The sequence below is a fragment of the Pseudoxanthomonas sp. 97-1-1 genome (genome assembly GCF_057773125.1).
Genome location: NZ_JBYMTJ010000004.1, coordinates 7,501 through 62,529, shown reverse-complemented (window position 1 = coordinate 62,529; position 55,029 = coordinate 7,501). Strand labels below are relative to the sequence as shown.

General features: G+C 67.8%; 55 protein-coding genes (2 of these 55 cut by a window edge). 26 read left to right on the top strand and 29 right to left on the bottom strand.

The window, feature by feature from the left end; genetic code table 11:
- Positions 1 to 201, bottom strand: the start of a protein-coding gene (locus tag AC3DET_RS15570) for a SpoIIE family protein phosphatase (RefSeq protein ID WP_488392210.1). Its footprint begins 1,827 nt before the window's first position; only the first 201 of its 2,028 coding nucleotides appear in the window; it begins with the start codon at positions 199 to 201; the stop codon falls past the left edge of the window.
- A 235-nt stretch (positions 202 to 436) separates the two neighbouring features.
- On the opposite strand from AC3DET_RS15570, the gene aceE reads away from it, so the two are divergent.
- The 6 genes from aceE to AC3DET_RS15540 all read left to right on the top strand — a co-directional run bounded on the left by aceE (position 437) and on the right by AC3DET_RS15540 (position 5,946).
- Complete coding sequence (gene aceE / locus AC3DET_RS15565; protein ID WP_488392209.1) at positions 437 to 3,130, top strand: pyruvate dehydrogenase (acetyl-transferring), homodimeric type; 2,694 nt, start codon at positions 437 to 439, stop codon at positions 3,128 to 3,130.
- Between the two features lie 90 nt (positions 3,131 to 3,220).
- The gene (locus AC3DET_RS15560; RefSeq protein ID WP_284448672.1) at positions 3,221 to 3,415 is read left to right on the top strand and encodes a type II toxin-antitoxin system HicA family toxin; all 195 of its coding nucleotides are present in this window, start codon (positions 3,221 to 3,223) and stop codon (positions 3,413 to 3,415) included.
- A gap of 5 nt (positions 3,416 to 3,420) precedes the next feature.
- Positions 3,421 to 3,633, top strand: coding sequence for a type II toxin-antitoxin system HicB family antitoxin (locus AC3DET_RS15555; protein ID WP_488392208.1), 213 nt, complete (start codon positions 3,421 to 3,423; stop codon positions 3,631 to 3,633).
- Between the two features lie 39 nt (positions 3,634 to 3,672).
- Entirely contained in the window at positions 3,673 to 4,764 is a 1,092-nt protein-coding gene (locus tag AC3DET_RS15550; protein ID WP_488392207.1) for a DNA glycosylase AlkZ-like family protein, read from the top strand.
- A gap of 21 nt (positions 4,765 to 4,785) precedes the next feature.
- Positions 4,786 to 5,472 carry a DUF6988 family protein gene (locus AC3DET_RS15545; RefSeq protein ID WP_488392206.1) on the top strand — a complete coding sequence of 229 codons (687 nt, stop codon included), beginning with the start codon at positions 4,786 to 4,788 and terminating at the stop codon, positions 5,470 to 5,472.
- A 156-nt stretch (positions 5,473 to 5,628) separates the two neighbouring features.
- Entirely contained in the window at positions 5,629 to 5,946 is a 318-nt protein-coding gene (locus AC3DET_RS15540; protein ID WP_488392205.1) for a DUF3817 domain-containing protein, read from the top strand.
- Between the two features lie 46 nt (positions 5,947 to 5,992).
- Here the strand turns inward: AC3DET_RS15540 and AC3DET_RS15535 are convergent, their stop codons facing one another.
- Both AC3DET_RS15535 and AC3DET_RS15530 read right to left on the bottom strand, forming a co-directional pair.
- Positions 5,993 to 6,862 carry a protein NO VEIN domain-containing protein gene (locus AC3DET_RS15535; RefSeq protein WP_488392204.1) on the bottom strand — a complete coding sequence of 290 codons (870 nt, stop codon included), beginning with the start codon at positions 6,860 to 6,862 and terminating at the stop codon, positions 5,993 to 5,995.
- Positions 6,863 to 6,964: 102 nt separating this feature from the next.
- The gene (locus AC3DET_RS15530) at positions 6,965 to 8,026 is read right to left on the bottom strand and encodes an alpha/beta fold hydrolase (protein ID WP_488392203.1); all 1,062 of its coding nucleotides are present in this window, start codon (positions 8,024 to 8,026) and stop codon (positions 6,965 to 6,967) included.
- A 189-nt stretch (positions 8,027 to 8,215) separates the two neighbouring features.
- On the opposite strand from AC3DET_RS15530, the gene mddA reads away from it, so the two are divergent.
- Entirely contained in the window at positions 8,216 to 8,974 is a 759-nt protein-coding gene (gene mddA, locus AC3DET_RS15525; protein ID WP_488392202.1) for a methanethiol S-methyltransferase, read from the top strand.
- Here mddA and AC3DET_RS15520 read toward each other — a convergent pair.
- From AC3DET_RS15520 to AC3DET_RS15505, 4 genes are all read right to left on the bottom strand, one after another.
- Positions 8,958 to 9,692: a hypothetical protein gene (locus AC3DET_RS15520; RefSeq protein ID WP_488392201.1), complete on the bottom strand. Its 735-nt coding sequence runs from the start codon at positions 9,690 to 9,692 to the stop codon at positions 8,958 to 8,960. The genes mddA and AC3DET_RS15520 overlap by 17 nt on opposite strands.
- A complete protein-coding gene (locus tag AC3DET_RS15515; protein ID WP_488392200.1) occupies positions 9,689 to 10,561 on the bottom strand; it encodes a DUF2167 domain-containing protein in 873 nt (290 codons plus the stop codon). The genes AC3DET_RS15520 and AC3DET_RS15515 overlap by 4 nt, the downstream gene beginning before the upstream one ends.
- Before the next feature lie 262 nt (positions 10,562 to 10,823).
- Positions 10,824 to 11,207: a hypothetical protein gene (locus tag AC3DET_RS15510; protein ID WP_488392199.1), complete on the bottom strand. Its 384-nt coding sequence runs from the start codon at positions 11,205 to 11,207 to the stop codon at positions 10,824 to 10,826.
- Positions 11,204 to 12,229 (bottom strand): DUF2272 domain-containing protein, encoded by a 1,026-nt coding sequence (locus AC3DET_RS15505; protein WP_488392198.1) that lies wholly within the window; start codon positions 12,227 to 12,229, stop codon positions 11,204 to 11,206. Before AC3DET_RS15505 ends, AC3DET_RS15510 begins: the two co-directional genes overlap by 4 nt.
- Before the next feature lie 192 nt (positions 12,230 to 12,421).
- On the opposite strand from AC3DET_RS15505, the gene AC3DET_RS15500 reads away from it, so the two are divergent.
- The 3 genes from AC3DET_RS15500 to AC3DET_RS15490 all read left to right on the top strand — a co-directional run bounded on the left by AC3DET_RS15500 (position 12,422) and on the right by AC3DET_RS15490 (position 14,649).
- Positions 12,422 to 13,261 (top strand): arylamine N-acetyltransferase family protein, encoded by an 840-nt coding sequence (locus AC3DET_RS15500; RefSeq protein ID WP_488392197.1) that lies wholly within the window; start codon positions 12,422 to 12,424, stop codon positions 13,259 to 13,261.
- Between the two features lie 66 nt (positions 13,262 to 13,327).
- A complete protein-coding gene (locus AC3DET_RS15495) occupies positions 13,328 to 14,296 on the top strand; it encodes a polysaccharide deacetylase family protein (RefSeq protein ID WP_488392196.1) in 969 nt (322 codons plus the stop codon).
- A gap of 101 nt (positions 14,297 to 14,397) precedes the next feature.
- Positions 14,398 to 14,649, top strand: coding sequence for a hypothetical protein (locus tag AC3DET_RS15490; protein ID WP_488392195.1), 252 nt, complete (start codon positions 14,398 to 14,400; stop codon positions 14,647 to 14,649).
- Here the strand turns inward: AC3DET_RS15490 and AC3DET_RS15485 are convergent.
- Together AC3DET_RS15485 and AC3DET_RS15480 are read right to left on the bottom strand one after the other, a co-directional pair.
- Positions 14,627 to 15,406, bottom strand: a complete 780-nt coding sequence (locus AC3DET_RS15485) for a LytR/AlgR family response regulator transcription factor (RefSeq protein WP_488392194.1) — start codon at positions 15,404 to 15,406, stop codon at positions 14,627 to 14,629. The genes AC3DET_RS15490 and AC3DET_RS15485 overlap by 23 nt on opposite strands.
- On the bottom strand, positions 15,403 to 16,509 hold the full coding sequence (locus AC3DET_RS15480) for a sensor histidine kinase (protein ID WP_337732351.1): 1,107 nt from the start codon (positions 16,507 to 16,509) through the stop codon (positions 15,403 to 15,405). The genes AC3DET_RS15485 and AC3DET_RS15480 overlap by 4 nt, the downstream gene beginning before the upstream one ends.
- Positions 16,510 to 16,714: 205 nt before the next feature.
- On the opposite strand from AC3DET_RS15480, the gene AC3DET_RS15475 reads away from it, so the two are divergent.
- Entirely contained in the window at positions 16,715 to 17,119 is a 405-nt protein-coding gene (locus tag AC3DET_RS15475; RefSeq protein WP_488392193.1) for a hypothetical protein, read from the top strand.
- 12 nt (positions 17,120 to 17,131) lie between these two features.
- On the opposite strand, the gene adhP is transcribed toward AC3DET_RS15475, so the two are convergent.
- Positions 17,132 to 18,160: an alcohol dehydrogenase AdhP gene (adhP, locus tag AC3DET_RS15470; protein WP_488392192.1), complete on the bottom strand. Its 1,029-nt coding sequence runs from the start codon at positions 18,158 to 18,160 to the stop codon at positions 17,132 to 17,134.
- Between the two features lie 190 nt (positions 18,161 to 18,350).
- Here adhP and AC3DET_RS15465 point away from each other — a divergent pair, with 190 nt between their 5' ends.
- Entirely contained in the window at positions 18,351 to 18,740 is a 390-nt protein-coding gene (locus AC3DET_RS15465) for a DUF1801 domain-containing protein (RefSeq protein ID WP_488392191.1), read from the top strand.
- Positions 18,741 to 18,767: 27 nt separating this feature from the next.
- On the opposite strand, the gene AC3DET_RS15460 is transcribed toward AC3DET_RS15465, so the two are convergent.
- On the bottom strand, positions 18,768 to 20,348 hold the full coding sequence (locus AC3DET_RS15460; RefSeq protein ID WP_488392190.1) for a hypothetical protein: 1,581 nt from the start codon (positions 20,346 to 20,348) through the stop codon (positions 18,768 to 18,770).
- Positions 20,349 to 20,536: 188 nt separating this feature from the next.
- On the opposite strand from AC3DET_RS15460, the gene AC3DET_RS15455 reads away from it, so the two are divergent.
- Positions 20,537 to 21,658: an alpha/beta hydrolase gene (locus AC3DET_RS15455; RefSeq protein WP_488392189.1), complete on the top strand. Its 1,122-nt coding sequence runs from the start codon at positions 20,537 to 20,539 to the stop codon at positions 21,656 to 21,658.
- Between the two features lie 162 nt (positions 21,659 to 21,820).
- On the opposite strand, the gene AC3DET_RS15450 is transcribed toward AC3DET_RS15455, so the two are convergent.
- On the bottom strand, positions 21,821 to 24,517 hold the full coding sequence (locus tag AC3DET_RS15450; RefSeq protein WP_488392188.1) for an EAL domain-containing protein: 2,697 nt from the start codon (positions 24,515 to 24,517) through the stop codon (positions 21,821 to 21,823).
- A gap of 236 nt (positions 24,518 to 24,753) precedes the next feature.
- A complete protein-coding gene (locus tag AC3DET_RS15445; protein ID WP_488392187.1) occupies positions 24,754 to 25,575 on the bottom strand; it encodes a CHAD domain-containing protein in 822 nt (273 codons plus the stop codon).
- 155 nt (positions 25,576 to 25,730) lie between these two features.
- Between AC3DET_RS15445 and AC3DET_RS15440 the strand changes: the two genes are divergently transcribed.
- Both AC3DET_RS15440 and AC3DET_RS15435 read left to right on the top strand, forming a co-directional pair.
- The gene (locus AC3DET_RS15440) at positions 25,731 to 26,015 is read left to right on the top strand and encodes a hypothetical protein (RefSeq protein WP_488392186.1); all 285 of its coding nucleotides are present in this window, start codon (positions 25,731 to 25,733) and stop codon (positions 26,013 to 26,015) included.
- 89 nt (positions 26,016 to 26,104) lie between these two features.
- On the top strand, positions 26,105 to 27,097 hold the full coding sequence (locus AC3DET_RS15435; protein ID WP_488392185.1) for an alpha/beta hydrolase family protein: 993 nt from the start codon (positions 26,105 to 26,107) through the stop codon (positions 27,095 to 27,097).
- 1 nt (position 27,098) lies between these two features.
- Here the strand turns inward: AC3DET_RS15435 and AC3DET_RS15430 are convergent, their stop codons facing one another.
- The 3 genes from AC3DET_RS15430 to AC3DET_RS15420 all read right to left on the bottom strand — a co-directional run bounded on the left by AC3DET_RS15430 (position 27,099) and on the right by AC3DET_RS15420 (position 29,214).
- The gene (locus AC3DET_RS15430) at positions 27,099 to 27,449 is read right to left on the bottom strand and encodes a VOC family protein (protein WP_488392184.1); all 351 of its coding nucleotides are present in this window, start codon (positions 27,447 to 27,449) and stop codon (positions 27,099 to 27,101) included.
- Positions 27,450 to 27,519: 70 nt separating this feature from the next.
- Positions 27,520 to 28,233, bottom strand: coding sequence for a helix-turn-helix transcriptional regulator (locus AC3DET_RS15425; RefSeq protein ID WP_488392183.1), 714 nt, complete (start codon positions 28,231 to 28,233; stop codon positions 27,520 to 27,522).
- Positions 28,234 to 28,245: 12 nt separating this feature from the next.
- The gene (locus AC3DET_RS15420; protein ID WP_192199863.1) at positions 28,246 to 29,214 is read right to left on the bottom strand and encodes a LysR substrate-binding domain-containing protein; all 969 of its coding nucleotides are present in this window, start codon (positions 29,212 to 29,214) and stop codon (positions 28,246 to 28,248) included.
- A 110-nt stretch (positions 29,215 to 29,324) separates the two neighbouring features.
- On the opposite strand from AC3DET_RS15420, the gene aceB reads away from it, so the two are divergent.
- Together aceB and aceA are read left to right on the top strand one after the other, a co-directional pair.
- A complete protein-coding gene (gene aceB, locus AC3DET_RS15415) occupies positions 29,325 to 30,956 on the top strand; it encodes a malate synthase A (RefSeq protein ID WP_488392182.1) in 1,632 nt (543 codons plus the stop codon).
- 46 nt (positions 30,957 to 31,002) lie between these two features.
- Entirely contained in the window at positions 31,003 to 32,337 is a 1,335-nt protein-coding gene (gene aceA, locus AC3DET_RS15410; protein ID WP_446538816.1) for an isocitrate lyase, read from the top strand.
- An 84-nt stretch (positions 32,338 to 32,421) separates the two neighbouring features.
- On the opposite strand, the gene AC3DET_RS15405 is transcribed toward aceA, so the two are convergent.
- From AC3DET_RS15405 to ubiK, 3 genes are all read right to left on the bottom strand, one after another.
- Positions 32,422 to 34,482: a S9 family peptidase gene (locus tag AC3DET_RS15405; protein WP_488392181.1), complete on the bottom strand. Its 2,061-nt coding sequence runs from the start codon at positions 34,480 to 34,482 to the stop codon at positions 32,422 to 32,424.
- Between the two features lie 106 nt (positions 34,483 to 34,588).
- Entirely contained in the window at positions 34,589 to 36,094 is a 1,506-nt protein-coding gene (locus AC3DET_RS15400) for a YifB family Mg chelatase-like AAA ATPase (RefSeq protein WP_488392180.1), read from the bottom strand.
- Between the two features lie 10 nt (positions 36,095 to 36,104).
- Positions 36,105 to 36,368, bottom strand: a complete 264-nt coding sequence (ubiK, locus tag AC3DET_RS15395; protein ID WP_192199868.1) for a ubiquinone biosynthesis accessory factor UbiK — start codon at positions 36,366 to 36,368, stop codon at positions 36,105 to 36,107.
- Positions 36,369 to 36,555: 187 nt separating this feature from the next.
- On the opposite strand from ubiK, the gene AC3DET_RS15390 reads away from it, so the two are divergent.
- The gene (locus tag AC3DET_RS15390) at positions 36,556 to 36,894 is read left to right on the top strand and encodes a P-II family nitrogen regulator (protein WP_337732333.1); all 339 of its coding nucleotides are present in this window, start codon (positions 36,556 to 36,558) and stop codon (positions 36,892 to 36,894) included.
- A gap of 12 nt (positions 36,895 to 36,906) precedes the next feature.
- Positions 36,907 to 37,269: a DUF6404 family protein gene (locus AC3DET_RS15385; protein WP_488392179.1), complete on the top strand. Its 363-nt coding sequence runs from the start codon at positions 36,907 to 36,909 to the stop codon at positions 37,267 to 37,269.
- 58 nt (positions 37,270 to 37,327) lie between these two features.
- On the opposite strand, the gene speE is transcribed toward AC3DET_RS15385, so the two are convergent.
- Entirely contained in the window at positions 37,328 to 38,185 is an 858-nt protein-coding gene (gene speE, locus AC3DET_RS15380; protein WP_488392178.1) for a polyamine aminopropyltransferase, read from the bottom strand.
- Positions 38,186 to 38,312: 127 nt separating this feature from the next.
- On the opposite strand from speE, the gene speA reads away from it, so the two are divergent.
- A complete protein-coding gene (speA, locus tag AC3DET_RS15375; RefSeq protein WP_446538810.1) occupies positions 38,313 to 40,202 on the top strand; it encodes an arginine decarboxylase in 1,890 nt (629 codons plus the stop codon).
- A 79-nt stretch (positions 40,203 to 40,281) separates the two neighbouring features.
- Here speA and AC3DET_RS15370 read toward each other — a convergent pair whose 3' ends face one another.
- The 5 genes from AC3DET_RS15370 to radC all read right to left on the bottom strand — a co-directional run bounded on the left by AC3DET_RS15370 (position 40,282) and on the right by radC (position 44,729).
- Positions 40,282 to 41,031 carry an SDR family NAD(P)-dependent oxidoreductase gene (locus AC3DET_RS15370; RefSeq protein WP_488392177.1) on the bottom strand — a complete coding sequence of 250 codons (750 nt, stop codon included), beginning with the start codon at positions 41,029 to 41,031 and terminating at the stop codon, positions 40,282 to 40,284.
- Positions 41,032 to 41,065: 34 nt separating this feature from the next.
- On the bottom strand, positions 41,066 to 41,476 hold the full coding sequence (locus AC3DET_RS15365; RefSeq protein WP_337732328.1) for a hypothetical protein: 411 nt from the start codon (positions 41,474 to 41,476) through the stop codon (positions 41,066 to 41,068).
- Positions 41,473 to 42,264 carry an SPOR domain-containing protein gene (locus tag AC3DET_RS15360; RefSeq protein ID WP_488392176.1) on the bottom strand — a complete coding sequence of 264 codons (792 nt, stop codon included), beginning with the start codon at positions 42,262 to 42,264 and terminating at the stop codon, positions 41,473 to 41,475. The genes AC3DET_RS15365 and AC3DET_RS15360 overlap by 4 nt, the downstream gene beginning before the upstream one ends.
- A gap of 14 nt (positions 42,265 to 42,278) precedes the next feature.
- Positions 42,279 to 43,967, bottom strand: coding sequence for an arginine--tRNA ligase (gene argS, locus AC3DET_RS15355; RefSeq protein ID WP_488392175.1), 1,689 nt, complete (start codon positions 43,965 to 43,967; stop codon positions 42,279 to 42,281).
- 87 nt (positions 43,968 to 44,054) lie between these two features.
- Positions 44,055 to 44,729 carry a RadC family protein gene (radC, locus tag AC3DET_RS15350; protein ID WP_192199877.1) on the bottom strand — a complete coding sequence of 225 codons (675 nt, stop codon included), beginning with the start codon at positions 44,727 to 44,729 and terminating at the stop codon, positions 44,055 to 44,057.
- A gap of 114 nt (positions 44,730 to 44,843) precedes the next feature.
- Between radC and coaBC the strand changes: the two genes are divergently transcribed.
- From coaBC to AC3DET_RS15335, 3 genes are read left to right on the top strand one after another with little or no spacing between them, the layout of a single operon-like run.
- Positions 44,844 to 46,055, top strand: a complete 1,212-nt coding sequence (gene coaBC, locus AC3DET_RS15345; RefSeq protein WP_488392174.1) for a bifunctional phosphopantothenoylcysteine decarboxylase/phosphopantothenate--cysteine ligase CoaBC — start codon at positions 44,844 to 44,846, stop codon at positions 46,053 to 46,055.
- On the top strand, positions 46,052 to 46,516 hold the full coding sequence (dut, locus tag AC3DET_RS15340) for a dUTP diphosphatase (RefSeq protein ID WP_488392173.1): 465 nt from the start codon (positions 46,052 to 46,054) through the stop codon (positions 46,514 to 46,516). The genes coaBC and dut overlap by 4 nt, the downstream gene beginning before the upstream one ends.
- 14 nt (positions 46,517 to 46,530) lie before the next feature.
- Complete coding sequence (locus AC3DET_RS15335; protein WP_488392172.1) at positions 46,531 to 48,858, top strand: phosphomannomutase/phosphoglucomutase; 2,328 nt, start codon at positions 46,531 to 46,533, stop codon at positions 48,856 to 48,858.
- Positions 48,859 to 48,946: 88 nt separating this feature from the next.
- Here the strand turns inward: AC3DET_RS15335 and AC3DET_RS15330 are convergent, their stop codons facing one another.
- Together AC3DET_RS15330 and pyrE are read right to left on the bottom strand one after the other, a co-directional pair.
- Positions 48,947 to 49,648 (bottom strand): hypothetical protein, encoded by a 702-nt coding sequence (locus AC3DET_RS15330; protein WP_488392171.1) that lies wholly within the window; start codon positions 49,646 to 49,648, stop codon positions 48,947 to 48,949.
- A 17-nt stretch (positions 49,649 to 49,665) separates the two neighbouring features.
- On the bottom strand, positions 49,666 to 50,337 hold the full coding sequence (gene pyrE / locus AC3DET_RS15325) for an orotate phosphoribosyltransferase (protein WP_192199882.1): 672 nt from the start codon (positions 50,335 to 50,337) through the stop codon (positions 49,666 to 49,668).
- Positions 50,338 to 50,452: 115 nt separating this feature from the next.
- On the opposite strand from pyrE, the gene AC3DET_RS15320 reads away from it, so the two are divergent.
- From AC3DET_RS15320 to AC3DET_RS15310, 3 genes are read left to right on the top strand one after another with little or no spacing between them, the layout of a single operon-like run.
- Positions 50,453 to 51,223: an exodeoxyribonuclease III gene (locus tag AC3DET_RS15320; RefSeq protein WP_488392170.1), complete on the top strand. Its 771-nt coding sequence runs from the start codon at positions 50,453 to 50,455 to the stop codon at positions 51,221 to 51,223.
- On the top strand, positions 51,223 to 52,557 hold the full coding sequence (locus tag AC3DET_RS15315; protein WP_488392169.1) for an AmpG family muropeptide MFS transporter: 1,335 nt from the start codon (positions 51,223 to 51,225) through the stop codon (positions 52,555 to 52,557). Before AC3DET_RS15320 ends, AC3DET_RS15315 begins: the two co-directional genes overlap by 1 nt.
- A 46-nt stretch (positions 52,558 to 52,603) precedes the next feature.
- Entirely contained in the window at positions 52,604 to 52,831 is a 228-nt protein-coding gene (locus AC3DET_RS15310) for a hypothetical protein (protein ID WP_192199883.1), read from the top strand.
- Here AC3DET_RS15310 and AC3DET_RS15305 read toward each other — a convergent pair.
- Together AC3DET_RS15305 and AC3DET_RS15300 are read right to left on the bottom strand one after the other, a co-directional pair.
- Positions 52,828 to 53,958, bottom strand: coding sequence for an anhydro-N-acetylmuramic acid kinase (locus tag AC3DET_RS15305; protein WP_488392168.1), 1,131 nt, complete (start codon positions 53,956 to 53,958; stop codon positions 52,828 to 52,830). The genes AC3DET_RS15310 and AC3DET_RS15305 overlap by 4 nt on opposite strands.
- 76 nt (positions 53,959 to 54,034) lie before the next feature.
- Positions 54,035 to 55,029, bottom strand: the 3' portion of a protein-coding gene (locus AC3DET_RS15300) for a M23 family metallopeptidase (RefSeq protein WP_337732531.1). 460 nt of this gene lie beyond the right edge of the window; 995 of the gene's 1,455 nt are visible here — the last part of the coding sequence; its start codon lies beyond the right edge, outside the window; the stop codon is at positions 54,035 to 54,037.

The window sequence follows — 55,029 nt, the reverse complement described above, 5'->3', positions numbered from 1 at the left end:
CGCGGTGGCGTGCGTGTCGCGGCGCGCGTCGTCCAGGATCAGCCGGCGCGCGAACCACGCCGTCGCCAGCACCAGCAGCAACAGCAGCACCACGTTGACCAGGCCGGCCCACAATGCGATGCGCGTGCGCAGGCTGCTGCGCCAGTGCGCGGCACCGGCGACCTCATCTGGCACGACACTGCTGGGCACTGCGTTGCGCATGCCGACCCTGATCGTCGCGTTCCCCCCGGAAGCGGATCATAAGCTCACTTTTGCTTGCTGCATTGCAATACGGCAAAGGTCTGATTTTGGTGTGGTCATTGTCCCGGGACAGATACGCTGCATCCGCTCCATACGCCTGCGTAGCCAGGTCCCGCGGCGGGTGCGTGCGTTACACTTCAAGGCTCTAAAAGTATCGGCAATGCCGTGCCCCACGCGCGGCGCAACAGGAGCGGGAATGAACTGGTTGAACGAGATGTTGCAGAGCGATCCGGATCCGCAGGAATCCCGCGAGTGGATCGATTCCATGCAGGCGGTGATCGAGAAGAACGGCGCCCTGCGTGCTCACCAGTTGCTGGAAGGCATGGTCGAAGTGACCCGCCGCGCCGGCGCCTACCTGCCGTTCTCGCCCACCACCGAATACGTCAACACCATCGCGCCGCAGAACGAGGCCAAGAGCCCGGGCGACGCCGCACTGGAATGGCGCATCCGTTCGATCATCCGCTGGAACGCGATGGCCACCGTCGTGCGCGCCAACCGCAAGCCCGGCGACCTCGGCGGTCACATCGCCAGCTTCGCCTCCGGCGCCACGCTCTACGACGTGGGCTTCAACCACTTCTGGCGCGCGCCCAGCGACAGCCATCCGGGCGACCTGCTCTTCATCCAGGGCCACAGCGCGCCGGGCATCTACGCGCGTTCGTTCCTGGAAGGCCGCATCAGCGAGCAGCAGCTCGACAACTTCCGCATGGAAGTCGACGGCCAGGGCATTTCGTCCTATCCGCACCCGTGGCTGATGCCCGATTACTGGCAGACCCCGACCGTCTCGATGGGCCTGGGCCCGCTGGCGGCGATCTACCAGGCGCAGTTCATGAAGTACCTGGAGCACCGCGGCCTGATCGAGAAGTCCGACCGCAAGGTGTGGTGCTTCATCGGCGACGGCGAGAGCGACGAGCCGGAAACCCTCGGCGCCATCGCGCTGGCCGGCCGTGAAGGCCTCGACAACCTGATCTTCGTGGTCAACTGCAACCTGCAGCGCCTGGACGGCCCGGTGCGCGGCAACGGCAAGATCATCCAGGAGCTGGAAGGCGTGTTCCGCGGCGGTGGCTGGAACGTCATCAAGCTGCTGTGGGGCAGCTACTGGGATCCGCTCATCGCGCGCGACACCGACGGCGTCCTGAAGAAGCTGATGATGGAAACCGTCGACGGCGAGTACCAGAACTGCAAGGCGTTCGGCGGCAAGTACACGCGCGACAACTTCTTCGGCAAGTATCCGGAGACGGCGGCGATGGTCGCCAACCTGTCCGACGACGACATCTGGCGCCTCAACCGCGGCGGCCACGATCCGCACAAGGTCTACGCGGCCTACCACGAGGCGGTGAACACCAAGGGCATGCCCACCGTGATCCTGGCCAAGACGGTGAAGGGCTACGGCATGGGCTCGGCGGGCGAATCGCTCAACCCGACCCACCAGACCAAGAAGCTGGACGACGAAGCCATCCGCACGTTCCGCGACCGCTTCAACATCCCGGTCACCGACAAGCAGCTGGAAGAATCGGCGCAGGTGCCGTTCTACCACCCGGGCGAGGACTCGCCGGAAATCCAGTACCTCAAGGCGCGCCGCGCCGCGTTGGGCGGCTACCTGCCGCAGCGCCGCCGCAAGGCCAGCGAGTCGTTCGAGACGCCGAAGCTGGAAGCCTTCGACCGCCTGCTGAAGAGCACCGGCGACCGCGAGATCTCCACCACCATGGCGTTCGTGCAGGGCCTGAACATCGCACTGCGCGACAAGCAGGTCGGCCCGCGCCTGGTGCCGATCGTCGCCGACGAGGCGCGCACGTTCGGCATGGAAGGCATGTTCCGCCAGATCGGCATCTATGCGCCGTTCGGCCAGAAGTACAAGCCGGTCGATGCCGACCAGCTGATGTACTACCGCGAGGACCAGTCCGGCCAGGTGCTGCAGCAGGGCATCAGCGAGCCGGGTGCGATGTCGTCGTGGATGGCGGCGGGCACCAGCTATTCGGTCAGCAACGTGCCGATGCTGCCGTTCTACATCTACTACTCGATGTTCGGCTTCCAGCGCATCGGCGACATCGCCTGGCAGGCGGCGGACATGCGTACGCGCGGCTTCCTGCTCGGCGGCACCGCGGGCCGCACCACGTTGAACGGTGAAGGCCTGCAGCACGAGGACGGCTTCAGCCACGTGGTGGCCGGCGGCATCCCGAACGTGCGCAGCTATGACCCGACCTTCGGTTTCGAGGTGGCGGTGGTGCTGCAGCACGGCATGCAGAAGATGCTGCAGGAGCAGGTGGACGAGTACTACTACGTCACCCTGATGAACGAGAACTACACCCACCCGGAGATGCCGGAAGGCGCTGCGGCGGGGATCATCAAGGGCATGTACCTGCTCACCGATGCCGGCAAGCCGAAGAAGGGCGAGCTGCGCGTGCAGCTGCTGGGCAGCGGCACCATCCTGCGCGAGGCGATCGCGGCGGCCGAGCTGCTGGACAAGGATTTCGGCGTCACCGCCGACATCTGGTCCTGCCCGAGCTTCAACGAGCTGCGTCGCGACGGTTTCGACGCTGAGCGCTGGAACCGCCTGAACCCGGAAGCGAAGTCGCCGCGCAAGGCGTACGTGACGGAGCTGCTGGAAGGCCGCCAGGGCCCGGTGATCGCGGCGACCGACTATGTGCGTGCGTACGCGGACCAGATCCGCGCGTTCGTGCCGGCGGCGTACACGGTGCTGGGCACGGACGGCTTCGGCCGCAGCGACACCCGCGCCAACCTGCGCCGCCACTTCGAAGTGGACCGCTACTACATCGCCCACGCCGCCATCGCCGCCCTGGCGAAGGAAGGCAAGATGACCGCCAAGGACGTATCCCGCGCGATCAAGCAGTACAAGATCGATGTGGAGAAGGCGAACCCCATCGGGGTGTGATTCCGCGCACTCCCTCTCCCGCATGCGGGGGAGGGAAGAGTGGAAGGTAGTGGGTCAGAACGATGAAAACCCTTCGCAAGGAATGCGAACGTGCCTCCGAAGATCCGCGATGTCTTGCAGCAGCTGAAGGACGCAGGCTGGCAGCAGGTTGGCCAGACGGGCAGCCACCGCCAGTTCAAGCACCCGACGCTGCCGGGCCGGGTGACAGTCGCCGGCAAGCCGGGTGATGATGTGGCGCCCGGCACGTTGGGCAGCATCCTGAAACAGGCCGGGATCAAGAGGTGATTTCCATGCGCTACGCCATCGTCATCGAGCAAGCGGGCGGCAACTATTCCGCCTATGTGCCGGACCTGCCAGGCTGCGTGGCCACCGGCGCGACCAAGGCCGAGGTGGAAGCGTTGATCCGCGACGCCATTGCCTTGCATCTCGCCGGAATGCGCGAGGATGGCGTGGAGATTCCAATGCCGTCAAGCCAGGTGGAGTACATCGACGTCGCGGCGTGAGTGCGTGGCGAAGGACGATGCGGTGATGGGCTGCGCCGCATGACGCTGACCCTCGACCACCTGCGCCGCTATGCCGTCGCCCGCAGTCTGTTCAAACCGACCACCCTACCGCGCGCGATCCAGCGGCTGGGGTTCGTGCAGGCGGACCCGATCCGGGCGCCGGCACGCGCGCAGGACCTGACCCTGCGCCATCGTGTCACCGACTATCGCGCAGGTGACCTGGAACGGCGGTATCCACGCCTGCCGCTGGAAGAAGACTTCTTCGTCAACTACGGCTTCCTGCCACGCGAGCATCACCAGCTGATGCATCCGCGCACGGCACGCGAGGCGTGGACGGCCGCGCGCCGGAAGCAGGCGCAGGCGGTGCTGGCTTTCGTCAGAGAGCGCGGCACGGCTCATCCGCGCGAGGTGGATGCGCATTTCGGGCATGGCAAGACGATCAACTGGTTCGGCGGCTCGTCGAACGCGAGCACGCAGTTGCTGGACGGCATGCATTACCGCGGCCTGTTGCGGGTCGCGCGCCGCGAGGGCGGTACGCGGGTCTATGCGCCGCGCATCGGTGATGCGACACCTGTCGCGATGTCTGATGCGGAGGCGCGGCTGGATGCGTTGCTCGACATCATCGTGCGCAAGTACGCGCCGTTGCCGGCGGCGAGCCTGGGCCAGTTGCTGGGTTATCTGCGCAGCGGCGTACCGCAATGGACCGACCTGCGCGCAGCGGCGCTGAAGCGGGCGCGCCAGCGGTTGGGCACGGCGCGGGTCGATGGTGTGGACTGGTACTGGCCGGCGGACGAGGACCCGCGCTCGCGGCGCTGGAAGCCGGATGACCAGGTGCGGCTGCTGACGCCGTTCGATCCGGTGGTGTGGGACCGGCGGCGGTTCGAGTTGTTCTGGGGGTGGACGTACCGGTTCGAAGCGTACACGCCGGCGCCCAAGCGGAAGCTGGGGTATTACGCGCTGCCCGTGCTGTGGGGTGACCGGGTGATTGGGTGGGGGAATCTGAGTGTTGTAGGTGGTCAGTTGCGATCGACGTTTGGGTATGCGGATGGGCGTGCGTCGAAAGATGCCGCGTTTCGTGCTGCGCTGGGGGCTGAGTTGGAAAGGGTTCTCGTTTTTCTGAAATTGAAGTAGGGAGGGTGCGAAATGCTTGTCATGTCTTCAGGATTGCCTCCTGATTGGATCGCGAACAGAGCGGTGATATCTCGCGAGCGTAATCAGGTCTACGCCAATGAGCTCCTGAAGTTGCCGTTGCGTGAGGGAAAGAGGTGGACATTAGCTTGCGATGCTGCGGTGCTGGGAGTCGAACACCAGGGCGCGATCAGCCTTCTGATGTCGAATGGCTACTATTCAGTTGCTCACGCCGTTATCAGGCCGCTCACTGAAACGACGATTCGCGCGATGTGGTTGGTTTACGCCGCGTCCTACGAGTCAGTTGATCGTCTCTCCTCCGGCAGGGCTAAACCTGACTTGGATGACATGGCTAAAGGAATGATCAGGTGCAAGACATATCCTGATCTGAAACCAATCGCTGAAGCCGTCACTAAGGTGGGATCGCCTTTTCACGACTTTGCGCATGCCGGTATCGAGCAACTTAGGCGGCGCCGAAATGGGTTTCCACTCACGGAGATTCGCGCGGGATTCGTCCTGACCGACCTATATGGCTCGATGTCGGCAGCGGTTCTGGCTAGCCTTTACGACTCTGACAGCCTCAGGTCGGCGGTCGAAAAAAATGCTTGGCAGATCGTGGAGGAGGCTCACCGAGAGTTCGGAGTTGCCTTGCCGGGAGATGACTGGAGCCCTCGTCTACCTGAGCCCCCAGATTGGAAAGAGCCAGACTGAGGTATTGGTTCGTCTCAATCTTAGGCTTTACAGAGTCAGCAATCGCATTCTGCCTAGGCCAAGGCCCCGAAGCTCAATCTAGTGCCGTTAGAATCGCCAAGCCAGCGAGCGCCGCAGCCGCTATCGCGTCGCGGCATCCCTCACTGGAGTTCCTATATGTCCCGTCCCCTCGCGCCCGCCGGGCGTCTGTTCGCTGTCGCCGCCTTCATCGAAGGCTTTACTTGGGCCGGTCTGCTGATCGGCATGTTCCTCAAATACGGGCCGGTGGCCAACGAACTGGGCGTGAAGATTTTCGGCCCGCTGCATGGCGGCGCCTTCCTGTTCTACGTCGTCGCCACCGTGCTGTCCGCCCTGCGCCTACGCTGGCCGTGGTGGGCCACCCTGCTCGCCCTCATCGCCGCCGTGCCGCCGCTGGTGACCGTGCCGCTGGAAATGTGGTTCCGTCGGATCGGGCTGCTGAGCCCGCGCGTCTGATATTCCGAGGTGGCGGGCCTGGGCCCGCCCTACGTCGCTGCCGTGCTCAGTTGCCGACGAGCGTCGCGCGGTAGCTCACCGGATCGAGCAGGCAACTTGCCGCGATCGGGCCGTTGAGCGAGAACATGCGTGGACTCTTGCGGAAGTTGAACAGACGGTAGAGGTGGAACTGGTCAACGGCTTCTTCCGAGAAGCCAACCTCGTTCGAACTCACGAAGAAGGGCGTTTCCGGGTCATAGGATGTGGTCTTTACCTCGATGAACCTTTCGCGGCCGTCGGCATCGTATGAAAGTATGTCGAAGCCGAGCCCGTCACCCTTCACCTTGGACGTATGTTCAATCCGATCGACGAGTTGCTTGGCGCCCTCATCGAAGAGTCTGCGGGCTTCAAACTCCATGACAAGTAGTTCGCCTGCATGCCCAAGTGAACGATTCCTTGCCTCTCGTTCCAGGTAATCCCGCTTGATCGCAATGCGTTGAATGGCTGCGGCGGCTGCATCGTTGACGCGATACCTCGGTGCCGGAACCCCGACCACGAAATCTGAGAAATCAGCTATCAAGGGTGGTTCGGCAGCGGTTTCAACGCTTCGAATGGCGGCTTGGTCTAACGCAGCATCCCGCGGCAATAGCTCGCCGACCACATCGATTAGAAGCTTCTGAACGTTTGCTAGCGGTTTGTAGCCCGACACGGACTGCACGCCCAGTGCATGAAGGACAGCGCTGATGTTGCGGAACTTGTACTCGATGGCGCCCGTGTTCCGTGCCGGGATCTGGCTGGCAAGCTGTCGAATGACCTCAGCCTTGACGAAAGTCTGTCCTAGTTCCTGCATTCGAAGCATCCGCAGATAGGCAAGGACCGTAACCTCCACCTCAGCAGCGGACCACGACTCCCCTGCAATACCATCCTCGATTGCCATGCACTCACTCCCGGCCCCTTTGCCAGGATAGTGGATCTGTTTGCGCTCGTCATCGGCGTGGCATTGCGGCGACAGCAGGCGACCTCAGCTGGGTGCCCGCGGTCAATCGGATATGCCAGCCACCGACCCCTGCAACAACGCCATCGCCTGCGTCCGCGACTGCACGCCCAGCTTTTCGTAGATACGGGTGAGCGCGTTGCGGACCGTCTTGTCGCTGATGAACAGTGTGGCCGCGATCTGCGCATTGGTCCTGCCCGCGACCAGCCCCGCCACGATCTCGCGCTCACGCGGCGTCAGCTCCGCCAGGCGTTCCTCACCCTGTGGCGCGCCACCGAGGAACGCCAGCACCTCTTGGCGAAAGCGCTGCCAGGCCGGCTCGTGTTCCAGCAGCACGTGGTTGCGCGATTCCAGTTCGACGAAGCGCGCGCCCGGGATGCCGGCCGCCAGCAGCCGCCCTTCTTCCAGCGGCACCACACCGTCCTGGCGCGCATGCAGCACCAGCGTGGGGACGCGGACCTGGTCGAGCAGCGCGGTGACATTGATGCGCGCGCGCGCCTCCAGCAGCGCGGCGGCGGCTTCCGCCGTGGTCGTGGTCCGTACCAGCTCGTTGAACCAGTGCACCTGGGCTTCCGTGGCGTCGGGAATGAAGCGCGACGTGAACACCTGCCGGAACACCGGGTTCTGGTCGGCCCAGCCGACCCGCGCGATGTCGATGATGGCGTGGTACAGCCGCGCCGCGTCCTCGTCTCCACGCTCGTAGGGCCCGCGCGCGTACGCCCCGTACAGCAGCAGCCGGGACACGCGCTGCGGATGCTTCACCGCATATGCCACGCAGGCCGCCGCTCCCTGCGAGATGCCCATCAGCGCAAAGGGCTCGCGCAGGCCCGCCGCGTCCACCATCGATTCCAGGTCGCCCAGCCAGTGATCCAGGGTCAGATGCCGCGCATCGCCGCCGCTCATGCCGCAGCCGCGTTCGTCATAGCGCAGCAGGCGGTAGTGCTCGCCGAAGAACCGGTACCAGTGCCGCCAGATGGGGCTCTGCAGGTCGTATTCCAGATGGCTGAGCCAGTTCGCCGCCTTGACCAGCACGGGCCCGCTGCCCATCGACGCCCATGCCAGCCGCGCGCCATCGCCTGTGGTCAGGTAGCGGATCGCCTGCTGCATGCGGCCATCCCGGAAGGAAACCGGCCCGCAGTGTAGCCGGGACATTGTTCCCCCGCCTGGCGCGGACGATGCCGTGCGTCGGGACATTGTTCCTCTGCCGCGGACGGCATGGACCGGCCACGCTGCCGCATCCCATCCCGCGCGCCCGCAGCGGCCCCCCGGCTGCGCCGCGCCCACCACGAGGCCATGATGAAACGCACCCTGATCCTGCTCTACGGCGTGGCCTGCTACGCCGTGTTCTTCGCCACGTTCCTGTATGCCATCGGCTTCATCGGCAACCTCTGGGTGCCGAAGGGCATGGATTCCCCGCCCACCGCGCCGTTCGCCACCGCGCTGCTGATCGACCTCGGCCTGCTCGCCCTGTTCGCAGTGCAGCACAGCGTGATGGCGCGTCCCGCTTTCAAGCGGGCCTGGACGCGGCTGATACCGGAATCGGCGGAACGCAGCACCTATACCCTGCTGTCCAGCGTCGCGCTGATCCTGCTGTTCTGGCTGTGGAGTCCACTGGGTGGAACAGTCTGGGATGTCCAGAACCCTGCCGCGCGTACCGCCCTGTACGCGCTCTTCGCGGCTGGCTGGCTGCTGCTGCTGTACACCACGTTCCTGCTGAATCACTTCGACCTGTTCGGCCTGCGCCAAGTCTGGCTGCAGTTCCGCGGACGGCCCTATACCCCGCTGCCATTCCGCACGCCGACCGTGTACCGCTGGGTACGCCACCCGCTGTATGTGGCGTGGCTGCTGACCTTCTGGGCCACGCCGACCATGACCATGACGCACCTGCTGTTCGCGGTGATGACGACGGTCTACATCCTGCTCGCGATCCGCTGGGAGGAGCGCGATCTGGTTGCCGCACTGCCGGAGTATGAAGACTATCGCCGACGCGTGCCGATGCTGGTGCCGGGAACGCGCCGCGCGGAGAAAGCCCAGCGCTCTAGGTCTCTGGCGTGATGGCCGCGTCCAGCGTGCCGCGTATCCGGACGTGCGCTTGCTGCAGCCGCAGAAGCTTCTCCTCGTCGGACGACTGCGCGAACAGCGCGATGCGTCGTTCGATGGCGTCCAGTAACCGTTGCCGCTGCGGCGGCGGCAGGTTGTCCGCCGCAAAGGCCACGGGATCGCCGTGGAAGCCGCGCTGGTCGCACAGCTTGCGGTAGAGATTGACCGCGTACGGCGGGCATAGCAGGCACTCGGCGGCCAGCGTGGCCAGGCGCCGGCGCGTGAGGCCGAGTTGGCGTGATCGCACGGCCAGCCATGCAAGCATCGCGAGCGTCACCGCCAGCCAGGCCAGTAGGCCACCGAGCAGCCAGGTCGGCGGCGCGCCCGTCAGCAACAGATACGGAATGGCCAGCAGCACGACCAGTCCCGCCACCACGCATCCCGCGCGGACCGGCCACAGCTGGCGCGCGAAGGCGCGCAGGTCGTCGGCCGTGTCAGCGACCGCGCTGTCTGCCGGTGCGAGCCAGCTCGCGTGCAGCGTAGTGCGTACCGGTAGCAGCGGAGACGGAATCCAGAGGAAACGACCGCGCATCTCGGTGGCCGCCTCGACCGCGACGCGCCATGTTCGTCCCCCCGACACGACTACATCGTCGAAGTAGGCCAGACGGGCGGAATCCTGGACGTAGAACGCCAGGATGCCCGCGACCAGCAGCCACTCGCTGCTGACACTCACCGGACCGTCTTGTCCTTCTGCTTGCGTTTGAACAGGCCGCGCACCGCGGCGGCCACGCCGAACAAGCCGATCAACAGCAGCTTCCACATCTTGACCAGCACGGCGCCGGCAGCGGCCAGCCAACCCTTCTTCGACGCCACCACCGCCGCACCGCCGGTGATCAACGCCGCCAGGCCCACTTCCGCCACATGGTCGCCGGCGCGGAACTCGCTGTATTTCTCTCCCGCGGCGAAGCTGTAGCCTGGCATCAGGCGCTTGAAGTCCGCGATGGCCGGCTGCAGCGTTTCCGGATCCGCCACCACGATCACTTCCATTACGCCGCGACGACCCAGCACGCGGGTGTTGTAGTTGACGATCTTGTTCTTGCTGGTTTCGGTCTCGGCGAGAATGGCCCACTCCAGCGCCTTGAGCTGGTTGTCGTACTGAGGTTTGAACGACCAGCCGATGATGCGCATGGTCTCCCAGCCGCGCTGGCGCCGTTCTTCGTTGCCGTGCTCGGTCCCTTTGCGGACGCTTTCGAGTACGTCGTCGGCATCCACCTTTTCGTCGTCCTTGACGTAGCCCATTTCCCGGAAAGAAAAGAAGCCGATCCACGACAGGTCATGCGGCGCCAGCGTGTAAGTGTCATTGCCGTCCGCCGGGTTCTCCAGCAACTGGTTGAGTCGGCGCGTGCCGTCGACATCCAGGAACGCGTAACCCTCGGGCACGTCGACCGTGGCCCGAGTGCCGATCTTGCCGACGGTCGGTCCGAGCTGCCAAGGCAGGTCGCCGATCGGATTCGGCGCGGTGTCTTCCTGTGCACTGGCCGCGCCGGAAAACAGGAAAAGCATGAAGACCGCGGCAAGCAGCGCCGCGTATCGGATACGCATCGGTGGTTCCCTCCCATTGGCATGCCGGACTCCCCAGCCGCGCCTCATGGGCGGGCCGCATCGCTGGCCGGCTGCAGCGATACGGTGGCGAGAGTAACAGGCAGGAAGGGGGCCATAGCGGCCATCTTCATCTCAGATTTTCGGCGCGCACGACGCACGACCGGTCACCGGCCCGCAGCCGATTCCTTGAAGAGGTGGCAGCCTGGGATCGCGGTCGTGGAGGCTGCCGCCTGCTTTGCTGTCGCGCGTTCGCGTGCCGGGTTCAGTCTGCCCTGCGCAACCCATGTTCGGCACGTTCGCAGACCACCAGCGCGCCGTCTTCGCTGACGGTGCCGGTGGCCTGCACGCGGTCGCCGGCCTTCAGCGCTTGCACGTCCTCCGGGGGCGGGGCCTTGCACAGGTTCCAGCGTGCGGGCAGGTGCACCTCCACCTCGCCATTCGCACCTGCGATCCTGACCACCGCGCTGCCGTCATAGGTCCACGGCGTGGTGTCCACGCTGACGATGCTGCCGTCGACGGTGGCCTGCTGACCGGCAGCGAGCGTTGCGCTGGTGGCAGGTGGCGTGGTGGTGCAGGCGGCCAGCAGCACGGTCGCGGCGAGGGTGGCGAGACGACGTGCGGTGGGGAGGCGGGGCAGGGTTTTCATGGGGTGTCCGTGGTGGCGGGCGGGGTCGCCTCCGCCGGGCACCTTGGCACACCCGACCCGACGACGCAGTGAATGCAGCAGTCCGCCTTCTCGGGTGATCCACTGCCCGGTGCGTCCTGCACCGGCGGCAGCGCACTCGGCAGCTTCGCCAGTTCCGTCGGCGGCTTGAGCCGCAGGATCGCCGCCCAGTCCTGGCGGTTCATGCTGCACGCCGCCTCGTTGTCCGGCGCGCACAGCGTGCCGTCGCCAATGCGCAGTGGCAGCCCGCCCCAGAACTCGCCACTGCGGTTCAGCGGCAGCATCCGCATGGTCACGGCCTGCTGCACGTTGCCGCCGATCGCGTACGCCGTGCTGTCGTTGTTCGGGTTCACCGCCACCACGATGTCGCAATGCATGTCCAGCGGCCCGCCACTGCGCAGCACCGGCAGCAAGCCTTCGTGGCCGAACAGGCGGCCGGACTGGCGCACGTAGCAGATCAGGTCGCCCACCACCGGCTTGGCCTTCGCCACGTCGATGACGTCGAAGGCGTTGGTCGACGGGTTCTGGAACGCCGCCTGCACATAGGTGAAGTGGCGGCTGGAACCGCGGAAGCCGGGCACCCGGGCTTCGCGCATCACCCACGAGATGAAGGCGGCCGACCACGGCGTATCCACCACGAAGCCGCGGCAGGCTTCGGCCTGCGGACCGGTGGCGGAGGCGTACAGGCACTCGGTCGCACCGCGGCGGTGGCCGATGGCGCCAAGCAGGCCGCTGTCGCGCCAGTAGCGCGCGACGCGTTGCCAGGCGCGGTCATCGCCGATCGACAACAGCGACGACTCGGCTTCCATCATCGGCGCGTTCGCCATCCGGCCGTTGCGGTCGATGAAGGGGCGGTACCACATCAGGTGCTCGCGGCAAGCGACCGCGGCGATGCGGGTGGCGACGTCGGACGGCGTCTGCTGCGACAACTGCGGGCAGGCGTCGGCCGCGAACGCGGCACCGGAAGACAACAACAGGAACGGCAGCAACAACCAAGCACGCATCAGCACATCCTTCGGGGTCCGTGATCCTCTTACGCATCATGCCGCATCCGCAGGACACGCTGCCGTCACGCGGACTGAAGGTATGGAAATGGTCAGCGGACCGCTTCCATCGATGATGCGGATGGCGCACCGCCTTGACCTCAATCGCGCTTGAGGTCGCACAGTGGCCGCCTGCCGATCAAGGAGTCCGCCATGGCCACCGCCCTTACCGACATCGCGCTGTACCTGCACCGCCTGGGTCATGACCGGGCGCCACCGCCCACACTGGAAACCCTGCGCGCGCTGCAGCAGCGGCATACTTCCACGTTCCCGTTCGAAACCCTGTCCACCCTGCTGCACCTGCCCGTGCCGCTGGACCTGCCGGCCATCCAGCACAAGCTGCTGCACGAAGGTCGCGGCGGCTACTGCTACGAACTCAACCGCGTTTTCCTGGCGTTGCTGCAACACCTGGGGTTCGATGCACGCGGCCTGACGGCGCGCGTGGTGATGGGAGGGCCGGAGGACGAACTGACCGCGCGCACCCATCTGCTGGTGCTGGTCACCGTGGACGGTCAGCGCCATATCGCCGATGTCAGCTTCGGCGGCATGGTGCCCACCGCACCGCTGCGGCTGGACACCGAGGACGTGCAAGCCACGCCGCACGAGCCGTACCGCATCACCCGGCATGACGGCCTGCATACCCTGCGCGCCCTGGTGGCCGGCGAGTGGCGGGCGATGTACGTGTTCGACCTGCAACCCCAGGCCGAGATCGACTACATCGTCGGCAACTGGTACGTCAGCACGCATCCGGACTCGCCGTTCCTGGGCCAGCTGCGCGCCGCACGCACCGGGCCGGGCTGGCGCAGGACGCTCAACAACGGCAGCTTCGCCGTCCATCGCCTCGGCCATGCGAGCGAACGGCGCAGCCTGCCGGATGCCGATGCCGTGATCGCGGTACTGCGGGATGAATTCGACATCCGCGCGCCGGACCATCCCGGCCTGCGTGCCACCATTGATGCGCGACTGCGGGCGGAATCCAGCGGCACGTCCTGATCCGTCTGGCGGCAGGGCCATGGCGGACGGTAAGCTCGCCGCTCCGCCGGCTGCCCTGGATCGCGCGTGCCCTTCCTCCTGCGTGTACTGCTGTTGTCGGCGCTTGCGTTGAGCGCGCATGCCGCCGGCCCCGACCGCCGCATCGCCATCACCATCGACGACCTGCCATGGCAGCGCATGGGCAAGACGCCGGAAGCCGAATTGCCGGCGCGGCACGCGCAGTTGATGGCGCAGCTGGAGCAGGCCGGCGTGCCGGTGGTGGGGTTCGTCAACGAAGGCAAGCTGGAGATCGATGGCCAGGTGCAGCCTGCACGCGTGGCGATGCTGCGCGACTGGCTTGAGGCGGGCTTCGAACTGGGCAACCACACCCATGGCCACCTCGACCTGCATGCGGTCGGCCTGCCCGCGTTCCAGCAGAACATCCTGGACGGCGAGCGCGTACTGCGTCCGCTGCTGGCGGAACGCGGACAGGTGCCGCGCTGGTTCCGTCATCCCTATCTTCGCGCGGGGCGCACGCCGGAGGACCGCGCCACGCTGTCGGCGTTCCTCGGCGAACACGGCTACCGCATCGCGCCGGTGACGGTGGACAACGGCGAATGGGTCTGGGCCTTCGCCTATGCGAACGTGCTGGACGGCCAGCCGGATACGCCGGAGCGCGCCGCCACGCTGGAGCGCCTGCGGCGCGGCTACATCCCCTACATGCTCAACAAGGTCGACTACTACGAGCGGCAATCGCAGGCGCTGCTGGGCCATGCGCTGCCGCAGGTGTGGCTGCTGCATGCCAACGAGCTCAACGCGGTGGCCTACGCCGAACTCGTGGCCGGCGTGCAGCGGCGCGGCTACCGGGTGGTGACGCTGGAAGAAGCGCTGCGCGACCCCGCGTATGCCCGCGGCGAGGACGGCTACAACGGTCGCTTCGGTCCCAGCTGGCTGCACCGCTGGGCGATGGCCGAGAAGAAGCCCAGGGACTTCTATGCCGGCGAGCCGGTGGTGCCCGGATGGGTGCTGGCGCTGGCAGGCGTGGCATCGGAATAGCTGGCCCACGGCGCCGGGTTTCCGCGTTGGTCCCGATGGACCAGGGTGGACCGGAGCGCAGGCCAGGCAGGGCGGAACTTCACTTTGCCGGGAACACGCGCATGCAGAAGAAGGTGGACCTGTCGACCCGCCAGGGGCATCTGGTGGAAGTGGTGATCGAGCGGCCGGACGACCGCCAGCCGTGGTCGCTCGCGGTACGCGTGCGCACCGTGCAGGGCGGTGTGTGGAGCGATGCCTGGCTGGACGCCAGCCGCAGCTACTTCACCTGCCATGACGCGCTGGCCGCGGGGAAGGCGCAGGCAGCACGCATGATCGACGGCGATGCGCCGGTCAGTCCTCGCGGCGCAGGGTAGCCAGTTTCAGGAAGGCGTCGTGCTGGTAGCGGCTCATGCGCAACTGCTGGCCGGTGTCCATGGTGACGACGTGGTAGCCGTTGAACCACGGATGGATGTCCTTCACCCGGCGGATGTTGATGATGGCCGAGCGATGCACGCGCGCGAAGCGGCGCGGGTCCAGTCGCGCGGCCAGCGCGGCCATGGTCTCGCGGAGTTCGTGCACGCGGTCGGCCAGGTGCAGGCGCACGGTGTTGCCGCTGGCCTTGATCCAGACGATGTCGTCCACGTCGACCAGCACCACGCGCTCGTCCTCGCGCACGGGCACCCGCTCCAGGTAGGCGTCGCGCTGCTGCAGCGACGCCAGCGCCTGCATGATGCGCGCGGTGGCGTCGGCATCGGCGCCGCGCGCGGTGGCCAGCCGCTGCCTCGCGCGGCGCAGCGTGTCGGCGAAGCGGTCGCGGCTGAACGGCTTCACCAGGTAATCCACCGCATTCGCCTCGAAGGCGCGCACCGCGAACTGCTCGTACGCCGTCACGAACACCGTCGCCGGCATGCGCGACGCACCGATGGTGGCGACCACGTCCAGGCCGGTGATCGCCGGCATCTGGATGTCCAGGAACACCAGGTCCGGCGACAGGTCGCGGATCGCCGCCACCGCGGACACACCATCCCCGCATTCGCCCGCCACCTCGATGTCCGGGTCTTCGCGCAGCAGCCGCACCACCGCGTGCCGCGCGATGGGTTCGTCGTCGATCACCAGGGCGGTCAGGCTCATGCGGGCACGTGCTCCGGCAACGGATCCTCTTCCATCTCGTGGAAGGGCACGCGCAGGCGGCAGGCCACGCCGCGCGGCACGATCAGGTCCAGGCGCAGGCTGGCGGCATCGCCGTAGAGTTCGCGCATGCGCAGCCGCGTGTTGGACAGGCCGATGCCGTGGCCGCCGGCATGGCCGCCTTCGTCCAGCGTGCTGTTGTAGTTGCGCACGTCGATGCACAGCGCGTCGCCCTCGCGCCGGCAGTCGATCTCGACGCAGTCGTCGCCGACGTGCTGGCCGATGCCGTAGCGGATCGCGTTCTCCACGATCGGCTGCAGCACCAGGCTGGGGACGGCCGCATCCAGTACGTCGGGCGCGACATGGATGCGCGTGGTCAGGCGGTCCTTGAAGCGTCGCCGCTGGATGCCGAGATACAGCTCGAGCAGTTCCAGTTCGCGCCGCAGCGGGATTTCCTGGCCGTCGTAGTCCTCGAGGAATGCGCGCAGCAGTTCGCTCAGCCGCAGCAGCATGTCTTCCGCCGACAGCGTGTCCTCGTCGAGCAGGGTGATGATGGCGTGCAGCGTATTGAAGAGGAAGTGCGGCTGCAGCTGAGTCTTCAGCACCTGCAGCCGCGACTGCGCCAGCTCGGTGGCCAGGCGCGTGGCCTCGATCTCGCGCCGCGATTTCTCGGCCTGGAAATGCAGCAGCTGCTGCACGGCCAGCAGGGTCCAGTAGGCGAGCAGGCCGATCGCGTAGTGCTTGCTGATGAACTGTATGAGTTGCTGGCCGAAGCTGCTGGGTTCGAACAGCGTCGATACCAGGGCGCCGATGACCACCGCCAGCAGGGTCACGGCCAGGCTGTAGCCCACGTGCCGCGCCAGCGCGCTCAGTCGTGGCGGGAACGGAATGGGGTGGCGTTCGCCCAGGCGGAACACCAGCGGCGCGAGTCCCGCCCAGGTCAGCCACTGGATCGACCACCAGCGCAGGTAGTCGCCGGGCGACCACAGGTGGCCGTTGACGGCGTCGTTGACGCAGCCCTGCGCAGCGAACACGACGACCACGACCGCCCACAGACCCAGGTAGCGGGACAGTCGCACCTCCATGCTGCCGAGTCGGATCTTCATGCACGTGTTCCCGGAAGGTGCCGGCATCGTAGGCCCCGCCGTCACGGCCGGGAAGGCGCGAACGTCACGGACTACGATTCGCCCCGCCGGCACGACGATTCGTCCCGGATCCGTTGCCGCGCTGGCCGACGCGGCGCGTGATGGCGTGGCCCCGGCGCGCGAGACCCGCATGTCCGGCGGCGCCCATCCCCTCGGAGATCACGCCATGTGCCGCTCGTCCGTCATCGTCCTCGTCATCGCCGCCTGTTCCGCCACGTCCGCCTTCGCAGGCGAACGCATGCACTATCTGGACCTCATCAACCGCGCGCACGACCGGCTGGTATCGGTCTCGGCCACGCCGGCCGGAGGCACGGCCTGGGAAGAACTGCTGCAGGGCGAGCCTCTCGCCGGCGGCGGTGGCGCGGTGACGGTGCAAGTGGCCGGCGACCAGTGCCTGCATGACGTGCGGGTGGAGTTCGCCAACGGCCGGCGCGCGCTGTATCCGGCGGTTGACCTGTGCCGCCATCGCGGCCTGCGCATCCAGCCCTTGCCGGCGGCACGGCAGGCCAGCACCGCGGTCGCCGCGCGAGGCGAGGCGGAGGCCGCCGGCGGGGTGCCACCGGCGGAGTGAGCGCCGCGTGCTTCAGGCGGCCATGTCCAGCACGATGCGGCCTTCGATGGTGCCGGCATGCATGCGCGCGAAGATGTCGTTGATGTTCTCCAGCCGGTCGGTCGCCACCGTCGCCGCCACCTTGCCCATCGCGGCGAAGTCCAGCGATTCCTGCAGGTCCAGCCGGGTGCCGACGATGGAACCGCGCACGGTGATGCCGTTGAGCACCATGCCGAAGATGTCGAGCGGAAACTGTCCCGGCGGCAGACCGTTGAGCGACACGGTGCCGCCGCGGCGGACCATGCCGATGGCCTGTTCGAAGGCTCTCGGCGACACCGCCGTGACCAGGGCGCCGTGCGCGCCGCCGATCTCCTTCTTCAGGTACGCGACCGGATCGGTGGTCTTCGCGTTGACCGTGACGGTCGCGCCGAGCCGGCGCGCGAGGTCGAGCTTGCTGTCGTCCACATCCACGGCGGCCACGTTCAGCCCCATCGCCTTCGCATACTGCACGGCCATGTGGCCGAGTCCGCCGATGCCGGAGATCACCACCCAGTCGCCCGGCTTGGTGTCGGTGACCTTCAGGCCCTTGTACACGGTGACGCCGGCGCACAGGATCGGCGCGATCTCGACGAAGCCGATGTTCTTCGGCAGGTGGCCGACGTAGCCGGCGTTGGCCAAGGCGTATTCGGCGAAGCCGCCGTTGATCGAATAGCCGGTGTTCTGTTGCGCCTCGCACAGCGTTTCCCAGCCGCCGAGGCAGTGTTCGCAATACCCGCACGCGGAATACAGCCACGGAATGCCGACGCGGTCGCCTTCCTTCACGTGGCTGACGCCCGCGCCGACCGCGACCACGTGGCCCACGCCTTCGTGTCCGGGAATGAAGGGCGGGTTGGGCTTAACCGGCCAGTCGCCTTCGGCCGCATGCAGGTCGGTGTGGCAGACGCCGCAGGCCTCGATCTTCACCAGGATGTCGCCTGCCGCAGGGCGCGGCACGGGCACTTCCTCGATCACCAGCGGCTTGCCGAATTCCCGCACGACGGCGGCCTTCATGGTGCTGTCCATTGTCGATGCTCCTGTACCCGATGAAGCTTCACCGTACGCCGGTGGCGTGAGGGACACGTTGATCCGGATCAATTCCACCGGCGTATCCGCCGCCGCCCGTCGGAGGGACATTCCGCTGGGCATCCGCTGCGGCAGGCTGTACCGTCTTCCGGGCGCCATCCGCGCACCGACGATCCCAAGGCGGCTCCGCATGCCTGCACGCACGCCATCGACCGATGTGGACGCCCACCTGAGGGAACTGGAGCATCCGCAGGACGCCGCGATCCGCCGGTTGCGCGCCGTGATCCAGGCGGCCGATCCGCGCATCGGCGAAGGCATCAAGTGGAACGCGCCTAGCTTCCACGTGGACGGGCATCATTTCGCCACGATGCAATTGCGCCGACGGGACAGCGTGCTGCTGGTCCTGCACCTGGGCGCGGCGAAGCGCGCGATGCCCGATGGCGCCATCCACGATCCGGACGGACTGCTGAGCTGGATGGCCGCCGACCGCGCAACGGTTTCGTTCGTCGGCACGCAGGACGTGGACACGCGTGCGGCGGCGCTGCAGGCCGTGCTGCGGCAATGGATGGCGCACGTCTGAAGCGGCCGTGCCGCCACCGCGACCGGATCAGATGCCGCCGACGTTGAAGACCGGCTGGTGCTCGATCCGTCCCACCTTCGCGACGGCCTGCCGCACGTCTTCGCGCGCGAGCAGATCGCGCCAGCGTTTCCGTACGGGTTCGAACGCGGGCAGCGGGGCCGGCTCGAGATAGTCCTGCAGCGCGGCCAGCATGTCGCCCCGCGACGCGGGTGCATCCAGTGCCGCGATCAACGCCTGCGCGGCGTCATCCATGCTGCCCGCTTCCACCAATGCCCAGATCCAGATCTCGCGGGCGTCCTCATGATGGTCGCGCAGGTAGTCGAGCGCGCGCCGTGCGACGACCGCGTCTTTCTGCTGGACCGCCGCGCAGTGCTGGATGGATGCCTGCACCATGCGGCCGTAACCGCTCATGTCGCCCACGCGTTCGATCATGGCCCGTGCTTCGTCCGGACGGCCGCGCTGGCACAGGAACTGCCCCAGGTTGAGCATCGGGCCGACATTCGCACCGCCGGCTTCGTCCATGCCCGAGGCGCGGACCAGGTCCGCCTGCGCATCGTTCAACTTGCCGAGCCCACGCATGGCGATGGCACGGTTGTTGAGTATCCACACCGCATGGTCCGGATCATCGAAAGGCAGCGCATCCGCAGGCGCGTTCGACAGCGCGGCCAGGGTTTCATCCGCCAGCGACACCACGTCCGCGTACCGGCCCAGCGCCAGTTGCGCGTAGGTCAGTTCCATGCGGACTTCGAGGCTTCGCGGTCGTTCGGTGGCGAGCCGGCGCAGGTGATCCACGCGTCGTCGTGCGGCGGCGGCGATGTCCAGCGTCGCATTGCGGCGGTCCAGGAGGGCGTCGAAGCGACGGTCGGCGCGGAACTTCACCAGCGCCTGTGGCGAGGTGGTGAGGGCCACGGCCCTGCGTACGCCGTCGGCATCGCCACGGGCCTGGTAGTCGAGGGCCAGCAGGTACCACAGGTCGCCGACGCCCATGCCGTTGCCATCCCACGCCGCGTGCAGGAGCGCTTCCAGCAATTGCACGCGAACAGGAGCAGCATCCGGTGCCTGGCGCGCGATGCGCAGCACGGCCCCGGTGTCCAGGCGGTCCAGCATGCGTGGCCAGCGGAGCGCCAGGTCGCGCAGGTGGCGTGCGGCAGCTTCCCGGTTGCCCTGGTGGTCTTCGAGTTGCGCGAGCAGGTAGAGGTCGTCGGGATCGCTCGGGTCGGCGCCGATGGCGCGGGTCACCCGTTCGCGTGCGCGCTCGAAGTCGTCCTGGCGGATCGCCATCCAGGCGGCGCGGGACCAGGTCGCGCGTTGCTCGCCCGCCGTCAGTGCAGCGAACTCGCGATCCGCCATCACCTTCGCCAGCGCGCGGTCGGCCTGTGCGGCGTCGCCTTGGTCGCCCATCGCCAGCGCCGCACGCCACTGGCGCGCGTAACCGGGCGACACGCCCTGCTTGCGCTTCTCGCGCGACGGCGGGCCGTGCTTGCTGAAAGCCGACGCCGAGGGAGGTTGCTGGTGATGCGCGTCGTGTGCGGCCGCGGAGGTGGCGGATTGCGCCAGCACGCCATGATTTGCGGCCACCAGGAAGACCGCCCCTATCCACGCCTTCATCCGCACGCATGCCCCCATTGCTCCCAGGGGCATTAGAGCGCAATCGGGCGGTCGGCGGAATCGGCGTGTACGCCACGCCCGCGCAGGAAGCGTGACGGCGCACCACCCGTGCAGGACCAACGACACACGCCGGTGCGTGCAGGCGCGATGAAACTGGCCGTGTCCCCGTGATGCCTGGAGAAATGCCGATGAGGAACACCGTGTCCGCGCTGGTGATGGTCGCCGCCCTGTGCGCTCCGCATGCCTCCCGCGCGCAGGACGCCTGTCCGGATCGCTCGGCGTATGCGCCGGCGCGGGAGATCATCGGTGACCTGGGCCGCATCGTCGCGCCCACGGGCGTGCAGGACGCGTACGCGGTCGAGATCGGCGGCATCCGCCAGTGGGTGAACGTGCGTGGACAGGATCGCGACAACCCGATGGTGTTGTTCGTGCATGGCGGTCCGGCGTCGCCGGTCATTCCCACGCTGTGGCAGTTCCAGCGGCCGCTCGAGGAATACTTCACCGTCGCCAACTACGATCAGCGTGGTGCGGGGAAGACGCTGGCGCTGAATCCGCAGGAGGCCGTCGCCGACACCCTGCACGTGCAGCGCTACGTGGACGATGCCATCGCACTCGCCGAACACCTGCGCACGCGCTACCACAAGCGCAAGCTGGTGCTGATGGGGCACAGCTGGGGCACGGTAGTGGCGATGCATGCCGCCCTGCAGCGGCCGGACCTGTTTTATGCCTATGTCGGCATCGGCCAGGTCATCAACGTACGCACCAACGAGCAGGTGAGCTTCGACTATGGCCTGCGCACCGCACGCGCGCGGGGCAATACCGACGCCGTGCACGAGATGGAATCCATCGCGCCGTATCCCGGCGACACGCCGATCACCCGCGAGCGCATCGTCATCGCGCGCAAGTGGCCGCAGTTCTACGGTGGGCTCACGGCCTACCGCGATGAATCGAAGTACTTCTTCCAGGGCCCGCGCCTGTCGCCGGACTACGACGATGCCGCCCGATGCGCGATCAACGCCGGCAGCGTGCTCACGCTGGGGCGGTTGCTGGACGAATTCCTGCGGGTGGACTTCACCGGCGTGAAGGAATTCCCCATCCCGGTGGTGATGTTCATGGGCCGCCACGACTACACCACGCCCTCGGAACCTACTGCGGCATGGTTGGCCAAGGTACGGGCGCCGTACAAGCAGGGCGTGTGGTTCGAGCGGTCGGCCCACATGATCCCGTGGGAGGAGCCGGGCAAGACGCTCGTCAGCCTGCTGGAGCATGTGCGGCCGCTGGCGGTGGATGACGGCCCTGTACCGCGTTGAAGAGGAGCGCGCGTGCGGATGCAGGTCCCGCCACCGGCATCCGCGCGGTCACCCGTGCGGGCCACCTCGGTGGGGGAGCGATGCGGGTCGCGAGGTGACGCCGTGAACCGGATGGACCGGTACCCATGACGACGACGGGTGTCGCTTCCCCTGGGCAGGACGTCAGCGCACCACGGCCAGCCGGCGCGGCGGCGGCTCTTCGCGCTGGAACAGCACGCGTTCCGGGCGGTGCAGGGCATAGCCCTGGCCGTAGTCGACGCCCAGTGCACGCAATGCTTCGCACATCCGCGGGCTGCTGACCCATTCGGCGACCACCTTGAGGCCGCGCTGGTGGCCGATCTGCGCGATCGCGCTGACGATGGTGCGGCTCATCGGATCGGTTTCCAGATCGCGGATGAAACTGCCGTCGATCTTGATCAGGTCCACCGGCAGGTTCTTGAGGTAACCGAAGGAGGACATGCCGGCGCCGAAGTCGTCCAGCGCGATGCGGCACCCCGCGCGGCGCAGGCGTTCGATCACGCTGACGACCTTCAGCAGGTTGCGCACCGCGACGGTTTCGGTGATCTCGAAGCACAGCGTGTGCGCAGGCACCGCGTACTCGGTGATGCGGGCGAGGATGAAGTCGGCCAGGCCCTCGTCCTCGATGCTGGCGCCGGACAGGTTGATCGCGCAGGTGCCCAGGCGCATGCCGGATTCGTGCAGCAGGCTGAAGTGGGCCAGGGCGTTGCGGATCACCCAGCGGTCGATCGCGGGCATCAGCCCGTAGCGCTCGGCGGCGGGCAGGAAGGCGCCGGGCGGCACCACGCCGCCGTCCTCGTCGCGCAGCCGCAGCAGCAGTTCGATGCTGGTCGCGGTGTCGCTGCCATCCAGTGGCACGATCTCCTGGTAGTCGAGCAACAGGCGGTCCTGTTCGACCGCCCAGCGCAGGCGGCTGGCCCATTCCATTTCGCCATGGCGGCGCGTGGTCTCGTTGTCCTCGCGGTACAGGTGCACGCGGTTGCGGCCGTTTTCCTTGGCCAGGTAGCAGGCGGTGTCCGCCCACGCCAGCAGGTCCTTCAGGGTGGGCTCCTGCTGGTCCACCACCACCACGCCGATGCTCGCGCTGACGGTGTAGGTGCGGTCCTGCCAGACGAACATCAGCGCTTCGATGCACTCGCGCAGGCGTTCGGCCAGCGCGCGCGCGCCCTCGGCATCCACGTGGAAGGCCATCAGGCCGAATTCGTCACCGCCCAACCGCGCCAGCACGTCGCCGCCGCGCAGTTGCTGGCGCATGGCGAGCGCGAGCTGCGCGAGCAACTGGTCGCCCGCCATGTGGCCGGAGATGTCGTTGATCAGCTTGAACTGGTCCAGGTCGATATAGAGCAGCGCGCAGGGATCGCTGGTCGCGCGGCCCTTGCGTTCGTGCAGCGCTTCTTCCACACGCCGCTCGAACTCGCGCCGGTTGCACAGTTCCGTCAACGCGTCGTGCGTGGCCTGGTAGCTCAGGCGTTCGGTCAGCTCGCGCTGCTCGGAGATGTCGGTGGCCACCATCAGCAGGTGCGCCTCGGCGTCCATGTCCACCTGCGCGATCGAGGCGCTGGCCCAGAACGCGTCGCCGGCCGGGCTCATCAGCACCGCTTCCAGATTGCCCCAGTCATCGCCGATGGCATCGGCGTCGCGCGCGCGGTGCTGGAGTTGTGGATCGGAGAACAGGGCCGACAGCGGCAGGCCGGTGGGATCGCCCAGGCGCAGGCGCGCCGCCTGGTTGGCGTAGACGATGCGGCCATCGCGTGCGTCGGCGAGCAGCACCAGCGCGGGCAGCAGTTCGTTGAGCGCGCGAAAGCGCAGTTCGCTCTCGCGGTAGCGCCGGCTCATCTGTTCGCCCAGCGCCATGGCACGCCGCCGCGTGGTGGCCAGCGACCACACCAGCGCGGCCAGCAGCAGGCTGATGACGCCGCCACCGGCAAGGATGGTCTGGAGCCGGCCGAGATCCATCGGGCGCGGGCGGGGTTCCATTTCGATGCGCCATTGCCGGCCACCGAAATCCAGTCGCCGCACCTGCATCGGCAATCCGGTTTCGACCGGCGTACCGGAGTCGTAGAACGGATGCGCCTGCGCGGTCGCGTCGTAGACACGCACGCGGAAGCCCTCCAGCACCGAACCCGCCAGTGCGGTTTCGACCAGCGGCTGCAGGCGCATGCCGATGGCGAGCGCGCCGATCTCGCGCGCGCGCCGCTGGTTGGGCGATGTCGGCGTGGGCCCGTCGGAGTACACCGGCAGGCGCAGCGTGATGCCGAGAGGATTCTGGCCGGCGGGCACGGTCTGGCGCAGCGCGAATGGCGCGGAGATCACCACGGTGTCGGTATCGCGCGCGCGCAGCAGGGCATTCAGGTTCGCCCGCTGCGTGACCATGTCGAAGCCCACCAGCGCGGCATTGCCTTCGTAGGGGGTGACGAACTCGTACCGATACGACACCTCGTCGGCCAGCGGCTGTCCGACGGGCGAGCGGCGCGCGAACGCGACCGATGTGTAGGAGGCGGGTGCCAGCGGGCTGCGCAGGCTCGCGTGGTACTGGCTGAAGCGTGCCTGGTCCATCTGGTCGTTGGACAGGAACACGGTCTGCATGGCGCGCAAGGTGGAAGCCGCCTGCTCCAGCGGTACGCGCAGGCGTGTCGTGCCGGCATCGGCCAGTGCGCGGCGGGATGCTTCCGCGCTTTCCTGCAGGCCGCGCCACTCCCGATGGGCGACGATCACCGTGCACAGCAGGCCCACCACCAGGACAGCCGACGCCCACGCCACCGGCGGCAAGCCGACGCGGCGGGAGGGCGTCCCCGGTGCCGCCGTGGCGTCGCCGGAGTGTGCTGCGTGGAGGGAGTCCACCTGCGGGCCTTGATCCTGCGTGATGAGAGGGCGGTCCAGCTGCGACGGGATCGATCGACGGAAGGAATGCAGGCTTCGTGCCAAGCATCCCGCGTGGGGAAATGCCGGATCTCCGGGGTTTCCGGCCGTGTCCGGCATCCCATACGCCGATCGGAGGGACCGTATGGGTCACTATCGGCCCCAGCAGGGCGTACTTGACGGGCGTGGACGATGACGGGAAGCGGAAGTAAAGCCGATTACGTCAATGGATGAATGGGCGAGTGGATGGCCGTGCGCCGACGCTTCGCGACCGGGATCGCGCGGGCCTGCGCCTGTTCCAGCGTGACGAGGGCCTGCTGCAGCAACGCGAGGTCCTGCAGCAGGCCGAGTTGATCGACCAGTTCGGCGATGTGCCGCGGTGCGACGGCCAGGGGATGCCCGTGCACCTGCCGGCGCACACGGAGTTTGCGGAAGGCGGCCAGTTGCATGCGCAGCCGGCGCGACCTGCGGCGCCAGGCGTGCAGGTCATCGACGCGTCCGCTGGCCAGCGCCGTCGCCTGCGCGCGTTCCTGCCGTTGCACCGAGCGCGCAAGCGCGTTGCGCAGGTCGCCGCCATGGAGCCGGTGCCACGGCAACTGCCGCAGCCGTTCCGCCTGCCGGTGTGCCAGCGCCTGCCGGCGCACGAAGCCGGGATCGTCGCGCAGGGCTTCGGCGAGACGGTGTTCCTGCTGCCGCGACAACAGTGCCAACAACGCCTCCCAGTTCGCGGCTTCATCGGGGGTGCTGGCATCGCGCGCCATGCGCTGTGCCGTGTCGAGCACCACCTGCCCGTCGCGGAGTGCGGAGAGGCTCTTGGTCAACGCACGGAGTTCGCCATCGACCGGGTCCACCGCTTCCTTGCCGAGCGCGCTGCGCGCCAGTGCCAGCAACGAGCGCAGGCGGCGAAGACTCTTGCGCGCTTCGTGCACCCCGGCCGGCTCGCCGGGCGCGATGGCGAGTGCGGCCACCAGTGCCCGCGCTTCGTGGGCCGCGAGCGCGGCGGCGCGTTCGCCGGTGCGTGTGGTGGTGCGGGGGCTCATGGGGGCATCCATGGCGGGGACGGCCAGTCTACGACCGCGTCGCCGCCCGCCATCCCCCTTGCGCCGCCTGAACGTGCACCGTTCGTCGGTCCGCCTGCACTTGGCGGCGAGCGGCATAAAAGGTATAAATCGTTTATACGATTAAAGGGTGTGCCATGGCCAAGTCCCGCAAGGCGCGCGACGCCAGTGCTGTCGACGACCTCTCCGGGGGCGCGGGAGCGCCCGCCAAGCTGGTGCGCGACAGCTTCACCATGCCGGCCGACGACTTCGCGCTGGTGGCGGTACTGAAGGGACGCGCGCTGCAGATGCAGCGGCCGGCGAAGAAGAGCGAACTGTTGCGCGCGGGCCTGCGCGCGCTGTCCGGGTTGTCGCCGCAGGCGCTGACCAGGGCGCTGGATGCGCTGGCGCCGGTCAAGGCCGGTCGTCCGAAGAAGAAGTAGGCGCCGCACCCGTGCGGCGCGCGTTTCCCTGGCCACGGCATCCGCCGGGCCGGCGTGTCGTCCTCCCGTTCCTGTCTGAAGTGCCATCGATGAACGTTGCCGCGATCCTCCGCCGCCACCGCTGGGTGGCCCTGTTGTCCGTCCTGCTGCTGGCCCCCGTGCTGGTGGCCTCGACGCATGCGCCGGTGCGCGCGGCGATGCAGCCGCCGCAGGCGGGCTACAGCGTGCGCGACCTGGAATGGACGGATGCCGAGCGCGGTCGTGCCGTGCCGGTGAAGCTGTTCTGGCCGGACGCGGCGCGCACCGGCAAGGTGCCGCTGGTGGTGTTCTCGCACGGCATCGGCAGCGCGCGCGACGGCTACACGTATCTCGGCCACTACTGGGCGCGGCATGGCATCGCCAGCATCCATGTGCAGCACGTCGGCAGCGACCGGGCGCTGTGGCAGGGCAATCCCTTCACGCTGGTGGCGCGCTTCCAGCAGGCGGCGGGCGAGGTCGAGGCCGTGGCCCGCGTGCGCGACCAGCGGTTCGCCCTCGACCAGCTGCTGGCCGGCGAATGGGGCGCGCATGTCGATCGCGCGCGCATCGTTGCCGCCGGCCATTCCTACGGTGCCAACACCACCCTGATGTCGGCGGGCGCACGGGTGATGCGGGCAGGCAGGGCGATCCAGTTGCGCGACCCGCGCATCACGGCCGCCATCGTGATCTCCGCGCCGCCGTTCTACGGCGACGACGATTTCCGTCCCATCCTCTCGGGCATCACCATCCCCACCCTGCACGTGACCACGGCGGACGACATCATCCGCATCCCCGGCTTCGGTTCCGGCGTGGACGACCGGCTGAAGGTGTTCGACGCCATTGGTGGGGCACACAAGGTGCTGGCCGTTTACCGGCACGGCACGCACAACGTGTTCACCGATCACCGCTACTTCGATTCGCGCGAGGTCAGCGAGCAGGTCAAGCAGGCGACCGAAGCGTTGTCGCTGGCGTTCATCGATACGGCTTACGGCCAATCCACCGCCGAGTTGGCACGCTGGCAGTCCGGCCACCGCGCACTGCTTGCGCGCTACGACGCGCGCTGACTCAGGCCGTCGACCAGACGGCGAGCTCGTAACCGTCCGAATCGGTGAACTGGAAGCGGCGACCACCGGGGAAGGCGAAGATCGGCCTGGTGATCTTTCCGCCCTTGGCTTCGACGTTCGCCAGGCTTTCTTCCAGTGCCGCCGAGTACAGCACCACCAGCGCGCCGCCCGGCTGTGGCGTGCCGTGTGCGAAGCCGCCCGTCAGCCGGCCATCGCGGAACTCGCAGTAGTCCGGGCCGTAGTCCTGGAACGTCCAGCCGAACGCCTCGCCGTAGAAGGCCTTCGAGGCCGCGATGGAGGCGACGGTGAATTCGAGGTAGTCGATCCGATGGTGCTGTTCGGCGTTGCTCATGGTGTGCATCCGTGGAAGAGGCCCACAGTCTGCGGTACCGACATGGCGCTGTCTTGGCGAAATCCGACAGTCAGTCCGCGAGCTGTGCCACGAGTCGGGTCGGGGTCATCCCGGTGAGCTTGCGCACATCGCCCGACAGCTGCGCGGCATCGTAGTAGCCGGCTTCGAGCGCGGCATCCAGCAGCGTGCCATGCCGTCGTCGACAACCCAGGAAGCGCTGCAGCCGCAGGATGCGAGCCAGCCGCTTCGGTCCATAACCGAAGGCGTCCTCGCACCTGCGCAGCAGCGTGCGTTCGGTCATGCCGACATCGTCAGCCAACTGCCGGATGGACGGTGCCTGCGTTGTCGACAGGCGCGCGTGCACGTACTGCATCGCGTCGTCCCGATACCGTTCGCCTGCGAGGAGGTGATCCGCCAGCCATCGCATCGCGGCGTCGGGCGCATGTGCGGCCATCCGGTCTGCAACGCGCGCGACATGGGGGATGCCGAGGTCGCGCAGATCAATCCGTTGGTCGGCCAGGGCCTGCAGCGGCATGCCCAGCCAGCGGGACGCCACGGCGGGCGCGAAACGCAACCCCTGCAGCCGGGTGCCGGCGGCGAGACGGGCCTGCTGTGCCGTGCGGTCGGGGCCGGCGATGCTCAGTCGCACGCCATCCCACAGCAGGTCCACGCAGGCATCCGGCACCACGGTGACCGGTGCCGTGTCCGCGCCTTGGTCGAACACCCAACGGCACAGCAGGGCATTGCCTGCCGCGTAGTCGTGTTGTCGGTAGGAGCCGCTCATGGACGCATCGCGCTAGCGTTCGGAATGCCCGCTCTCATCGTAATCGCGACGCTCGAACAGATGGGGCTGGATCAGTTCGATGAAGGCGCGTGCCTGCGGCGACAGGAACTTGCCCTTGCGCACCACCACGCCGTAACTGCGCGACGGGAACCACTGGCTCAGCGAGCGCGCGGCCAGCCGGTCGCGGTCCGCCTCGGTCAGGCAGATCGAGGCGATGATCGAGATGCCCATGCCCATGCTGACGTACTGCTTGATCACCTCCCAGCCGCCGACTTCCAGCGCCACGGTGTAGGGCACGCGCGCCTGCTGGAACACCAGGTCCACCAGCCGGTAGGTGACCAGCCGCTTCGGCGGCAGGATCAGGGCGTGCGGCGAGAGATCTTCCAGCCGCAGGTCGCGCTTCTTCGCCAGCGGATGGTCGGGCGGGGTGATCAGCATCGGTTCGAAGCGATAAACCGGGGCGTAGCTGAGGTCCGCCGGCACGTCGAGCACCGAGCCCACCGCCAGGTCCACCGCGTCCGAGCGCAGCAGGTCGGTGCCGTCGGCGCTGGCGGCGTTGTGCAGGGTCAGCTTCACCTCGGGATGCTGCTGGCGGAAGTGCTCCACGATCTTCGGCAGCAGGTAGAGGATGGTGGAACTGTTGGCCGCCACGTTCAGTTCGCCGGCCTCCAGGCCGCTGACTTTCTCGCGGAAGCTGGCATCCAGGCCGTCCAGTCCCGCCACCAGCGGTTGGGCCATCTCGTACAGGAGCTGGCCTTCGCGGCTCGGTGCCAGTCGTCGACCGCTGCGCTCGAACAGGGTCACTCCCAGCTCCCGCTCCAGGGCCTGCAACTGCAGGGTGATGGCCGGCTGGCTGACAAAAAGCGCCTCCGCCGCCCGCGATACCGACCCCAGCCGCACCGTCTGGCAGAAGGCCCGCAAGGGCTTCAGTCGGTCGGATTTGTAGGGAAATCGAGGAGTTGGCGCTTCTTTAGAGCTCACGTTCTAACAAACTATAAGCAGTGCTTATTTAATGCATTGACAAAACTGTTTTGTCAAATAATTCGATGGGGGAGCACTGTGCGGTTCCAGCAAGACGCCAGGAGACCTCCATGTCCGCCACCGCTTTCGCCCTGCCGCCGCGCGAATCCCGCGCCGACCGACCCACCCCCGGCATCGCCCTGACCGCCAATGTGGTGGGCCAGGACGCGCTGCTGACCCCCGGCGTGCTGGCTCTGCTCGTCTCGCTGCACCGTGCGATCGAGCCGGAGCGTCAGGCCCGGCTGGCGGCCCGCCGTGAGCGCCAGGCGTTCTTCGATGCCGGTGGCCTGCCGGATTTCCGCGCCGATACGCGCACGATCCGCGACGGCGACTGGACCGTTGCCCCGGTGCCGACCGCGTTGCAGGACCGTCGGGTGGAAATCACCGGGCCGGTGGACCCGAAGATGGTCATCAACGCGCTGAACTCGGGCGCCAGGGTGTTCATGGCGGACTTCGAGGATTCCACCTCGCCGACCTGGCAGAACCTGCTGACCGGCCAGCGCGCGCTGACCGATGCCGTGCGCGGCGACCTGCAGTTCACCAGCGAGAACGGCAAGCGCTATGCGCTGAAGCCGCAGGACGAACAAGCGGTGTTGCTGGTGCGCCCGCGTGGCTGGCACCTGGACGAGAAGCACGTGCTGATCGATGGTGCGCCGATTGCCGGCGGCCTGTTCGACATTGCCGTGTTCGCCTGGCACAACGCCCGCGCGCTGCAGGCTCGCGATCGTGGTCCGTACTTCTACCTGCCCAAGCTGCAGAGCATGGAAGAGGCCGCGCTGTGGGAGACCGCGCTGTCGCACATCGAGGCCGCGCTGGGCCTGCCGCACGGGCAGATGAAGGTCACCGTGCTGATCGAGACGCTGCCGGCCGTGTTCGAGATGCACGAGATCCTGCATGCGCTGCGCGAGCGCATCGTCGGCCTGAACTGCGGCCGCTGGGACTACATCTTTTCGTACCTGAAGACGTTCCGCCGCCACGCCGACAAGGTGCTGCCGGAGCGCGGGCAGGTGACGATGACGCAGCCGTTCCTGAAGGCCTATTCGGAACTGCTGATCCAGACCTGCCACCGGCGCGGCGCGCATGCGATGGGCGGCATGGCCGCGCAGATCCCGATCAACAACGACGAAGCCGCCAACGAGCAGGCGCTGGCCCGCGTGCGCGCCGACAAGCTGCGTGAAGTCACCGCCGGCCACGACGGCACCTGGGTGGCGCACCCGGCGCTGATCCCGGTGGCGAAGGCGATCTTCGACGAGCACATGCCGCAGACCAACCAGCGCGGTGTGCTGCGCGAGGATGTCGCGGTCACCCGCGACGACCTGATCCGTCCGTCCACCGGCACCATCACGCGCGCCGGCTTCGAAGGCAACGTGGAAGTCTGCGTGCGCTACCTGGCCGCGTGGCTGGACGGCAACGGCTGCGTGCCGATCCACTGGCTGATGGAAGACGCCGCCACCGCCGAGATCTCGCGCACGCAGATCTGGCAGTGGTTGCACATGCCCGACGTGCACCTGTGCGATGGCACCCAGATCGACTACGCGCTGCTGCAGCGCACGCTGGCCGCATTGCCCGCCAAGCTGGGCGACCACAGCCGGCTGCCCGGCGGCGAGCGCATCTCCGAAGCCATCGCCCTGCTCGACGCCCTGAGCCGTGCCGACGACCTGGCCGACTTCCTGACCCTGCCCGCGTACGAACGCATCGACTGACCCCCGCCCCCACCCACGACGCCCCACGACGAAAAGAGAGTCCGCCATGAGCACCAAGCAACAGCAGATCGACGCCATCCAGAAGGACTGGGACAGCAACCCGCGCTGGACCGGCATCAAGCGCGACTACGCCGCCGCCGATGTCGTCCGCCTGCGCGGCAGCCTCCAGCCGGAGTACACCCTGGCGCGCCGCGGCGCCGAGAAGCTGTGGAAGCTCGTCAATGGCGAAGCGAAGAAGGGCTACGTCAACGCGTTCGGCGCGATCAGCGCCGGCCAGGCGATGCAGCAGGCCAAGGCGGGCCTGGAAGCCGTCTACCTGTCCGGCTGGCAGGTCGCCGCCGACGGCAACACCTCCGAGACGATGTACCCGGACCAGTCGCTGTACGCCTACGACTCGGTGCCGACGATGGTCCGTCGCATCAACAATACCTTCCAGCGCGCCGACGAGATCCAGTGGAAGAACATCTGCGACGGCAAGGCGAACGACGCCGACGCCATCGACTTCTTCCTGCCGATCGTCGCCGACGGCGAGGCCGGCTTCGGCGGCGTGCTGAACGCCTACGAGCTGATGAAGAACATGATCGTGGCCGGTGCCGCGGGCGTGCACTTCGAGGACCAGCTGGCGGCGGTGAAAAAGTGCGGCCACATGGGCGGCAAGGTGCTGGTGCCCACGCAGGAAGCCGTGCAGAAGCTGCAGGCCGCGCGCCTGGCCGCCGACGTGCTGGGCGTGCCGACCATCGTGCTGGCGCGCACCGACGCCGAAGCCGCCAACCTGCTGACCTCGGACTTCGACGCCAACGACCAGCCCTTCGTCACCGGCCAGCGCACTGCGGAAGGTTTCTACCGGGTCAAGAACGGCCTGGAGCAGGCGATCAGCCGCGGCATCGCGTACGCGCCGTATGCCGACCTGGTGTGGTGCGAGACCGGCACGCCGGACATCGGCTTCGCCCGCGAGTTCGCCCAGGCCGTGCATGCCAAGCACCCGGGCAAGCTGCTGTCGTACAACTGCTCGCCCAGCTTCAACTGGAAGAAGAACCTGGATGACGCGCAGATCGCGCGCTTCCAGGACGACCTGTCGGCGCTGGGCTACAAGTTCCAGTTCATCACGCTGGCGGGCATCCACATCAACTGGTTCAACAGCTTCCAGTTCGCCCACGACTACGCGCGTGGCGAAGGCATGAAGCACTACGTCGAGCAGGTGCAGGAGCGCGAGTTCGCCGCGCGCGAAAAGGGTTACACCTTCGTCTCGCACCAGCAGGAAGTGGGCGCGGGCTACTTCGACGACGTCACCACGGTCATCCAGGGCGGCAGCTCCAGCGTCACCGCGTTGAAGGGCTCGACCGAGGAAGAGCAGTTCTACGAAAAGGAAAAGGCAGCCTGATCGCTGCCCGCAAGGATGCACAAAAGGAAACGCCGGCTTTCGCCGGCGTTTCTTCTTTCAGCGTTGCGGGAAGAAAGCGCGCGCTTACTTCTTCACTTCCTGCGTATGCCCCTTCAGCGCCTCGGCCAGGCCCGGCACGCCATTGGCGCCGGTCGGCACGCTGATGCTCGAACCGGTGAAGTCCTTGCCGATGGGCTCGGCACGACCCCCCAGGCACTGGGCGAGGAAGCCTTCGGTCACCGCGTTGAACGCCTTGTTGTTCTCCGGCCGGGCGAAGCCGTGGCCTTCGTCGGGGAACAGCACGTAGGTCACCGGGATGTTCTTCGCCGTCATCGCCTTGACGATCTGGTCGCTCTCGTCCTGCTTCACGCGTGGGTCGTTCGCGCCCTGGCCGATCAGCAGCGGCTTCTTGATCTGGTCGGCGCGGGTCAGCGGCGAGCGCTCGGTCAGCCACGCCTTGCCGGCATCGGTGCGCGGGTCGCCCATGCGCTTGGCCAGCTGCTCGAAGAAGCTGGCCCAATACGGCGGCACGGTGCTCAGCAGGGTATTGAGGTTGGACGGGCCAACGATGTCCACGCCGCAGGCGAACGCGTCCGGCGTGAACGTCAGGCCGGCCAGCGTGGCGTAGCCGCCGTAGCTGCCGCCCATGATGGCGACCTGGTCCTGCGTGGTGACGCCCTGCTTGACCGCCCACTGCACGGCATCGATCAGGTCATCGTGCATCTTGCCGGCCCACTCGCCGTTGCCCGCATTGGTGAAGCTCTTGCCGAAGCCGGTGGAGCCGCGGAAGTTGACCGACAGCACCGCGTAGCCGCGGTTGGCCAGCCACTGGTTGTAGCCGCCGTAGCCGTAGGAATCGCGTGCCCACGGACCGCCGTGCACCAGCAGCACGAGCGGCACCGGCGCATCGGCCTTGCCGTCGTTGTTCGCATCGGCACTGCGCGGCAGGGTCAGGTAGCTGACCAGCGTCTTGTTGTCGCGCGAAGCGATTTCCACCGGCCACTGCGGCACCAGCGGCTTGCCTTCCAGCTTCGGCCGCGCGGAGAACAGCTTGGTCAGCGTGCCTGCCGGACGGTCGTAGCGGTAGTAGACCAGCGGGGCTTCGGCCGCGGAATACGCGATGATCCAGGTCTTGTCGTCCAGCGTGCGCGTGTTGACGGACACGTCGCCCGGGCCGATCGCTTCCAGCTTCTCCAGGTCTGCCCGGATCGATGGGTCGACGACCTTCCATTCATCGCGCAGGTAATCCACCGACACGGCCTGCACCTTGCCGGTCGCCGGATCTGCCAGGCTGCCGCCGACATCGGCGCGTGCATCTTCCAGCACCAGCGTGCGCTTGCCGCTGGCCACGTCCACGGCGAACAGCGCGGCGGTGTTGCGGCCGCGCGAATCGGTGAAGTACAGGGTCTTGCCGTCCAGCGTCAGGCCACCGGGATTGGTGGTGAGCACATCCTCGAACGGGATGTCGTCGAACTTCTCCCAGCCGCCCTTGGCATCACGCTTCAGCACGTCGGCACCGCCGTCCGGGCGTGAGCGCGTGGCGTACTTGAGGGCATAGTCCGCGTCGGCGATGTAGCCGGCGATCTGCGCGTCGTTCTTCTCCAGCAGGGTGCGTGTGCCCGTGGCGAGGTCGACCTTGTACAGGTCGTGCCACTGCGCATCGCGGTCGTTCATGCCGACGAGGATCGTGCCGGGATGTTTCGGGCTGACGCCGGATACCTGGGCGGTGGTCTTCGGGAACGGCGTCAGGTCTTTGGCCTGGCCGGTCTTCAGGTCCACGGCGTACAGGTGGAAGTCCTCGTCGCCGCCGCTGTCACGCAGATACAGCAAGGTGTCGGGGTTGTACGACCAGAAATAGCTGCGGATGCCGCGCGCCTTGTCCTGGGTGACGGCCTTGGCCTGTGACGGATTGTCCGCCGGGGCTACCCACACGTTGAGCACGCCATCGACGGCGGCAACCCAGCTCAGGTACTTGCCATCGGGGCTGATCTGCACGTTGGCGCGCTCGGGATTGCCGAACAGCGCGTCGCGGGCGATCAATTCGGTGCCCGCGATGCGGTCGGCGGCGGACGGGGCGGCCTGCGCCGCGAGCGCGACGGCGACGGTCGAGGCCAGCAACGTGAGACGGAATGCGGCATGACGCATGGGCGAAACTCCTGGAGGCAAGGAAGGGACAGCGGACATGACGTCCGCCAGCCGGAGGTGTGACTCGAGTAGACCACACCCCACCTTCACCCGCCTTGGCCGGAGGTCATGCGGGATTGCCGCGATCCATGCCCCGGTAGCCCAGCGCTTCGGTCAGGTGTGGCGTGGTGATCGAGTCGCTGCCCGCCAGGTCGGCGATGGTGCGCGCCACCCGCAGGATGCGATGCAGGCTGCGCGCGGAGAGCTGCAGGCGCTCGACGGCGCGCTCCAGCAGCGCCTGGTCGCGTGCCGACAGTCGGCAGTGCGCCATGGTGTCGGCCTGGCCCAGGCGTGCGTTCGCGCAACCGGCGCGCGCCTGTTGGCGCGCGCGCGCGGCAACGACGCGGGCCTGCACCGAGGCCGTGGATTCGCCGTCCGGTGCATCCGGCCTCAGTTCGTGGGGCGGCAGCCGCGGCACATGGACATGCAGGTCGATGCGATCGAGCAGCGGCCCCGACAACCGGCTGCGGTAGCGACGGATGAGGTCCGGGCCACAGCGGCAACGCCCGCTGGGGTCGCCGGCCCAGCCGCATGGGCAGGGATTCATGGCCGCGACCAGTTGGAAACGGGCGGGGAACTCTGCCGTACGCGCCGCCCGCGACACGGTGACGGTGCCGGATTCCAGCGGCTCCCGCAGGACTTCGAGCGCCGCCCGCGACCACTCGGGAAGCTCGTCCATGAAGAGGACGCCATTGTGCGCCAGTGAGATCTCGCCCGGTCGCGGCTGCGCTCCGCCGCCCACCAGTGCGACCGCACTCGCGGTGTGGTGCGGTGCGCGATACGGGCGCTGGCGCCAACGAGCGGGGTCCAGCCCGCGTCCACTGACCGAGGCGATGGCGGCACTTTCCATGGCCTCACCATCGCTCGCCACCGGCAGCAGCCCGGGCAGGCGCGAGGCGAGCAGGGTCTTGCCGCAACCAGGTGATCCGATCAGCAGGAGATGGTGGCCACCGGCTGCGGCCACTTCGAGCGCGCGGCGGGCGTGGGCCTGTCCGCGCACATCGGTCATGTCGGGGATGGAACTGGGCAGCGGAGGCGGCGCCGTTGCGGCGGGCAGCACCTTGCGGCCTTCGAGCAGGGCACAGACTTCCAGCAGCGTGCGGCCGGTGCATGCGCGTCCCTGTTGCGCGAGTGCGGCTTCCGCGCCGCTGGGCTCCGGCACGACGAGGGTTCGACCCGTCGCAGCCACGGCGAGCGCTGCCGGAAGCACGCCGTCCACCGCCCGCAGTTCACCGGTCAGGCTCAACTCACCGAGGAATTCGTATTCCGCCAGCGCTTCGCGGCGGATCTGTCCGCTGGCGGCCAGGATGCCCAGTGCGATGGGCAGATCGAAGCGGCCGCCGTCCTTGGGCAGGTCCGCCGGCGCAAGGTTCACGGTGATCCTGCGTGTCGGGAATTCGAACTGCGCGCACAGGATCGCGGCGCGTACGCGGTCGCGCGCCTCGCGCACGGCGGCTTCGGGCAGGCCGACGATCTGCGTGGACGGCAGGCCGCCCGACAGGTGCACTTCCACCCGGACCGGCGGCGCGGACACGCCCGCCCGCGCCCGGCTGTTCACCAGGGCCAGACTCATGGCGGCGGGGTCAGGACTGCGCGGGCTTGTCGGCCAGCTGGGTTTCCAGCGCGGCCACGGTGCGTTCCAGTGTTTCCAGCTTCTCGCGTGTGCGCAGCAGCACCGCCTGCTGCACGTCGAACTCCTCGCGCGTCACCAGGTCCAGCTTCCCCAGGCCGGCCTGCAGCGCGGACTTGAAGGTCTGCTGCAATTCTTCCTGCGAATCACGCAGGCCGGGCGGCACCAGCTGGCTGAGGCGGCGGGCGAGGTCGTCGATGTGGTTGAGGTCGATCATGTCAGTTCTCCGGCAGTGCACCGAGCTTGTGGGCGATGCCGGTGGCAGGCCATCGGCGTTCGCTGCGCAGCGCTGTCGGAAAAGTCCGGCGGCGAGGCCGCCATTGAACCGCGACAGGACCGGTTGCCGCAACCGCGCGCCGTCGCGCCGCGCTATCCTGCGTGCAGCATCCACGGGAGCAAGCCGCATGAAAATGGTCATGGCCATCATCAAGCCGTTCAAGCTGGACGACGTGCGCGAAGCGCTGGCGGAAACCGGCATCGCCGGCATCACGGTCACGGAAGTGAAAGGCTTCGGTCGCCAGAAGGGGCACACCGAGCTCTACCGGGGCGCCGAGTACGTGGTCGATTTCCTGCCGAAGGTGAAGCTGGAGGTCGCGGTGACCGACGATCAGGCCGAACAGGTGGTCGAGGCCATCGTGAAGGCGGCCGGCACCGGCAAGATCGGCGATGGCAAGGTGTTCGTATACGACCTGGAGCGCGTGGTGCGGATCCGTACCGGCGAACTGGACGCCGACGCGCTGTAGGGGACGGCTGCGATGACCATGGGTGTCTTCGAAACGCGTCTGCAGCGGGCGCTTGCGATGCTGGAGTCCAAGAAGCTCGGCAGGAACACATACGCGCCGCCTTTGTTCCGGCTGATGTGGAAGATGGGCCTGAAGCTGCCACCCCCGCACATGGCGGGTTTCGCCATCAACGCGACGCTGATGGGCGGGTTCTTCGGCGTGTTCTGGGGCCTCTTCATGTGGCTGCTGATGTGGAGCAGGCAAGGCATGCCCGTGCTGGTCGGCGTCGCCACGGCGCTGGTGGCGGGTCTGCTGTTCGGCCTCACCATGGCCTGGTACCTGCGGCATCAGGCGCGCAGGCATGGAATCCCGCGCTGGCGCGAGTTCGACGCCTGACGACGACACGAAAAAGCCCCGCATCGCGGGGCTTTTTTGTTGCTGCATGCGCGGAGGCTTACTCCCCCAGCGCCTTCGCCACGAACGGCGGCGCCACCAGCACGCCCGTATGCAGGTGCGCGGTGTAGTACAGCGTGTCGAACGGCTTGGCCGCCGCGTCTGCCTGGCGGAAGGCGAAATCGAAACCGGCCTGCTTGCTGGCCACGGTGACGCTCCACCAGCCGGTCGGATAGCACGGCTGCGGGAACGGCAGCGTCTTGAACGACTGGAAGCCGGCCTTGCCCATCTCGGCGCGCATGTCCTTGATCAGGTCCAGCAGCGCCAGCGGCGACTCCGACTGCTGCACCAGCAGGCCGTCCGGCTTCAGCGCGCGGAAGCAGCTCTCGAAGAACGCCTTGTTGAACAAGCCTTCGGCGGGGCCGACCGGGTCGGTCGAGTCGACGATGACCACATCGACGCTGCCCGGCTCGCAGTTCGCCATGTAGGCTACGCCGTCGTCGAACAGCAACTCGGCGCGCGGGTCGTCGTTCGATTCGCACAGCTCGGGGAAGTACTTCTCCGCCATGCGCGTGACCTGCTCGTCGATGTCGCATTGCGTGGCCTTCTCCACGTCCGGGTGCTTCAGCACCTCGCGCAGGGTGCCGCAGTCGCCGCCGCCGATGATCACCACGCGCTTCGGCGCGGCGTGGGTGAACAGCACCGGATGGCTGATCATCTCGTGGTAGAAGAAGTTGTCGCGCGTGGTCAGCATCATCGCGCCGTCGATCACCATCAGCTTGCCCCAGTCAGTGCTGTCGTAGATCTCGATCTTCTGGAACGGCGACTGCACCTCGTCCAGCTTGCCGGTGGTGCGGAAGCCGATGGCCGAGCCGGTGTGCGAGAAGTGTTCGATGAACCAGGTGTCGTTGGCGGTCATGGGGCTGTCCTGCATGAAGGGAATGGCAACGGCCACGGGGCCTGCCGCTGCGGGGGCGCATTGTAACGGACCCATGTGACCGCAGCCTGTAGAATGCGCGTCCGCTCGCCTCACCTTGGAAAACGCCATGTCCTGGTCCACCGACCGCGCCCGCAAGACCTACTCCGTCCCGCACTGGGCCGAAGGGTATTTCGACGTGGACGCCGCCGGCCGCATCGTGGTGTCGCCCAAGGGCGCGCAGGGGCCGGTGATCCCGCTGCCGGAAGTCGTGGACGCCGCGCGTGCGCAAGGCGCCCAGCTGCCGTTGCTGGTGCGCTTCCCCGACATCCTGGGCGACCGCCTGGGCAAGCTGCAGGCCGCGTTCGCGCAGGCGCAGGCCGACTGGGAATACAAGGGCGGCTATACGGCGGTCTATCCGATCAAGGTCAACCAGCATCGCGGTGTCGCCGGCACGTTGGCCTCGCACGCAGGCGAGGGTTTCGGCCTGGAAGCCGGCAGCAAGCCCGAACTGATGGCCGTGCTGGCGCTGTCGCGCCCGGGCGGGCTGATCGTCTGCAACGGCTACAAGGACCGCGAGTACATCCGCCTGGCGCTGATCGGCCGCAAGCTGGGCCTGCAGACCTTCATCGTCATCGAGAAGCCGTCCGAGCTGGCGCTGGTGATCGAAGAGTCGCGCAAGCTGGGCGTGAAGCCCGGCCTGGGCGTGCGCATGCGCCTGGCCACGCTCGGTGCCGGCAAGTGGCAGAACAGCGGTGGTGACAAGGCCAAGTTCGGCCTGTCCCCGCGCCAGGTGCTGGACCTGTGGAAGCAGCTGCGCGAGGCTGGCCTGCAGGACACGCTGAACCTGCTGCACTTCCACATGGGGTCGCAGATATCCAACGTGCGCGACATCGCCAACGGCATGCGCGAAGCGACGCGTTATTTCATCGAGCTGTCCAAGCTGGGCGCGACCATCAGCCATGTCGACGTCGGTGGTGGCCTGGGCATTGACTACGAGGGCACGCGTTCGCGCAGCTACTGCTCCATCAACTACGGCATCAGCCAGTACGCCAACAACATCGTGCAGCCACTGGCCGAGGCCTGCGAGCAGAATGGACTCACTCCGCCGCGCATCGTCACCGAGTGTGGCCGCGCGATGACCGCGCATCACGCGGTTCTGGTAGTGAACGTGTCGGAAGTCGAGCAGGCGCCGGAAGGCCGCGTGCCGCCGTCGCACGACGACGAGCCGGCGGTGATCCGCCACCTGCGCGAGATCCATGCCGAGCTGGACACGCGGCCGGCGGTGGAGCTGTTCCACGAGGCGCAACACCACCACAGCGAAGGCCTGTCGCTGTATGCGCTGGGCCAGATCGACCTGGTGCACCGCGCCCGCATCGACGACCTGTTCTACGCCATCGCGCATGCCGTGCGCGGCCGCCTGAGCAGCGACGAGCGCAGCCACCGCGACCTGCTGGACGAGTTGAACGAACGGCTGGTGGACAAGTACTTCGTCAATTTCAGCGTGTTCGAATCGATTCCCGACGTGTGGGCGATCGACCAGGTGTTCCCGATCGTGCCGATCGACCGTCTGGACGAGGCACCTGACCGCCGCGGCGTGATCGCCGACATGACCTGCGATTCCGACGGCATGATCGATACCTACGTGGAGAACGAAGGTCTGGACTCCTCACTGCCGCTGCACGCGCTGAAGCCGGGTGAAAGCTACCGGTTGGGCATTTTCCTGGTCGGCGCGTACCAGGAAATCCTGGGCGACATCCACAACCTGTTCGGCGACACCGACGCGGTGGAAGTCAGCGCCGATGCCGGCACCGGCTACCTGCTCACCCAGCAGCGCCGTGGCGACACCACCGACGTGATGCTCGACTACGTGGGCTACCGGCTGGACGACCTGCGCGCGGTGTATCGCCAGCGCGTGGAAGAGGCGGGCCTGTCGGCCGACGAATCGAAACTGCTGTCTGACGCGCTGGAAGCGGGGCTTACCGGTTACACCTACCTCTCGGACGAACCGCTGGCGTAGCGTGCGCTCTGCGCACGGCCTCGCGATGCCGGATGTCCCGTGACGTGCGCGTGGCGCACGCTACGGGAGTGCGAAGCAACTACGCGCGCGCGACCTGGAAGCCCGCCACCGACTGCGTCACCGGCATGATCTCCAGCCGGTTGATGTTGAGGTGCGGCGGCAGGGTGGCGACGTAGAAGATGGTGTCGGCGATGTCGTCGGCCGTCATCGGCGCGGCGCCGGTGTACAGCTTGTCCGACGCCTGCTGGTCGCCATGCGTGCGTACCAGGGTGAATTCGGTTTCGGCCATGCCGGGTTCGATGGTGGTCACGCGTACGCCGGTACCGTGCAGGTCGCTGCGCAGGCCCAGCGAGAACTGGCTGACGAAGGCCTTGCTGCCACCGTACGCATTGCCGCCGGGGTACGGATACACACCGGCAACGGAACTGATGTTGATGATGGCGCCCTTGCGTTCCACCAGCAGCGGTAGCAAGCGGTGCGTCAGCGTGACCAGCGCGGTGATGTTGGTGTCGATCATCGTGCGCCAGTCGGACAGCAATGCATGCTGTGCAGGTGCGGTGCCCTGCGCGAGGCCGGCGTTGTTGACCAGCAGGTCGATGTCGCGGAACCTTGCCGGCACTGCAGCCAGTGCGGCGTCCATCGCGGCTTCGTCGCGGATGTCGAACGCGGCGGCATGCACCTTGTCGGCACCGATTTCATCCACCAGCGCCTGCAGGCGCTCGGCACGGCGGCCCGTGGCGATCACGCGCCAGCCGGCAGCGGCGAAGCGGCGGACGGCGGCGGCACCGAAGCCGGATGTGGCGCCGGTGATGAGGGCGGTACGGGTCATGGGGATTCCTTCGCGGAGGGAAAACGGTTCGCGGTCAGCGGCGCGCATACCAGAGGGCACCCAGCCAGGTGCCGAGCGCGGCGGCGACCACGGACAGCGTCGCGCTGAGCGCGTTCGTGCGCAGCAGGAAACCGAGGGGGTAGGACATGTCCGAGGCCGCACCGGCGATGCCGGCCAGCACCGACAGCGTCGCGATCCACACCGCCAGCGTCAGGCCGACGGCGACGATCAGGAAGCGATGGCCTGCCAGCGCGCCACCCAGCCCCATGCAGAGGGCGGTCACGACGTAGCTGACCGGTGCCAGGAATCCCCAGCGTGTCTGCACCACCTCCTGCCAGTGTGCGGGCAGGACAAGGCCGACCAGCCACGAGGCGACAAGCAGCGACCCCATCGCCGCGGCCGTCGCCACGATCAGGCGCTGCAGCGTCGGCCGCGTGGCACTCACTGGGCCTTCACCGCCATCGCAGGCAGTCCGCCGCTGGCGAGTTTCTGCTTCGCCTCGGCGAGTTCGCTCGCCGTGCCATACGGGCCCATGCGCACGCGGTAGACGGTCTTGCCGTTGATCTGTGCCGACTCCACGCGGGCGCTCAGGCCCAGCATGGCGATCTTGGCCTTGGTGGCCTCGGCATCGCCCGATGCGCCGAAGGCGCCGGCCTGCAGGATGTAGCGCGCGCCGGTGTCCGCGCTGGCCACGGTGGCAGCAGGCTTGGGTGCGGGAGGGATGTCTGCGGCGCGCGGTGTCTCGGCCGGGCGGGCAGGCGCGGTTTCGTTGATCGGTGTCGGCTGGGCCGCTGCGGCGGCAGCCGGCGCAGCCACGACGGGTGTCGTGGCCTGCCCGTTGAGGGCGGCGCGCGCCTTGCGTGCTTCTTCCTCGCGTGCACTGGCGGCCAGTTCCGCGTCGGACATCTGCACTTCCTTGCCGGGCAGCAGGGTGTAGAAGTCGTACTGGGTTTCCTTCGCGGCGGCATCGTCCGTCGTCGGGGCGGTGGCCGGTGCCTCGTTGCTCGGCGCGTCGGGCACCACGGCTTCCACATCGGCGCTGTCGACGGGGGCGGGTTGCGCGTCAGGGTTGGGCGTGGGACGGAAGAAGCCATCACCGTCCTTCTTGCCCAGCCCCGGCACGACGAAATACACCGCCAGGCCGATGAGCAGGCCGAGGATCAGCCAGACCCACGCGGGCGTGGCCTGACTGGAATTGCGTGTGGCCTGACTCTTGCCGCGCCTTGCTGCCATCTACTGCTCTCCGCTCACATCTTCTCGGGCGCGCTTACGCCCAACAGGTCCAGTCCATTGGCCAGCGCCTGGCGTACCGCCAGTGCCAGCGCCAGCCGCGCATCACGTGCCTGCGCATCGTCGGTCAGCACGGGCGTGCCGGCGTACCACGTATGGAAAGCATAGGCCAACTCGCGCAGGTATTGCGCGACCCCATGGGGTTCGAGCGATTCGCCGGCCGCTTCCACCACTTCGGGATAGCGGGACAGTTCCACCATCAGCTGCAGCGACGTGTCGTCGTCCAGGCGCGCCAGGTTCGCCAGTCCGTTCGCCTGGTCGTAGGCGTAACCCTTCTCGCCCGCCTGGCGCAGCAGGCTGCACACGCGGGCATGCGCGTACTGCACGTAGAACACCGGGTTGTCGTTGCTCTGCTGGCGCGCCAGATCAATATCGAACGTCAGCTGCGAATCCGGCTTGCGCGCGATCAGGAACCAGCGCGTCGCATCCGCGCTGGTTTCCTCGATCAGATCACGCAGGGTGAAGTAGCTGCCGGCGCGCTTGGAGAGCTTCACTTCCTCGCCACCGCGCATCACCGTGACCATCTGGTGCAGCACGTATTCGGGATACCCGGCAGGAATGCCTTCGCCAAGGGCCTGCAGGCCGGCTTTCACTCGCGCCAGCGAGCCGTGGTGGTCGGCGCCCAGCTCAGTGATGGCGCGCTCATAGCCGCGCTGCCACTTGCTGAGGTGGTAGGCCACGTCCGGCACGAAGTAGGTGTAGGTGCCGTCGGACTTGCGCATCACGCGGTCCTTGTCGTCGCCGAAGTCGGTCGACTTGAGCCACAGCGCACCGCCTTCCTCGTAGGTGTGACCGGAGGCGATCAGCTTGCTCACGGTCTCCTCCACTTTCCGGTCCGAGTACAGCGAGCTTTCCAGGAAGTAGCGATCGAACGACACACCGAACGCGGCCAAGTCCAGGTTCTGCTCGCGCCGCAGATAGGCCACGGCGAAGCGGCGGATAGCGTCGAGGTCCTGGGGATCCTTCTCCCCGGTGACGACGTGGCCTTCCACCTCGACCGAATCGCCGTCGAGGTAGGCCTGCGCCACGTCGGCGATGTAGTCGCCGCGATAGCCGTCTTCCGGCCAGCCTTCGCTGTCCGGCGACTTGCCCAGCGCACGTGCCTGGGTGGACTTGGCCAGATTGTCGATCTGCACGCCGGCGTCGTTGTAGTAGAACTCGCGCTTGGCGTTCCAGCCGTTGGCAGCCAGTACGCGTGCGATGCAGTCGCCGATCGCACCTGCGCGACCATGGCCGACATGCAGCGGACCGGTCGGATTGGCCGACACATACTCCACGCCGACGGTGCGCCCGCCACCGCTGTCGTTGCGACCGTAGGCGGCGCCCTGCGCCAGCGCGGTGGCCACTTCGCGCTGATAGGCGCCCGGACTCATGTGGAAGTTGATGAAGCCGGGGCCGGCGATCTCGACCTTCACGACGTCGTCGCTGGCCGGCAACGCCGCCACCAGGGCGGTGGCGATGGCGCGCGGATTGCTGCGCGCCACCTTGGCCAGCTGCATGGCGGCGTTGGTGGCGAAATCGCCGTGCTCGCGCGTCTTGGGACGTTCGACCACGAAGTCGGGTGTGGCGGCATCGGCCGGCAGGGTGCCGGCGGTGCGCAGGGCGTCGATGCCCTGGGCGATCAAGGCGCGAAGGGAAGCTTTCACGGAGAACCGTCTTGGTGCGTGGGAACCGCCTATTCTAGGTTTTCCGGTCCTCCCCGTGGGATCGGCATGGTTCAGCGAAGGCCGTCCTCACACCCATCCACGCGCGGCCATCGACTGGGGTGGCCCATCGCCAATGACGAAGTGGTCCAGCAACCGGACGTCCACCAGTGCGAGCGCCTGCTTCAGGCGCTGCGTCACGGCGCGGTCGGCGGCCGAGGGTTCTGCGCATCCAGAAGGATGGTTGTGGCCGACGATCAGGGCGGTCGCGTTCATCGCCAATGCGCGACGGGCCACTTCACGCGGATGGACCTCGGCGCTGTCCACCGAACCCTGGAACAACTCCTCGAATGCCAGCACGCGATGACGGGTATCGAGGAACAGGGCCGCGAACACCTCGTGTCGCCGGCCGCGCAACCGCTGGGCGAAGTAGCGCCCGGCGGCCTCCGGGTCGCTGATGGCGTCACCCCGTTCGAGGGCGGCGTGCAGCAGGCGGGTGCCCAGCTCCAGCGCGGCCGCCAGGGCACACGCACGGGCGGGCCCCAGGCCCGGCAGCGCCGTCAGTTCGGCGGGGGGACGTTCCAGCAGCGCGCGCAGCGGGCCATGGGTGGCGAGCAGGTCGCGCGCGGTGGCGACGGCATCGCGCCCGCGCAGACCCGAGCCCAGGAAGATGGCCAGCAGTTCGGCGTCGCTGAGGCTGGTGGGGCCGCGGGCGAGCAGCTTCTCGCGGGGGCGTTCGTCGTGGGGCCAGTCGCGGATGTGCATGGCGACAGGATCGGTCGGCGGACGCCGGGCGTGCATCGGGTGATGAGGGGCGTTCGGGTAAGCTAATCGCTTGTATGGACGTAGGGACGGGCCGACGTGAGCGGATCGGACAAGATGCGTGATCTGGCGGGACAGCGCCTCCTGGTGTGCGTGGGCGGCGGAATCGCGGCCTACAAGGCACTGGAGCTGGTGCGTCGGCTGCGCGATGCCGGGGCCGAGGTGCAGGTCGCCATGACGGCGGGGGCCCAGCAGTTCGTGACGCCCCTGAGCTTCCAGGCGCTGTCCGGCCAACCCACCCGCGCCACGCTGTGGGACGGCGCCGCCGAGCAGGCGATGGGCCATATCGAACTGGCCCGGTGGGCCGATCGCGTGGTCATCGCGCCGGCCACGGCCGACCTGATGGCGCGCCTGGCACATGGGCTGGCCGACGATCTGGTGGCCACGCTGTGCCTGGCCACCACCGCGCCGATCATGATCGCGCCGGCGATGAACCACCGCATGTGGCAGCACCCCGCCACGCAGGCCAATCTGGCCACGCTGCGCGAACGCGGCGTAGAGGTGGTCGGACCGAACGATGGACCGCTCGCCGAGGGCGAGTCCGGTCCGGGCCGGCTGGCCGAGCCTGAAGAGATCGTCGCTGCGCTGTCCGGCGCCGCCCTCCGCGCCACCACGGTGCCGCAGGATCTTGCCGGGCTCAACGTGGTGGTCAGCGCTGGCCCCACCTACGAAGACCTGGATCCCGTGCGCTACCTGGGCAACCGCAGCAGCGGCAAGATGGGGTTCGCGGTTGCCGCCAGCGCAGCGCGCCGTGGCGCCAGCGTCACCCTGATCGCCGGGCCCGTGCAGTTGGCCACGCCGGCAGGCGTCGCGCGCGTGGACGTGCGTTCGGCCGCGCAGATGCACCGGGCGGTGTTCGCCGCGCTGCCGGCCGACATCTACATCGGCGCCGCTGCCGTGGCCGACTACACCCCGCGCGAGCCGGCCGCCGACAAGATCAAGAAGTCCAGCGAGTCGCTGGCGCTGGATCTGGTGCGAACGCCCGACATCCTGGCCGAAGTCGCCGCGCAGACGCAGGCCCTGAAGCTGGTGGTGGGCTTCGCCGCCGAGACCAACAATGTCGCCGAGTACGCGCGCAGGAAGCTGGAGGCCAAGCGGCTGGACATGATCGTGGCCAACCGCGTGGGCATTGCCGATGGCGGCTTCGAGAGCGACCAGAACGCGATGACGGCGTACTGGAAGGACGGCGAGCGCAGCTTCGCCTCCGCGCCGAAGACGCAGTTGGCCGATGAACTGATCGACCTGATCGTGGAGCGACTGAACGCATGAGTGCACCCCGTGCCGTGGAAGTGAAGCTGCTGGACCCGCGGTTCGGCGACGAATGGCCGCTCCCGGCCTACGCCACCGAGGCCAGCGCCGGCATGGACCTGCGTGCGGCGCTGGAAGCGCCCCTGGTGCTCGAACCTGGCGACGCGGCGCTGGTGCCCAGCGGCATCGCGCTGCACCTGGGCGACCCGCACCTGTGCGCGGTGGTGCTGCCGCGCTCCGGCCTCGGCCATCGCCACGGCATCGTGCTGGGCAACGGCACCGGCCTGATCGATGCGGATTACCAGGGCCCGCTGCTGATCAGCGTGTGGAACCGGGGGCATGAGACCTTCACCATCCAGCCCGGTGACCGCATCGCTCAAGTGATGGTGCTGCCGGTCGTGCGCGTGCACCTGCAAGTGGTGGATACTTTCGCTGACAGCGCACGGGGGACGGGTGGTTTCGGCCACACCGGCGTGCGATGACAGGGGACAAAGCGATGAACACGACGAACGAGGGCCGCAAGCGGATTCCCGTGGGCGATCTGCGCGGCGCGCTGCCGAAGCTGGCGGTGTTGCTGGCGCTGCTCGCAGCCCTGCTGGCCTGGAGCGGTGTCCGCCAGTGGCGCGAAGCGCGCCTGCTGGAACAGGTCGGGCAGGCCCGCGATCGTGCGGTCGAGGCGGTGCAGGCCAGCCATGCGGCGCAGATCCGCCAGTTCGAGCAGCGGCTCGCATCCGCGCCGGTCAAGGCGGCCCTGGCCGCCAACGATACGGCCGCCGCCGTGGCCGCCCTGAAGGACGGTTGGGCGGGCGTGGAGCACGTCGAGATCCTGGATGGCGCATTGCAGGCGGCCTACGAGGATGCCGCGACCTTCGGCTTCAGCAAGCTGGCACTGCTGGAGGACGGCATGCAGGGCGATGGCATCGCGGCCCGCGTGGTGAAGGACGGCAAGCAGACTGCGTTCGGCATGGCGGCATCCGCGCCGCAGGGCGTCATCTACGTTCGCCTGCCGCTCACGCAGCTGACCCAGGCCTTCGATGGCGTGGCGTTGCCCGGCGGCTATCTTGCGCTGCGGCAGGGCAGCTATTCCATCAAGCAACGCGGCAACAACGGCCTGGAGGATAGCGCGGAGCGCATGGCGCGCGCGGTAGGCAAGACCGGCCTGCGCGTGGCGACGGCGGTCCCCGTCAGCGAGCCCGGTCCGCTGGGGCTGGGCGCCATTCCGGCCATGATCGTGGCGGTGCTGCTCGCCGGCCTCACCGTGGTGTCGGTGCTGGTCGCGCGCGGCGGGATTCGCATGGGTGGTCTGGGCAAGAAAGGAGCAGAAGTGAGCGAGACGGATGAACCCACACTGGGCGAGGCGCTGATGCGCGAACCCCCGCCGCCGCCGGCCGGCGGCACGCGTACCGCGCCCAAGGATGAGTACACCCAGGCCGAAGCCAAGGCCGTGGTGGTGGATCCCGGCATCTTCCGCGCCTACGACATCCGCGGCATCGTCGGGCAGACCTTGAGCGTGGAGGTCGCCGAACTGATCGGCCTCGCCATCGGCTCGGTGATGCGCGACGAGGACCTCACCGACATCGTGGTGGGCCGCGACGGCCGCCTCTCGGGCCCCGACCTGGTCGGCGGTCTGATCGAAGGCCTGCGCAAGGCCGGCCGGAACGTCATCGACATCGGCCTGGCGCCCACCCCGGTCGCCTATTTCGCGGCCTATCACCTGCGCACCGGCAGCAGCGTGGCGGTCACCGGCAGCCACAATCCGCCGGACTACAACGGGTTCAAGATCGTGGTCGGCGGGCAGACGCTGTCCGGTGACGCGATCACCGACCTGTACGAACGCATCCGCGACAACCGCCTGTTCGTGGCCAACGCGCGCGGCGACCTGCAGCAGCGCGATGTCTCGGCCGACTACATCCAGCGCATCGCCGACGACGTGCAGCTGGAGCGCCCGCTGAAGGTCGTGGTGGACGCCGGCAACGGCGTGGCTGGCGACATCGCCCCGCAGCTGCTGGAAGCCATCGGCGCGGAAGTCATCCCGCTGTACTGCGACGTGGACGGCACCTTCCCCAACCATCACCCCGACCCCAGCGAACCGCACAACCTGGAAGACCTCATCCAGACCGTGAAGCGCTTCGATGCCGACATCGGCTTGGCGTTCGATGGTGACGGCGACCGCCTGGGCGTGGTGACCAAGGAAGGCGCCATCATCTTCCCCGACCGCCTGTTGATGCTGTTCGCTGCCGATGTGCTGGAGCGCAATCCCGGTGCGCTGATCATCTTCGACGTGAAGTGCACCGGAAAGCTGCAGGGCTGGGTGTTGCGCCACGGCGGCACGCCGATGATGTGGAAGACCGGCCATTCGCTGATCAAGGCCAAGATGCGCGAGACCGGTGCCGAGCTGGCTGGCGAGATGAGCGGCCACTTCTTCTTCCAGGAACGCTGGTATGGCTTCGATGACGGGCTGTATTCCGCCGCGCGCCTGCTGGAGATCCTGGCCAATCGTGCCGAAACGCCGTCGGAAGTGCTGGCCGAGCTGCCCGATGGCGTGTCCACGCCGGAGATCAAGGTAGCGGTGGACGAAGGCACGCCGCATGCCATCGTCGAGCGTTTCGTCGATGGCGCCGAGTTCGAGGGCGCACGCCTGTCTACCATCGATGGCCTGCGTGCCGACTGGGACGATGGCTGGGGCCTGGTGCGTGCGTCCAACACCACCCCGATCCTGGTGCTGCGTTTCGAGGCGGACAACCGCGAGGCGCTCGAGCGGATCAAGACCGAATTCCGTACCCGCCTGCAGGCGCTTGCACCGGAACTGACGATGACGTTCTGACGCCTGCCGGGCTCCGGAGCGGCATGACCACGACGCCGGGCTTGTCCCGGCGTCGTCGTTCCAGAGGTTTCCGGAGGGGTTTACCGGGTCAGTTGCGCGCAGGTGCCATCGCCGGGGTGGCCGCTTCTTCCGCGGCCTCGGCCGTGATGCCCTTCATGTTGCGGTAGCGCTGCAGGATATCGGCGATCTCGACGTCCAGCTGCGCGCGCTGGGCCTCGAAGCTCTGCTGCAGGCGACGGGTACGCAGCAGCTCGGCATGGCGCTGGTGGATGGTGGCGGACATGTCCGCACGGATCGGACGTCCTGCCAGCTCTTGATCGCCCGCGGTCTGCAGCAGGCTGACAAGGCCTTCGCGCAGGCTGACCGCGTTGTAGCGCGCGGTGCGTACGTTGTTGTCGACGATGGCGGTGCGTTCGTTGAAGACGCGCCGCAACTCTTCCTCGCTGCGGTAGGACATCAGCATGGCGGCATCGGTACGTCGCCGCATTTCCGAGGCGGCGTCGTCGATCATCTTCTGTTGGGCCGCGATGGCCGCCTGGGCGCGTTCCTCTTCGCTCATCGCGCGGCCGACGCCCCCGGTGCGCAGTCCGCTGGTCGCGCTGATCTCGTCGCGTGCCGCGTTGACCACATCGGCGGGCAGCGCATCACTGCAGACGCGCTGGCCTTTCTCTTCCCAGCAGAAGAGTTTCTTGTTGGCGGGCGTGGACGGATTGTTCTTGCCCTGCGCGAGCACGGTGGGTGCCAGCGCCAGCAATACGGCCGACAACGCCAGGGAAGTGCGGACGGTCATGGCAGCCCCCTGCTGCGTCAGTCCTGGGTCGCGCTGCCGTAGCGGGCCCGGTAGGCCAGCAGGTCGTCGCGATGGCGGACAAGGTCGGCGCTTTCGCCGGCAAATGCAAGCAGGTCATGCAGGTTGGCCACGGCCACCACCGGTACGCCGGTCTCCTCGGCCACCGACTGCGCGGCCGAGCGGCGCGCGCCGCCTGTGCCGGGTTCGCCCAGCACCTCCTGCCGGTCGAGGGCGACCACGATCCCGGCCGGGGTGCCGCCGCCCGCGCGGATCAGGCCCAATGCCTCGCGGATCGCGGTGCCCGCGGTGATCACGTCATCCACGATCAGCACGCGGCGATCCTCCAGCGGCGCACCGATCAGCAGGCCACCTTCGCCATGGTCCTTGGCTTCCTTGCGGTTGAAGGCCACCGGCAGGTCGCGGCCACGACGGGCGTACTCGCAGGCCAGTGCGGTCGCCAGCGGGATGCCCTTGTAGGCGGGGCCGAACAGCAGGTCGAACTGCAGGCCGGCTTCTTCCGCCGCATCGGCGTAGCAGGCCGCCAGTCCGGCCAGGCGTCCGCCGCTGTCGAAGCGGCCCGCATTGAAGAAGTACGGACTCTGACGTCCCGATTTCAGCGTGAACTGGCCGAACCGCAGGGCCTGCGCGTGCAGTGCGAGCTGGAGGAAGCGGGAACCGTGATCGGACATGGGCGGTGGCGGGATGAACAGGGCAGGCGACAGGATAACCGCCATGCGGTCGATGCCGCGCGACGGAAGCGCCGGTTCGGGTACGCTTGCCCGGTTTCCGACGAACGTAGTGCACATGCGCATCATCAGCTTCAATGCCAACGGCCTGCGCTCCGCGGCCACCAAGGGGTTCTTCGACTGGTTCGCCGACCAGCACGCCGACGTGCTGTGCGTGCAGGAGACCAAGGCCCAGGAGCACCAGCTGGCCGGACCGGAGTTCCTGCCCGCCGGCTACAAGGCGTGGTTCCGCGACGCCAGCACCAAGAAGGGCTACAGCGGGGTGGCGATCTACGCCAGGCGCGAGCCGGACGAGGTCCGCACGGCGCTGGGCTGGCCGGACTTCGACGAGGAAGGCCGCTACATCGAAGCACGCTTCGGCGACCTGAGCGTGGTGTCGTTCTATATCCCGTCCGGCTCGTCCGGCGATGAGCGGCAGGGCTTCAAGTTCAAGGTGATGGACTGGCTGGCACCGGTGCTGGACGAGTGGCGCCGCAGTGGTCGCCACTATGTGCTGTGCGGCGACTGGAACATCGTGCGCAGCCGCCTGGACATCAGGAACTGGACCAGCAACCAGAAGAACTCCGGCTGCCTGCCGCCGGAGCGCGACTGGTTGAACGGCATGTGCGCGGACGACGGCGGCTGGGTGGATGCATACCGTGTACTGCACCCGGAAGGCCAGGACTACACCTGGTGGAGCAACCGCGGTGCGGCGCGCGCCAACAACGTGGGGTGGCGGATCGACTACCAGTTCGTCACGCCGTCGCTGCGTGACCGCCTGACGGCCTGCTCGATCTACCGGGAGCAGCGCTTCTCCGACCATGCCCCCTTCACGGTGGACTACACCTGATGACGACAACGGCAAGCGAACGTCCCGGCAAGCCTTCGGTCTGGCGTGCGTTCGCGCAGCCGTCGGCATGGACGATGTTCTTCTTCGGCTTTGCCTCGGGCATGCCGTTCCTGCTGGTGGCGGGCACGCTGGCGTACTGGCTGACCGAGAACGGGCTGGAGCTGAAGAACATCACGCTGATCGCGAGTGCCGGCCTGACGTACACGCTGAAGTTCCTCTGGGCGCCACTCGTGGATCGCTGGCGCCTGCCATTGCTCGGCCGTCTGGGCCAGCGGCGCGGCTGGCTGTTGCTGGCGCTGGGTGCAGTCATCGTCGGCCTGCTGCTGATGGCGCATCTGACGCCCGGGAAACTGGCGCCTTTCATCTGGGTCACGTTGCTGACGGCGTTCGCCGGTGCCACGCTGGACATCGCCGTGGATGCGTACCGCATCGAGATCGCGCCGCAGGAATCGCAGGGTGCGCTGCTGGCCACGTACTCATTGGGTTATCGCATCGCGCTGATCATTACCGGTGCCCTGGCGCTCATGCTGGCCGATCAAGTGTCGTGGCCGCTGGTCTACCAGGCGATGGCGGCCGTCATGCTGATACCGGTGGTCGCGGTCCTGCTGTCGCGCGAGCCCGATGTGGTGCGGATCCGCATGACGACGTGGAGCGAGGGTCTGCAGGAGGGGGTCGTGGAGCCCTTCGCCGACTTCTTCCGTCGTTTCGGCATTGCGCTGGCCATCGCCCTGTTCGCGTTCATCCTGCTCGCGAAGATTTCCGACCAGTCGCTGGGCGGCGGCATCATGGCGCCGTTCTACCTCAGCCAGGGTTTCACCAAGACCGAGATCGGCGCGGTATCGAAGATCTGGGGCGTCTGGGTGGGCCTGGTCGGCGTATTCATCGCCGGCATCGCCGTCGCGCGCTGGGGCGTGAAATGGCCGCTGTTGGCGGGCATCGTGCTGGGGGCGATCAGCAACCTGCTGTATGTCTGGCTGATCGGCGCCGACGGTGATGTGTGGAAGCTGACGCTGGTGATTTCCGGCGAGAACCTCGCGCAGGGCTTCCAGGGCACCACGCTGGTGGCGTTCCTGTCCGCGCTGGTCAACCAGCGCTTCACCGCCACCCAGTACGCGCTGTTCTCGTCGCTGGTGATGCTGCCGGGAAAACTGCTGGGCGCGGTGTCCGGCGGCATCGTGGAGCAGACAGGGTATGGGGTGTACTTCTGGATCACCGCCCTGGTCGCGATCCCGGCGGTCGCGCTGTTCTTCTGGCTGGCCCCGCGGATCCGGTTCGGCGGCGACCATGAGCCGGCGAGTGGCATCGACAGGTCGGCGGGCGGGGCACCGGACTGAGCGCGTGCGCTACAGTCTGCCCAGGGGGCATGCAGGGGACGGGACAATGACTGACATCGTGCTGAAGGACGTGGATCCGATCCTCGCCGAACGTATCAGGCGGGTGTCCCAGGCGCGTGGCTGGGCCATCCACGACACCATCTTCAACCTGCTGGAACAGGGCCTCTTCGTCTGCGAATCCGAAGTGCGCGGCGGCCTGGATGACCGCGAAGTCAACGCGCTCGCCGATGCGATCAGCGCGTTGAAGGATGTGCCGCCCGGCAAGGGTTTCTAGGCCGGGTACACCACGCCCAGCACGCGGCGTCCGACGGCCCCGGTGACTGCCGGCAGATTGCCCGACCGGCCGGCCAGCGTTTCGCGCGCCAGCCAGGCAAAGCCCATCGCCTCCACGTAATCCGGATCCAGGCCGTGTGCGGCGGTGGATTCCACCACCGCTTGCGGCAGGTGGGCGGCCAGCCGTGCCATCAGCACCGCGTTGTGAACGCCACCACCGCAGACCAGCACGCGACGGGTGGCCGGCTGGGTGATCTGCAGCGCGTCGGCGACGGTGCGTGCAGTCAGTTCCAGCAAGGTGGCCTGCACGTCGGCCGGCGAGATAGTGACCTCGCCCATGCGCGCCTGCAGCCAGTCCAGGTGGAACTGTTCCCGCCCCGTGCTCTTCGGTGGCGCCAGCGCAAACCAGGGTTCCGCCAGCAGGCGAGCCAGCAGAGCGGCGTCCACGTGTCCGCTCGCCGCGAAGGCGCCGCCGGCGTCGTAGGCGCGCCCGGTATGGCGCGCGCACCAGGCGTCCATGAGCGCATTCGCCGGCCCGGTATCGAAACCGCGCACGTCGCCCACCCTCGGCAGCAGGGTGAAGTTGCCGATGCCGCCGAGGTTGAGTACGGCCCGGTCTTCCTGCAGCGAACCGAGCAGGGCGGCATGGAACGCCGGCATCAGCGGTGCACCGTGCCCGCCTGCCGCCACGTCCCGCCGGCGGAAGTCGGCCACGGTGTCGATCCCGCTGCGTTCGGCGATGACATTGCCATCCCCGAGCTGCCAGGTGAACGGCGGGTCCGCGTGCGGGCGGTGACGGATGGTCTGGCCATGCGAGCCGAGCGCGCGCACGCGTCCGCGAGGCACGCCCGCCTCTTCCAGCAGTGCGGATGCGGCATCGGCGAATGCGCGCGCGGCAAGGCCGTCCAGCGAACCGAGTCCGTCCAGCGACACGTTGTCCGCGCCCTGGCCCAGGGCCACCCACTGCGCACGCAACGCCGGATCCCAGGCGAATGTGCGGCCATGGACCAGCTCGCAACCCAATCCCGTCGGGGAGTCTTCGAACCGGACCAGCGCGGCATCGATGCCATCGGCGCTGGTGCCGGAGATCAGGCCTAGGTAAAGCTCGGTGGAAGCGGGGGTCGTCATGCGGAATCGACAGGCAAAGAAAAAGGCGGGACAGTGTCCCGCCTTTTCCGGATTGCCGCCATGCGTGGGTGAAGGATCAGCCCTTGCCGCCCTTGCCGGCAGGCTTGGCCGCCGCGACGGTGGCGGGCTTGGTCGCTCCTTCGGCCGGGCCCACGTCGGCGTAGATGACGTCTTCCACGGTCCGAATGCGTGTCAGCGCATTGGCCGTGTACGTGCGGAATGCCGCCAGCTGCGCGCCGCCCAGCGGTTCCGGCGGCGGCATCGTCACCGACAGCGGATTGCGGTGCACGCCGTTGATGCGGAATTCGTAGTGCAGGTGCGGGCCGGTCGACAGCCCCGTGGTGCCGACATAGCCGATCACGGTGCCCTGCGCGACGCGTTGGCCCTGCTTGATCTTGCCCATCCGCGACATGTGCGCGTACAGCGTGGTGTGGCCACGGCCATGGTCGAGGATCACGGTGCGTCCATAACCGCCCTGCCAGCCCGCGAACTGCACGCGGCCATCGCCGGCCGCCATGATCGGCGTGCCGCTGGAGGCGGCGTAGTCCACGCCCTTGTGCATCCGCATCGTGCCCAGGACCGGGTGGCGACGCGCGCCGAACTTGGAGCTCATGCGCGCGTAGGGGATCGGCATGCGAATGAAGTTCTTCTTCAACGGCCGGCCGGCGGCGGTGAAGTACTCCGGCTTGCCGCCGGGGCGGGTGAAGCGGAAGCCCGAATGCAGTTTGCCGTCCACCGTGAACGTGGCGGCCTGCACCGGCCCGGTGCTGATCAGCTCGCCTTCGCGCCAGGTCTGTTCGACCACCACGCTGAAACGGTCCTCTGCGCCCAGATCGGAATTGAAGTCGATGTCGTACTTGAAGATTTCGTCCGTCAGCGAGTTCACGTTGGCGGAGGTCAGGCCTGCCTTGCGCGCGGAACGGTTCAGCGAGCGCCCAACCTTGCCGCTCAGTACCACCGTTCGGGTGGTCGTCTCGCGGGCGATCACGCGCTCGGTGACCTTGTCCGCGCCGACCAGCAGTTCCACGCGATGGCTCGGGTCGCGGTCGTAGCGCAGCGTGCGCAGTCCGC

Bases quoted from the DNA above. Each gene is read 5' to 3' on its own strand.
- radC (WP_192199877.1), bottom strand. From the start codon at position 44,729: ATGCACATCCGCGACTGGCCCCACGACGAACGCCCCCGCGAGAAGCTG.
- AC3DET_RS15475 (WP_488392193.1), top strand. From the start codon at position 16,715: ATGTGCCGCTCGTCCGTCATCGTCCTCGTCATCGCCGCCTGTTCCGCC.
- AC3DET_RS15385 (WP_488392179.1), top strand. From the start codon at position 36,907: ATGACCATGGGTGTCTTCGAAACGCGTCTGCAGCGGGCGCTTGCGATG.
- AC3DET_RS15460 (WP_488392190.1), bottom strand. From the start codon at position 20,348: ATGAAGGCGTGGATAGGGGCGGTCTTCCTGGTGGCCGCAAATCATGGC.
- AC3DET_RS15310 (WP_192199883.1), top strand. From the start codon at position 52,604: ATGACTGACATCGTGCTGAAGGACGTGGATCCGATCCTCGCCGAACGT.
- AC3DET_RS15320 (WP_488392170.1), top strand. From the start codon at position 50,453: ATGCGCATCATCAGCTTCAATGCCAACGGCCTGCGCTCCGCGGCCACC.
- AC3DET_RS15360 (WP_488392176.1), bottom strand. From the start codon at position 42,264: ATGGCAGCAAGGCGCGGCAAGAGTCAGGCCACACGCAATTCCAGTCAG.
- AC3DET_RS15465 (WP_488392191.1), top strand. From the start codon at position 18,351: ATGCCTGCACGCACGCCATCGACCGATGTGGACGCCCACCTGAGGGAA.
- aceE (WP_488392209.1), top strand. From the start codon at position 437: ATGAACTGGTTGAACGAGATGTTGCAGAGCGATCCGGATCCGCAGGAA.
- AC3DET_RS15540 (WP_488392205.1), top strand. From the start codon at position 5,629: ATGTCCCGTCCCCTCGCGCCCGCCGGGCGTCTGTTCGCTGTCGCCGCC.
- AC3DET_RS15490 (WP_488392195.1), top strand. From the start codon at position 14,398: ATGCAGAAGAAGGTGGACCTGTCGACCCGCCAGGGGCATCTGGTGGAA.
- AC3DET_RS15485 (WP_488392194.1), bottom strand. From the start codon at position 15,406: ATGAGCCTGACCGCCCTGGTGATCGACGACGAACCCATCGCGCGGCAC.
- AC3DET_RS15440 (WP_488392186.1), top strand. From the start codon at position 25,731: ATGGCCAAGTCCCGCAAGGCGCGCGACGCCAGTGCTGTCGACGACCTC.
- AC3DET_RS15430 (WP_488392184.1), bottom strand. From the start codon at position 27,449: ATGAGCAACGCCGAACAGCACCATCGGATCGACTACCTCGAATTCACC.
- AC3DET_RS15445 (WP_488392187.1), bottom strand. From the start codon at position 25,575: ATGAGCCCCCGCACCACCACACGCACCGGCGAACGCGCCGCCGCGCTC.
- AC3DET_RS15455 (WP_488392189.1), top strand. From the start codon at position 20,537: ATGAGGAACACCGTGTCCGCGCTGGTGATGGTCGCCGCCCTGTGCGCT.
- AC3DET_RS15405 (WP_488392181.1), bottom strand. From the start codon at position 34,482: ATGCGTCATGCCGCATTCCGTCTCACGTTGCTGGCCTCGACCGTCGCC.
- aceB (WP_488392182.1), top strand. From the start codon at position 29,325: ATGTCCGCCACCGCTTTCGCCCTGCCGCCGCGCGAATCCCGCGCCGAC.
- AC3DET_RS15505 (WP_488392198.1), bottom strand. From the start codon at position 12,229: ATGCGTGCTTGGTTGTTGCTGCCGTTCCTGTTGTTGTCTTCCGGTGCC.
- AC3DET_RS15515 (WP_488392200.1), bottom strand. From the start codon at position 10,561: ATGCGTATCCGATACGCGGCGCTGCTTGCCGCGGTCTTCATGCTTTTC.
- speE (WP_488392178.1), bottom strand. From the start codon at position 38,185: ATGACCGCCAACGACACCTGGTTCATCGAACACTTCTCGCACACCGGC.
- mddA (WP_488392202.1), top strand. From the start codon at position 8,216: ATGAAACGCACCCTGATCCTGCTCTACGGCGTGGCCTGCTACGCCGTG.
- AC3DET_RS15530 (WP_488392203.1), bottom strand. From the start codon at position 8,026: ATGCAGCAGGCGATCCGCTACCTGACCACAGGCGATGGCGCGCGGCTG.
- AC3DET_RS15370 (WP_488392177.1), bottom strand. From the start codon at position 41,031: ATGACCCGTACCGCCCTCATCACCGGCGCCACATCCGGCTTCGGTGCC.
- dut (WP_488392173.1), top strand. From the start codon at position 46,052: ATGAGTGCACCCCGTGCCGTGGAAGTGAAGCTGCTGGACCCGCGGTTC.
- coaBC (WP_488392174.1), top strand. From the start codon at position 44,844: ATGCGTGATCTGGCGGGACAGCGCCTCCTGGTGTGCGTGGGCGGCGGA.
- AC3DET_RS15330 (WP_488392171.1), bottom strand. From the start codon at position 49,648: ATGACCGTCCGCACTTCCCTGGCGTTGTCGGCCGTATTGCTGGCGCTG.
- pyrE (WP_192199882.1), bottom strand. From the start codon at position 50,337: ATGTCCGATCACGGTTCCCGCTTCCTCCAGCTCGCACTGCACGCGCAG.
- AC3DET_RS15535 (WP_488392204.1), bottom strand. From the start codon at position 6,862: ATGGCAATCGAGGATGGTATTGCAGGGGAGTCGTGGTCCGCTGCTGAG.
- AC3DET_RS15335 (WP_488392172.1), top strand. From the start codon at position 46,531: ATGAACACGACGAACGAGGGCCGCAAGCGGATTCCCGTGGGCGATCTG.
- adhP (WP_488392192.1), bottom strand. From the start codon at position 18,160: ATGGACAGCACCATGAAGGCCGCCGTCGTGCGGGAATTCGGCAAGCCG.
- AC3DET_RS15435 (WP_488392185.1), top strand. From the start codon at position 26,105: ATGAACGTTGCCGCGATCCTCCGCCGCCACCGCTGGGTGGCCCTGTTG.
- AC3DET_RS15555 (WP_488392208.1), top strand. From the start codon at position 3,421: ATGCGCTACGCCATCGTCATCGAGCAAGCGGGCGGCAACTATTCCGCC.
- AC3DET_RS15510 (WP_488392199.1), bottom strand. From the start codon at position 11,207: ATGAAAACCCTGCCCCGCCTCCCCACCGCACGTCGTCTCGCCACCCTC.
- AC3DET_RS15390 (WP_337732333.1), top strand. From the start codon at position 36,556: ATGAAAATGGTCATGGCCATCATCAAGCCGTTCAAGCTGGACGACGTG.
- AC3DET_RS15550 (WP_488392207.1), top strand. From the start codon at position 3,673: ATGACGCTGACCCTCGACCACCTGCGCCGCTATGCCGTCGCCCGCAGT.
- aceA (WP_446538816.1), top strand. From the start codon at position 31,003: ATGAGCACCAAGCAACAGCAGATCGACGCCATCCAGAAGGACTGGGAC.
- AC3DET_RS15545 (WP_488392206.1), top strand. From the start codon at position 4,786: ATGTCTTCAGGATTGCCTCCTGATTGGATCGCGAACAGAGCGGTGATA.
- AC3DET_RS15425 (WP_488392183.1), bottom strand. From the start codon at position 28,233: ATGAGCGGCTCCTACCGACAACACGACTACGCGGCAGGCAATGCCCTG.
- AC3DET_RS15305 (WP_488392168.1), bottom strand. From the start codon at position 53,958: ATGACGACCCCCGCTTCCACCGAGCTTTACCTAGGCCTGATCTCCGGC.
- AC3DET_RS15480 (WP_337732351.1), bottom strand. From the start codon at position 16,509: ATGAAGATCCGACTCGGCAGCATGGAGGTGCGACTGTCCCGCTACCTG.
- speA (WP_446538810.1), top strand. From the start codon at position 38,313: ATGTCCTGGTCCACCGACCGCGCCCGCAAGACCTACTCCGTCCCGCAC.
- AC3DET_RS15500 (WP_488392197.1), top strand. From the start codon at position 12,422: ATGGCCACCGCCCTTACCGACATCGCGCTGTACCTGCACCGCCTGGGT.
- ubiK (WP_192199868.1), bottom strand. From the start codon at position 36,368: ATGATCGACCTCAACCACATCGACGACCTCGCCCGCCGCCTCAGCCAG.
- AC3DET_RS15400 (WP_488392180.1), bottom strand. From the start codon at position 36,094: ATGAGTCTGGCCCTGGTGAACAGCCGGGCGCGGGCGGGCGTGTCCGCG.
- AC3DET_RS15315 (WP_488392169.1), top strand. From the start codon at position 51,223: ATGACGACAACGGCAAGCGAACGTCCCGGCAAGCCTTCGGTCTGGCGT.